Raw genomic sequence first — 57,028 nt, forward strand, 5'->3', positions numbered from 1 at the left:
GACCGTGGCTGGTCCCCGCAGCCGAGGTCGGCGACGGCAGCGGGCTCGGCATCCGTTCACGGGTCAACGGCGAACCGCGCCAGGACTCGAACACCAGCGACCTCATCTTCGGCGTCGCCGAGATCGTCTACCGGCTCAGCCGGTTCACCGTGCTCGAACCGGGCGACCTGATCAACACGGGCACCCCGGAGGGCGTCGGACTGTCCGGCCGCTTCCCGTACCTCGCCGCCGGCGACGAGGTCGAGGTCGAGGTCGACGGCTTGGGCGCTCAGCGTTCGACCGTGCGGCCGGCGCTCTGACCGCATCCACCACCCACCCTGAACACAAGGAGACAAGGATGTCGCACTTCGATGGCCTGGTGGCCGCCGTCACCGGCGGTGCGTCCGGGCTCGGCCGCGCGATCGCCGACGAGCTGGCCGCCCAGGGAGCGCGCGTGTTCGCGCTCGACCTCGACCCGGACGCCGTGAGCGCCCCGCACACCGGCATCCGCTGCGACATCGGCGACGACGCCAGCGTGCGGGAGGCCATCGCGGCGGTCGTCGATGCAGCCGGACGACTCGACATCGTCATCGCGAACGCCGGGATCGGCGCGCAGGGCGACATCGAGGCGAACGACGACGACGAGTGGATGCGCGTGCTCAACGTCAACGTGATCGGCTCGGCCCGGACCATCCGGCACGCGATGCCGCACCTCAAGGAGTCGCCGTCGCCTGCCGTCGTGCTCACCAGCTCCATCGCCGCCTGGGCCGGACTGCCGCAGCGGGTCCTGTACTCCGCATCCAAGGGCGCCATCTCGGCCATGACCCTCGCGATCGCCGCCGACTGCCTGCCGTTGGGCATCCGCGTCAACGCCGTCGCCCCCGGCACCGCCGACACCCCCTGGGTCGGCCGCCTGCTCGACTCCGCCGCCGACCCGGACGCCGAGCGCGCGGCGCTCGTAGCGCGCCAGCCGAGCGGACGCCTGGTGCAGCCGCAGGAGGTCGCGGAGGCGGTCGCGTACCTCGCTTCGCCCACGTCCGGGTCGAGCAACGGCGTCATCCTGCCGGTCGACGGCGGGATGTACTCACTGCGGCCGCGGAGGTAGCCCGATGGTTGATCGCCAGTTGCCGCGTCCGGTGGAGTTGCTGGAGTTGATGCGGTTCAAGCGGCCGGAGCTGAATCTGAAGAAGCGCCGGTTGGAGTCGGCGTTGACGATCGAGGATCTGGCGCGGATCGCGCGCCGTCGCACCCCGAAGGCCGCGTTCGACTACACGGAGGGTGCCGCTGAGGGGGAGCTGTCGTTGGCGCGGGCCAGGCAGGCGTTTCAGGATGTGGAGTTCCATCCGTCGATCCTGCGGGACGTCTCCACGGTGGATACGTCGTGCCAGATTTGGGGTGGGTCGTCGGCGTTGCCGTTCGGGATCGCGCCGACCGGGTTCACGAGGTTGATGCAGACCGAGGGGGAGACCGCCGGGGCGGGTGCTGCGGGGGCGGCGGGGATCCCGTTCACCCTGTCCACGTTGGGGACGACGTCGATTGAGGGCGTGAAGGCGGCGAACCCGCACGGGCGGAACTGGTTCCAGTTGTATGTGATGCGGCAACGCGACATCTCCTACGGCCTGGTGGAGCGGGCGGCGGCTGCGGGGTTCGACACGTTGTTCTTCACGGTGGACACCCCGATCGCGGGGGCCCGGTTGCGGGATAAGCGCAACGGGTTCTCGATCCCGCCGCAGCTGACCGTGGGCACGATTCTGAACGCGATCCCCCGACCGTGGTGGTGGTATGACTTCCTGACCACCCCGAAACTGGAGTTCGCGTCCCTGTCCTCCACCGGTGGCACCGTCGGGGATCTGTTGAACGCCGCGATGGATCCGTCGATCAACTACGACGACCTGAAGATCATCCGCGACATGTGGCCCGGGAAACTCGTCATCAAGGGCGTGCAGACCCTGGAGGACGCGAAGATCCTGGTCGATCACGGGGTGGATGGGATCGTGCTCTCCAACCATGGCGGACGGCAACTCGACCGCGCCCCCATCCCCTTCCACCTGTTGCCTTCTGTCGCCCGGGAGGTGGGCCGGCACACCGAGGTCGCGATCGACACCGGCATCATGAACGGCGCCGACATCATCGCCGCCTACGCCCTCGGCGCCAAGTTCACCCTCATCGGACGGGCGTATTTGTACGGCCTCATGGCCGGCGGGCGTGCGGGCGTCGACCGGACCATTCAGATCCTCACCGACCAACTCATCCGCACCATGAAACTCCTCCAGGTCACCTCGCTGGCGGAGCTCGGCCCCCAGCACGTCACCCCACTCACGCGCCTGCACCCCCTCCGCCCCGACCGCCATCCCGTCCCCGACGACGCCTAACCACCCGCACGATTTGCGCCAAATCGCGGGAATGCAGCCCCGCCCGCAGGTGAGATTTGCGCCAAATCGCGGGAATGCGGCGCCCAAAACCGCGATCTGGCGCAAATCGCGCCGGGACGTGACGCGCAGCACCGCGATTTGGCGCAAATCTCACGCCGCGGAGTCGGGACGAACGCCGTAGGGCCCGCCCAGATTCGTGCCGAATGTGCGCTTAGCGCGCCGCATACCGCACATTCGGCACGAATCTCGCGAGGAGCAGCGAGAGGTGCGCACTCGGAGACGACGGCGGACCACCCCGCGATTTGCGCCACATCGCGGGAATGCGGCGCCCAAAACCGCGATTTGGCGCAAATCGCGCGGGGACATGACGCGCAGGACCGCGATTTGGCGCAAATCTCACGCCGCGGAGTCGGGACGAACGCCGTGAGGGCGCGCACATTCGTGCCGAATGTGCGCTTTGCGCGCCGCATACCGCACATTCGGCACGAATGTCGCGGGGGTCAGGGGAGGCGGTAGGCGCGGCGGGCCGTGCCCGACAGCACCTCGTCGCGCTCGGTGGGGGTCAGCGGCTCGAGGAGGGCGCGCGTGGTCGCCATGGTCTCGGCGTAGGGCGTCGCGAGGGTGGAGACCGGCCAGTCGCCGCCGTAGAGGAGGCGCGACGGGCCGAATGCGGCGAGCGCACGATCGACGTACGGACGCAGGTCGGCGGCCGACGCGCGCCGGGCCGGCCCGAGGGTCGTCAGGCCCGACAGCTTCGCGAAGATGTTCGCACGGCGGGCCAACGCGTCCATCAGCGTCCCCCACTCCCCCGGTTCGGCGCCGACCGGCGGCGTTCCGAGGTGGTCGATGACGAGCCGCAACTCCGGCAGTTCGTCGGCGAGCGCGACCGCGTGCTCCAGGTGCCGGGGCAGCACCCCGATCACATCGAATGCCAGCCCGCGGGAGGCGAGCACACCGAGCGACCGGCGCACGGGCTCCTGCGCCAGCCAGTCCGGGTCGGGTTCGTCGTGGATGAGGTGCCGGATGCCGACAAGCGGCCCCGCCCCAGCCCACCGGTTCAACTGCTCTCCGACCCGGTCGGGGTCGAGCAGGTCGACCCACGCAACCACGCCGACGACCAGCGGCGACTCGGCAGCGACGGCGAACATCGCCGCGGAGTCCTCGATCGTGCCGGCCGCCTGGACGAGCACGACCCCGTCCACCCCGGCCTCCCGCAGCTGCGGTTCCGCCTCGGCTAGCGTGAACGTGCGGTTGATCGGGGCGACCGCGTCGGACAGCCACGAGTAGGTCCCGTGCTCGAGGTCCCACAGGTGCAGGTGCGCGTCGATCGCCATGGCTTAGACCAGGTCGAACCGGACGAGGGAAGGCCCGGCGACCGCCGGCTCCGGGAGGGTCAAGGCGATCGCGTCGCCGTCCCGCGTCGCGGCGACCGGCGTGCCGTCCGCGAGGCGGGCGCTGCCCGCATCCACCGCGGCCGACAGGCCCTCGAGGCGCACGGCGCCGGTCGCGTCGACGAACGCGTTCGCGACGGCGTCGGACCCGGCACCCTCGCCGCCGCGCGTCCAGCGCACCCACGGCTCGTCCGAAGGACGGGCGATGGATGCGTCCAACACCTGCGAGCCGAACACGGCATCCCCGTTCACCGCGTTCCACGCGGCCAGGTGCTCCAGCGCCCGGCGCTGCAGGTCGGGCACCGTCCCCCGCGCGGTCAGGCCCACGTTGAGCAGCAGGTTGCCGCCGCGCGAGACGATGTCGACGAAGGTCTTCACCGCATCCGGCCCGCTCAGCATGTGGCGTTCGTCCTCGAGCGTGTTGTAGCCGAAGGAGTACCCGATCCCGCGGCAGTTCTCCCACGCTCCGGTTCCCTCGACGTTGGTGCCGTTCTGGTACTCGCTGGTGCGGAAGTCCCAGTGCGTCTCGCCCCAGCGGTCGTTCGAGACGCCGTCCGGGGCGGCGGCGTAGAACTTCTCGAACAGCCGCTCCATGCTGTGCGAACCGCTGGGCTTGCCCGCGTCCGGCCACTCGATGTCGCCCCAGAGCACATCCGGGCGGTACCGGTCGATCAGGTCGGCCACATGCTCGTACGCGTACTCGGCGTAGCCGGCGTCGACGGGGCGGCGGAAGGCCTGGCCGTCGTCGGTGATCGGCTCCAGCTCGGAGTAGTGCCAGTCGAGGCCGCCGGAGTAGTAGACGCCGAACCGCAGGCCGGCCGCGCGGGTGGCGCGCTCGAAGGCGCCGACGAGGTCGCGGTGGGGTCCGCGGGCGACGGTGTTGCGGCCGTCGGTGCCGGGCGCATCCCACAGGGTCACGCCGTCGTGGTGCTTGGTGGTCGGCACGAAGTAGCGGGCGCCGGTGCTCTTGACGAGCGCGATGAACGCCTCCGGGTCGAAGTCGACCGGGTCCCACTGGTCGATGAAGTCGTCGTATGGCGCTCCGCCGTAGACCTCGCGCTGGTGCTCGGCGGCCGGGCTGCCGGGGATGCGGATGGTGTTGTAGTACCACTCGGCGTACGGGTTGTGCGCGAACCAGTAGCCCTTCTCAATCGTGCCGAGCTCACCGATCGGCTCGGCCCACGCCGGCACCGAGTACGGCCCCCAGTGCACGAAGATCCCCAGCTTGGCGTCGGTGAACCACTGCGGCACCTCGCGCTCGAACCGGCGGTAGTTCTCCGGGCGGACGGGATCGTCTGTGAACATGGCCACGGGTGGTCTCCTTCGTCGTCGAATGGATGTGCCGGAGCGATTGTGGGATGCGTCCGGAATCCATATCCTATAGGCAATAGCATCCGTGTTCAACGATGCGACCCCCACTCGAAGGAGAGTTCCCGTGACCACCGCGCTCGACGCACCCCCCGCCTCGTTCGTCCGGCCCACCGACTTCCGCCTGCCCGGAGGCGAGTGGTTCATCGGCGCCGGCTTCGGCCTGTTCGTGCACTGGGACCACGCCAGTCAGCAGGGGATCGAGATCTCCTGGCCGCTGGTCGGTCGTTCCATCATCCCCGGTTCCGGCGGCGTCGAGGACACCGTCACCGTCGACGAGTACAAGTCGAGCGCCGCGACCTTCAACCCGGTCGAGTGGGATGCGGTCGCGCTGGCCCGTCTCGCGAAGCGCGCAGGCGCCCGCTACGTCGTCTTCACTGCCCGCCACCACGCGGGCTACGCCATGTTCCACACCGAGCAGTCCGACTTCGGCATCGAGCACTCCCCCTTCGGGCGCGACATCACGCGCGAGTTCGTCGAGGCGATCCGCGCGGAGGGCATCCGGGTCGGGATCTACTACAGCCTCCCGGACTGGAACCACCCGGATTACCCCGCCTCCCGCATGGAGGACCGGCCGTACGCTCTCGAGCACTGGCCGGCCGCCGGCGACCCGGCCAATGCCGGAACACCGGTCGCCGACGACCGGCACCGCCGCGCGACGCCCGAGCAGTGGCAGCGCTACCAGGAGTACCTGCGCGGCCAGCTCACCGAGCTGCTCACCCGTTACGGCACCATCGACCTGCTCTGGTTCGACGGGGAGTGGGAGCGGTCGGAGCAGGAGTGGGACAGCTCGGGCCTGCGCGCTCTGATCAAGTCCCTGCAGCCGGACGTCGTCATCAACGACCGGCTGCTCGGCCAGGGCGACTACAAGACGCCCGAGCAGGGCTTCCCCGTCACGGCGCCCGACGGGCCGTGGGAGCTGTGCATGACCATCGGCCAGATGTGGGCGTGGCGCCCGGGCGACACCAAGAGCAAGAGCACCACCTCGCTGATCACGACACTGATCGAGGTGGCGTCGCGCGGCGGCAACCTCCTGCTCAACATCGGGCCGAAGGGCGACGGCAGCCTCAACGAGTCGCAGGTGCGCACCCTGGAGGAGATCGGCGAGTGGATGGACGTGCACGCCGAGAGCGTCGTGGACGTCTCCCCCACCATCGGCGTCGACTTCTACGGTCCGTCCACCGCCCGGCCGGGGACCCTGTACCTGCACCTGGTGATGCGTCCGATCGAGGAGGTCGTCGTGCGCGGCATCCCCGTCGGCCGGGTCACGGGGGTTCGCCTGCTGGCCACGGGCGAGGAGCTTCCGTACGACGTGAACCTGGAGGTGCACGAGCAGCCGGCGCCCGGGGTCGACCCGCTGGGCGAGCTGCACATCCCCGCGCCGGCAGCATCGGGCGCGGTCGTCGATGTCATCGCGATCGATTTCGCGTGGACCGGGCCGACCTCTTGACCGCCGACCGGGTCCGATCTAAGCTCCGCATGAGGCCTATATCGTAGACCCTATAGGATTGTGAACCACCCGACGGGGCGAGGACGCCCCGGACGATCCTCGCGAAGACAGTACGACAGGCACCACCAACGCAAGGCGATCACCTGGATGAATCCAATGGAGGAGGCACAGCACGTGACACCACGAAGCAAGCGCAGGGCGGCCAGGATCGGCACCGCCGTCCTGCTGACCGGAGCACTCACCGCACTGGCCGGCTGCGCCGGCGGCAGCGGGGGCGACGCCAAGGGCGGCCCGATCAGCATGTACACCTGGGTCAGCAGTCAGAGCGACCGCGACCAGTGGGAAGGCTTCATCGATCTCGGCAAGAAGGTCGACCCCGACCTCGACGTCACGATCGAAGGCCCGAGCTTCAACGACTACTGGACCAAGGTCAAGACCCGCCTCAGCGGCTCCAACCCGCCCTGCCTGCTCACCACCCAGGCCGCGCGGGCGCAGGAGCTCTCGGGACTGCTCATGCCGCTGAACGACCTGATCAAGAAGAACAAGCTCGACACCTCGAAGTTCGACGAGTCGATGCTCAAGGGCATGACCGTGGACGGCACGATCCGCGCGATCCCCTACGACGCCGAGCCGATCGTCCTCTACTACAACGCGGACAACTTCGCGAAGGCGGGCCTGCAGCTCCCGAGCACCACCTACACGCGGGAGCAGTTCCTGGCCGACGCGAAGAAGCTGACGACGGGCGACCACAAGGCGCTCGCGATCTCCCCCGGCTTCTTCATCCCGAACGCCTGGGCCATCGCCGACGGCGCGGAGGCCGTGAAGGACTCCAAGCTCGACCTCACCAACTCCAAGCTGGTGGACCAGGTGCAGTCCTACTTCGACCTGGTCGGCAAGGAGGGCATCGCGAAGGCGCCAGAGGCCGCGGACGGCTCCGACGTCTCGCAGTCGGCGTTCACCAGCGGCGCCGTCGACATGCTGATCGAGGGCCCGTGGATGTACGGCACCTTCGCTGACGCCGCCAAGTTCACGATGGGCGTGACGATCGTTCCGAGCACCTCTGGTGAGGCGCACGGCATGACGGCCGGCTCCGGCTTCGGCATCGCGAAGAACTGCAAGAACCCGGACGCGGCCTTCAAGGCGATCGTCGCGATGACCGACACCAGCGTCCTGAAGGGTCAGGCGGAGAAGCGCGGCATCGTGCCCTCCCGAGCCGACGCCCAGTCGGCCTGGGCCGAGGGCAAGTCGCCGGAGGCGTACGCCGCGGTGCAGGCTCTGCTGAAGAACGCGACGGCGCAGATCACCACCCCCACCTGGAACCAGGTGGAGACCCTGTTCACCCAGTACGGCGTCGAGGGGTACCGGGGTGACAAGACGGCCAAGGACGTGCTGAGCACGATCCAGAAGTCGGTCGGGCAGTAGCGCATGACCTCCCCTCTGGTCACGGGTGCCGTCGTCTCCGAGGAGACGGCGGCACCCGCCGCGCCCCCGACCCGCCCGTTCGGCGTGCCGCATCCCACCCCTCCCCGCCGGGGCGGCCGCAAGCGCCGCGGGGACGGCCTGGTCGCCCTCGCCTACCTCTGGCCGGGTCTCGCCGGCTTCACGTTCTTCATCGTCGTCCCGCTGCTCGGGTCGCTCGTCATCAGCCTGTTCGAGTGGCCGCTGTTCGGCTCCCCCACGTTCATCGGGCTGGCGAACTACCAGAAGCTGTTCAGCGACCCGACGTTCTACACGGTGCTGATCAACACGGTGATCTTCGCCTTCGTCTACACGGCCCTGAACCTGGCCGTCGCCCTGGCGGTCTCGCTGTGGCTCAACACCCGCATCAAGTTCGCCGGGTTCTGGCGCGTCATCTTCTTCCTGCCGGCCATCACCCCGATGGTCGCGAACGCCCTGGTCTGGCGGCTGCTCCTCAGCGACGACGGCCTGGTGAACTCGGCGCTCGCCGGCATCGGCATCGACGGTCCCAGCTGGCTCTCCGACTCCCGCTTCGCCCTGGCGTCCGTCATCGCGATGTCGGTGTGGCAGTCGTTCGGCTACAACGTGATCGTGCTCTCGGCGGGCCTCGGCGGCATCCCGAAGGAGATCCTCGAGGCCTCCCGGATGGACGGCACGAACGCGTGGCAGCGGCTACGGTCGATCATCCTGCCGATGATCTCGCCTTCGCTGTTCTTCACCATGACGATGACGATGATCGGCGCGTTCCAGGTCTTCGTGCAGCCTCAGATCCTGACCCAGGGCGGACCGGGCGAGTCGACGAACACGTTCGTCCTCTACCTCTACCGCAACGGGTTCGTTTTCGACCGGCTCGGGTACGCGTCGGCCCTGGCGTGGATGCTGTTCATCGTCGTCATGATCATCACCGCGCTGCAGTTCGCGGGCCAGAAGAGGTGGGTCAACTATGACAAGTGACACGCTCGAACGGAGCCGCACAAGCGGCCGCCGGCACCGGCTCCGCCCGGCCCAGCGCGTCGTCGTGACGAAGACCTGGCTCAACACGCTGCTGATGGCCATCGTCGCGCTGCTGTTCACCTTCCCCTTCATCTGGATGTTCTTCTCGGCCCTCAAGCCGGAGTCCGAGGTGTTCTCGCCCAACCCGACCTTCATCGGGTCCGAGGTGAAGTGGTCGAACTTCGTGGACGCCTGGACCCTGGTGCCGTTCGGCAGGTTCATCTTCAACGGCTTCTTCGTCTCGATCTGCGGCGCCCTGCTCTCCGTGATCGTCGCGGTGCTGTCGGCGTACGCGTTCTCGCGCCTCCGCTTCAAGTACCGCGACCGCATCTTCCTGCTCTACGTGCTGACGCTGGTGCTCCCGCAGGAGGTGCTGGTCGTCCCGCTGTTCATCATGATGAACCAGCTCGGGCTCGTCGACACGTACACGGCTCTGATCATCCCGTTCGCGTTCACCGCGTTCGGCACGTTCCTGCTGCGCCAGTTCTTCCTGACGATCCCGATCGAGTTCGAGGAGGCGGCGCTGATCGACGGCGCCTCCCGCTTCCGCACCCTGTGGTCAGTCCTGCTGCCGCAGCTGACCGCGCCGCTGTCGGTGCTCGGCGTCTTCTCGTTCGTCGGCTACTACAACTCCTACCTGTGGCCGCTGATCATCATCAACAGCCAAGAGCTCGCGACCGTGCCCCTCGGCCTCTCCATGTTCACCGGCGAGCACGGCACCCAGTGGAGCCTGATGATGGCCGCATCCACGATCGCGATCATCCCGTCGCTGATCATCGTCGCGCTGCTGCAGCGCCAGCTGATCAAGGGCGTCGCCCTCGGCGGCTTCGGCGGCCGCTGACCTCCCTGTCCCTCACCAGAAAGCAGAACACCATGAGCCTCGCCCCGCCCGCCGCCCTCACTGCCGTCGACGGCACGATCGTCAGCGCCGAGGCGTGGCTGAGCGACCTGGAGGTGGAGACGGTCCGCACGGACGCGGTGCAGTCGTTTCTGAAGCAGGAAACCATCTTCGTCCGGCTGCGCACGGTCGGCGGGGTCGAGGGCATCGGCTACAGCTACACGATCGGGACCGGCGGCGCCGCCGTCCTCAGCCTCCTGCGCGAGACACTGCTCGACGTCGTGGTCGGGATGGACGTGAACCGCCCGGAGGACGTCTGGCGCGCACTGTTCTCCTCCACACGCGCGACGACCGTCGGCCTCATCACCTCGCTCGCGCTCGCCGCCGTCGACACCGCGGTGTGGGATGCGCGCTGCAAGGCGGCAGGGCTGCCGCTCTGGGTCGCGGCGGGAGGTGCGCAGCCGCGCATCCCGCTGTACGACACCGAGGGAGGCTGGCTGCACTTCAGCACCGACGAGCTGGTCGCGCAGGCGGTCGAGTCGCAGCGGCGCGGGCTCGGCGGCGTGAAGATCAAGGTCGGCAAGCCGCGCGCGCACGAGGACTTCGAGCGGTTGAGCGCCGTCCGCGAGGCCGTCGGGGACAGGATGGACATCATGGTGGATGCGAACCAATCCCTGACCGCTGCCGAGGCCATCCGGCGCGCCGCCCTGTTCGAGAAGCTCGACATCTTCTGGTTCGAGGAGCCGCTCCCCGCGGAGGACGTCGCGGGGCACCGCCGGCTCGCCGAGTCGACGAGCGTGCCGGTCGCGGTCGGGGAGTCGATCTACTCGGTCGGCCACTTCCGCGAGTACCTGCAGTCGGGGGCCGCTTCCATCGTCCAGGTCGACGTCGCCCGCGTCGGCGGCATCACGCCGTGGCTGAAGGTCGCGCATCTCGCCGAGGCGTTCAACGTCGCCGTCGCACCGCACTTCCTGATGGAGCTGCACGTGTCGCTGTGCTGTGCGGTGCCCAACGCGCTCTACCTGGAGCACATCCCGCAGTTGCGCGCGGTGACCCGCTCGGAGATGACGATCCGCGACGGCCACGGCCTAGCGCCGTCGGGACCGGGTCTCGGTATCGAGTGGGATCTGGACGCCGTCGACGATCTGCGGGTCGCCTGATGGGGCCGCAGCGCGCGTTCGGGCGGGGCGGGCTGACCGTCGGTCCGATCGGCTACGGCTCCGCCGCTCTCGGCAACCTCTATCGGCCGCGGCCGGAGGACGAGTGGCCGGGCATCGTCCCCGCCGCCTGGGAGGCCGGCGTCCGCTACTTCGACACGGCGCCGCACTACGGCCTGGGTCTCGCCGAGGAGCGCCTGGGCGAGAGCCTGCGCGCGTTCCCGCGCGACGAGTACGTACTCTCGACCAAGGTGGGTCGGGTCCTCGATCCCAACCCGGACTACCGGCCGGGCGACACCGACATCGCGAACCTGTTCGACGTGCCCGCGACTCTGCGGCGTCGCTTCGACTACTCGCGGGATGGCGTGCTCCGCTCGGTGGAGGACTCGCTGCGGCGTCTCGGTGTCGACCGCATCGACGTGCTCTTCGTCCACGACCCCGACGACCACGAGCGCGAGGCGCTGGAGGGCGCGTTCCCGGCGCTCGACGAGCTGCGGTCGCAGGGCGTCATCCGCTCGTACGGGGCCGGGATGAATCAGACCGCCATGCTCACCCGTTTCGTCCGCGAGACGGACCTCGACATCGTGATGTGCGCGAACCGGTACACGCTGCTCGACCCGTCCGCCGAGGAGGAGCTGCTGCCGGCCGCGCAGGAACGCGGGGTGTCGGTCGCCGTCGCGGCCGTCTTCAACTCCGGCATCCTCGCCACCGACCGGCCCGCGGCCGACGCGACGTTCGTCTACGGCGCGGCGTCGCCGGAGCTCATCGCGCGGGTGAACCGCATCGCCGACGTCGCGGAGCGGCACGGCGTCACGGTGCCGCAGCTCGCGGTGCAGTTCCCGCTGCGGCATCCCGCTGTCTCGACCGTGGTGCTCGGCGCGGACACCCCGGCGCAGATCGAGCGCAACGCCCGGCTGTCCACTCCCCCGGTGTCGGATGCGGTGTGGAAGGAGTTGCGGGAAGGCGGCCTGTTGCCGTGACGATCCTGCATCCTCTATCCTCTCGGTTCCGCGGACGCAGACCTAGGATGTGCACATGACGATCCAATCGGGGGAACATTTCCTGCCGGCGCGGCGGGCGCTGGCCGACGATGTGTACGACGCCGTCCTCGGCCTGTTGATGGACCAGGTGATCGAGCCGGGCAGCCGCGCCAGCATCGACGGCATCGCGCGCCAGCTCAACGTCTCCCCCACCCCGGTCCGCGAGGCGCTGGCGCGTCTCGAATCGGAGGGCCTGGTCGTCAAGAAGGCCCTGAAGGGCTACACCGCGGCGCCCCTGCTCGACAGCGACGGTCTGCGCCAGCTGTTCGAGATGCGCCGGCTGCTCGAGCCGTACGCGACCCGCAACGCGGCGGGCGAGCTGGATGCGGAGACACTGAAGCAGCTGGAGGACCTCTGCGACGCCATGCACCGCAGCGGCCAGGCGGCGCAGACCGGCGGCGACCGCTTCAAGGACTACAAGGACTTCGCCAACCAGGACGCCGAGTTCCACCGCATCATCGCCGAGCACTCGGGCAACGCCCTGCTGGCCGACGCGATCGGGCGCCTCCGCTCGCACATGCACCAGTACCGCATCTACTTCAAGCACGGCGTCGTGGATGAGACGTCGGGCGAGCACGAGGCCGTCCTGGAAGCGCTGCGCAGCGGCAAGCCGGCCTCCGCCGAGAAGGCGATGCTCGACCACATCACCAAGTCGTACGCGCGCATCTCCGCCAGCCTCGCCGAGGCCGAGAAGGCCGGCTAGCGCCCCTCCTCTCCGCGGCTGGCCTTTCTGCTGGCGCTCGTAGGGCTATATCCAATAGGATATTGAGTAACGACGAGCGAGAGGACAACGGCGTGAGCATCGTCACGGGCTTCGAGACCCTGGATGTGCGGTTCGAGACATCCGCCCTGCTGGACGGGTCGGACGCGATGAACCCGGACCCGGACTACTCCGCCGCCTACCTGCGCGTGACGACCGACGCCCCGGACGGCCACGAGGGGCACGCCTTCGTGTTCACCATCGGCCGCGGCAACGACGTCCAGGTCGCCGCCATCGAGGCCATCGCGCATCGTGTCGAAGGCAGGGACGTCGAGGCGATCCTCGACGACCTCGGCGGGTTCTGGCGTGAGTTCGTCCACGACTCGCAGCTGCGCTGGCTCGGCCCCGAGAAGGGCGTCATGCACATGGCCATCGGCGCCGTCGTGAACGCGTTCTGGGATCTCAAGGCCAAGCGCGCGGGCCTTCCCCTCTGGCAGCTGCTCTCCCGCATGTCGCCGGAGGAGCTCGTCTCGGTCGTCGACTTCCGGTACCTCACCGACGCGCTCACCCCCGAGCAGGCGCTCGACCTGCTGCGCGCAGCGGAGCCCGGCCGCGCCGCACGCGAAGCCGAACTGCTCGCCGACGGCTATCCCGGATACACGACGACGCCCGGCTGGCTGGGCTACTCCGACGAGAAGCTGCGGCGCCTGGCGCGCGAGGCCGTCGACGACGGCTTCACGCAGATCAAGCTCAAGGTCGGCGACCGGCTCGATGACGACCTCCGCCGCCTCCGCGTGGCCCGCGACACGGTCGGCCCCGACATCCGGATCGCCATCGACGCCAACCAGCGCTGGGATCGCGACCAGGCCATCGAGTGGATCCGCGCCCTCCAGCCCTTCGACCTCGCCTGGGTCGAAGAGCCCACCAGCCCGGACGACGTCCTCGCCCACGCGGCGATCGCGCGCGCCGTGGCGCCCGTCCCGATCGCGACCGGCGAGCACGGCATGAGCCGGGTGCTGTTCAAGCAGCTGCTGCAGGCGGGCGCCGCATCCATCGTCCAGATCGACTCGACGCGCGTCGCCGGGGTCAACGAGAACATCGCGATCCTGCTGCTCGCCGCGAAGTTCGGCGTGCCGGTCTGCCCGCACGCCGGCGGTGTCGGTCTGTGCGAGGCGGTGCAGCACTTCTCGATGTTCGACTTCGTCGCCGTCTCCGGCAGCCAGGAGGGCCGGATGATCGAGTACACGACGCACCTGCACGAGCACTTCGTCACCCCGGCCGAGGTGACCCGCGGACGTTACCGCGCACCGCTGGCACCGGGCATCGGGATGGAGATGCTCGCCTCATCCCTCCACGAGCACGAGGTCGGTCGCCCATCCCGCGTCGAAGTGCACGTAGTGGCGGCTATCCCGGCGGAATAGCCACCACTACGTGCACGTCGGCGGACGGTGGGGCTGGCTGTCGGCCGGCAGCCCGATCCACAGGTCGTTCGACCACGGCGCGGCGACCGACGCCAGGTAGACGCCGGGCATCGTGGAGGTGACGACTTCAATCGGTTGACGTCACGCTATGAGCGTCAAACGCGTTGACGCAAACGGCCGTTACGAAGTCGTTATCGAGCACCCCGATGCGGGCCTCCGCGCGCCCGCATGCGATCCTGTCTGCGGCAGGAAGGCGGACCGATGACAGACGACAGCAAGCGGCAGAGCGAGATGACCCTCGTGCTGATGCTCGCACTCACCTTCTCGACCGGGATCGTCGACGCGGTCGGTTACCTCGGCCTCGACAAGGTGTTCGCGGGCAACATGACCGGCAACGTGGTGATCCTCGGCATGGCCATCGTGGGCGCCGAAGGGCTGCCGTGGGTCGGGCCCCTGGTCGCGCTGATCGCGTTCATGGCAGGAGCCGTGATAGGCGGGCGGACGCTGCGGCGCGAGACGATCGGCTGGAACACGCGGACGAGCTGGTCGTTCACCGCTGTCGCCGCCGCTCTGGCGGTACTCACCGGCGTCACGATCGCGACCGGCGGCGTCCCGCCGAAGCCGTGGGAGCTCGGCATCACCGTCCTGCTCGCCGCGGCGATGGGGTTCCAGGCCGCGGTCGCCCGGCACCTGGCCGTGAAGGACGTGACGACGGTCGTCGTGACCTCCACCATCACCGGCCTCGCCGCCGACTCGGTGCTCGCCGGGGGCTCCGGCCAGCCGTGGCGCCGGCGCGCGGGCGCGGTCGTGCTCATCGCGCTGGGCGCCCTGGTCGGGGCGCTGCTGCTGCGATTCGGGATCGCCCTACCCCTCGGACTCGCCACGGTGGTGACCGCGGCCGCCGCCGTCGTCGGCCACTTCGCCGCCCACGAGGGGCGCCGCGTGGCGGCCGCGAGGGCGTGACGTCCCGGCTCCCAGCCGCCCGTCGTGCAGTTCGAGGACACGGTCGGCGCGGGCCATCAGCAACGGATCGTGCGTGGTCACGACCGCGGCGATCCCCTGACCGTGGACGAGGTCGACCAGCAGGTCCATGATCGCCCGGCCGGTCACGCTGTCCAGCTGCCCGGTCGGCTCGTCGGCGAACAGGATGCGCGGCTCACCCGCCAACGCCCGCGCGATACCGACGCGCTGCTGCTGACCGCCGGAGAGTTCGGTCGGCCGCTGCCGCGCATGGCCGCCGAGCCCGACGCTGTCGAGCAGCGCCTCCACCCGGGCGTCCCGCTCCGCGGGGGCGACGCCGAGCAGGCGGAGCGGCAGCTCGACGTTCTCCGCCGCGGACAGCACCGGCACGAGCCCGAACGATTGGAAGACGAATCCGGTGCTGCGGCGCCGCAGCTCGACCAGCTGCGCCTCCGACGCCGTCGACAGATCGACACCGTCGAGCACCACGCGACCGCTGCTCGCCCGGTCGAGGCCGCTCAGCACGTTCAGGAGGGTCGTCTTGCCCGAACCTGACGGGCCCTTCACCACGACGAGCTCACCGGGACGGACCGTCAGGCTCGCTTCGGCGAGCGCCGTCACTGTTCCCGCCGCCGTTTCAAAGGTGCGGGTCACCCCCTCCGCCACGAGCAGCGGGACGTCCCGCTCGTCGTCCGGTCGGCCCGGCCGAGTCTCTGCGATCGTCACGGCCGGCCCTCCTCTTCTGCTGCATGCGGCTCCTCTGCGGCATGCGGCCAGACACCCACATGGTCCTGCTCCAGCGCCAGGCGGACGCGGTCGCGCATCCCGAGGGTGGTGAGGTACTCCTGCGGCAGCTGCAGCCGCCCCACCCGGTCGAGCACGGCGTACTCCTCGGCGACGGTGTGCTCGTGGCCCTCCGCGTTGACACCCGTGCGCCGCAGCACCTCGGTCGCGGTGCGCCCGTCGCGGATTTGGACGGTGCGCGCCACATGCTCCGAGACGGTGGGGTCGTGCGTGACGATCAGCGTGGTGACGCCCAGCTCGCGGTTGACCCCGCGCATGGCCTCCAGCACCTCGGCGCTGGTGGCCTCATCCAGTTCGCCCGTCGGTTCGTCGGCGAGCAGCACCCGCGGCTCGTTGGCCAGGGCGACCGCGATCGCGACGCGCTGCTGCTCGCCACCGGACATCTCGGTCGGGCGGCGGTCGGCGCAGTGCCCGACCTCGAGCATCTCCAGCAGCTCGGCCGCGCGCCGGTCGCGGTCGCCGGTTCCGGCGACGGACATCGCGAGGGCTAGGTTCTCGCGGGCGGTCAGATAGCCGAGGAGGTTGCGCGAGGTCTGCTGCCAGACGAATCCGACCGTTCGTCGCCGGTAGTCCACGCGCTCCCGGCTGCGCAGCGCGAGCAGGTCGCGGCCGGCCACGGTCACCGACCCGGCCGTCGGCTTGTCGAGTCCGGAGAGGATGCCGAGCAGCGTCGACTTGCCGGAGCCGGACGCCCCGACGATGGCGACCAAACCGCCGCTCTCGACGCGCAAGGTGAGCCCTTGCAGCGCCTGCACCTCGATGCCGTCGGCCGTGAAGATGCGCACCAGGTCGGTGCAGTCGATGGCTGCGTCGGCAGGGGCGGTCACGGTGGTCATTCTCCTCCTCCGATGCGCAGCACGGCCGCCGCCGAACGGCGACGTGCCGCCGCGAGGGCGACGAGCGTCGCCACGGCGGCGACGACGACGAATCCGGCCAGCGCCGCAGCGACCAGCAGGGGGTCCTGCACGACAGGCGGCTGGACGGGACTGCCGGTGAAGCCCCGCAGATCGAGCGGCTCCAGCACGACGGCGGGCAGCACGAGCCCGACGACGGCTCCGGCGAGGATGCCCACGACGAGCACCGGCCCCAGCTCCCAGGCGAGCACCCCGGCGGTCTGGCGCGAGGTGTATCCGATGGTCCGCAGCGTCGCGACGAGCCGCACCCGCGCCGACGTGTTGATGACCAGCGTGAGAAGAAACGCGGCCACGCAGAGCAGGACGGTCAGCCCGATGGACAGCACGGCCACCAGCTCGGTGCCCGCGACCAACGGGGACGACCGCAGGGCGTCGCGCTCGGCGATCGCGTCGCCGACCACGGCTCCCTCCCCGCCGATCCGGGCGAGTTGGGCGTGGACGCGTGCCGCATCCGCGCCGGGAGCGAGCTTCACCAGCACGGTCTGCGGACGACCCGAGATGTCGCTGGACCCCGGGAGCCCTGCGGAGTCGAGGAAGACCCATTCCGCATCGCGTACGTAGACACCGGGAACGAAGTCGAGCTCCTTCACCCCCAGGTGCACGTTGGTGCCGCCGGTGACGACGAGTGCGCTGGTGATGGGGATCTGACTCGACCAGCCGCCCAGTGCGGCCGCGGTGCGCCCGGGGATGCCGCCCTTCAGGGCGGTGGAGAGCCGCGCCTCGGGCGGCAGGTCCGCCTGCACCGCGTCCAGCCGCCGGGGGTCCACGAGGTAGCCGGAGACATCCGACGACACTCCCCCCGCCGTCAGACGCAGGCCGCCGGCCCACTCCACCGTCGCGGTGCGCTGGACGCCCGAGAGGCCGGCGACCGCATCCACCTGCCGCTGGCTGAGCGTGGATGCGGCGGTGAGCGACAGATCCGCCCCGACCCGGATGCGCGCACCCTCCGCCACTCCGGCGGTCGCCGTGGCCAGCATGCTGACGGAGAAGAGCGCGATGCTCACACCGGCGACGAGGGTGAAGACCGGCCAGAGCAGTCCGGACCGCGATCGGCGCGCCGCCGAGGCGCCGAGGAACGCCACCGGTCCCCGGCCCCGCCGGAAGACGGCCGCGATCCAGCCGATCGGGTACCGGATCACCCGCACGACGACCACGCAGGCGGCGAGCGCCACGAGCACCGGGGTGGCGGCGGTGAGGGGATCGACGTCGAGTCCGGCACTCGGCGATGCGAGGCCGCGTCGGGTGAGCAGCACGACGCTGAGCGCCGCCAGCCCGATCACCACGGTCTCGGCCACCCACGACCAGCGCGACCGCCCGACCGTCTCGACCGTCGGAGACAGCGGGCCCGCAGCCACCACCAGCGCGATCGGGGGCAGCACCGCGCAGAAGCCCGCGAGGGCGACCGGGAGTGCCAGCGGAACGCCGCCGGGCGTCAGCGCGACCGCCGCGATCAGTCCGAGCGCCGCGGCCGGGAGCGACACGAGCAACCCCTGCGCCGCCAGCTCGGTGCGGAGGCGGACCGGGGATGCGCCGCGCGCGGTCATCAGAGCGAGCGCCGGTCGCCGGCGGTCCAGCACCAGGCGGGCCCCCTGCGCGAGAACGGTCAGGGCGACCACCAGGGGCCCGCTGACGAGGATCGTGAACAGGGTCTGAGCCGGCTGCGCGCGGGCCACGAACTCGTCGACCAGCCCCTGCACCGCAGTGGCGATGGCGAGCGGGACGGCCGCGCCGCCCACGGTGGCCGACAGGGGCGATGCCAGGATCCCGCCCAGTGCGCTGCGCACGGCGGGGAGCGTCTCGGAGCTGAACCGCTGCGGCTCGACAGGGAACCAGACGGAGGCGAAGGTCGCGTCGAGGCGCGGTGCGAGCGCGGTCCACATTCCGGGATCGACCCATGCGACCGCCCCGAAGTCCTTGCCGGCGTCGCCCCGGTCGACGAAGTGACCGCGTGCCCGGCTGACGTCGAGATCCCAGAAGTCGGCGGACGCATCCCGTGGCGCGATCGTCCCCGTCAAGCGGAAGGTGAGCACCTCTCCCTGCACGGTCGAGGACTGCCGGTCCTGGCCGACGCGCCAGCCGAGCAGCCGTGCGGCATCGGCTGCGAGCACCACTGGGATCGGCGCAGCCGTCGGTGCCCCGGTCGCTGTCGGCCACGTGCCGTCGACGAGCCGCGCCGTCTTCCGCAGGTCCCGGTAGGCCTCGACGGTGACCGAGTAGCGGCTGTTGCTCTCGGCGCCCGCCGGAGCGGTGGTCGGCAGCTCGTCGCTCCGCGCGGCAGCGTCGCCCGCCGCGGTCACGGCACGGAGCGTCGGCGCCATCCGGTCGCGGACGTTCTCCGCGATGCCGGGCAGACCGTTCCACAGCTGGACCGGATCGACAGCAGGGCCGTTGGAGATCAGGCCGGTGCGGATCGCGGTGGTGAGGTCGCGCCCGCCCGCCCCCGCCTGCTGGAGTTCGTGGCGGAGCTCGCCGCCCAGGATCTCGCTGCTCACGCGGGGCCACGCCGCCAGGGCGGTCGCCGTCACGAGCGCGACGACACCCAGCAGGGCGAGGCCGCCGCCGAACGCGCGGAGCGAGCGGAGGAACAGCCGGAAGTCCGACACAGAGCGCGCGTTCACCGGGTCTCCTCCCGGTAGGCCGTGTCGTGCACCTGCCGGCGCACGGACCGCCCATACGCCCAGACGGCGACGGCGAGAGCAGCGACGAGGGCAACGAGGCCGACGCCCATCCCGAGCGGATCCACGCGCCCCTGCACCGACAGCGTCGACGGCGCTGTCACGACCGAGAGCCGTGCAAGCGTGTTGCCGACGAGCAGCACGACGACCACGCCGCCGGCCAGGCCGAACAGGGCCGCTGCCGCTGAGACGCCGATGACCTCGGCCCGTCGTGTCCACGCCTGCTGCTTCGCCGACAGGCCGACAGCGCGGAGCACGACGACCTCGCCCCGGCGACGGCGCAGCGCGGACGAGATCGCGGCCGCCACCGCGGCGACGGCCAGAAGCGCACAGCCCGCCGCTCCCAGCCAGGTGCTCAGCACCGCCCCGCTGAGGAAGCGCGAGACGAAGTCGCCTTCCGCGGTGGTGACCACCGCATCCCGTCCGGCGACCCGTGCGGCAGCACGCTCGAGGGCGGCCGTGTCCCCACCGGTGGCCCAGATCGACGTCGCCCGCGACACCGAGGGCGTCGTCCGGAGCAACTGCGCGGTCACCGCGGAGTAGTCGGCGAGCACGGTGCGCTCCGCCGTCGTCCCGGGCAGCGCCGGGACGATGCGGGCGACGGTCGCGGTCAGTCCCCCGATCGGGCTGTTCACGTCGATCTGCTGACCCACCCGCAGGGAGTCGTCGGCGGCGAGAGCCGACGTGACGGCGACCCGCAGCGTCGGCTCGGCGTCCGGAACGAAGCGGACCGTCGCTCTCCCCTCCAGCAGGGCGGCGGTCGCGCGTCCGGCTCCGGCGGCTCGGAACGGCGTCTCCGACCCGAACGACGCCGGCGCGAACGTCCACTCACCGGCCGGCTTCGAAGCGACGGGCAGGCCGGTCACGGCGACCGTCACGTCGGTCGCCCCCGCGGACTCGGTCGTGACGTCCACGGCGACGAGGCGCCGTCCGACGTTCTCCGGCAGCTCGATGACGGCGTCGCCGGAGGCGGTCGACCGCGCGGTGATCGGCACGGCCTCGCCGGCTGCCGTCGCCATCCACACCGTCGCCTCTGTCGGTGTCGCGGCGCCGGAAGTCGCGCCCTGTCCCGAGACCGCCGTCACGCGCAGCGCCACCGACCGGGTGTCGGCGGGCAGGTCGGCTCCGGGCAGTCCGGCCCCGTCGGGGAGGGAGGCGGCGAGCGCCCCCGTATCGAGCAGGTATCCGCCCACTGGGACGAGAGCAGAGAGCCGACCGGTGTCCATGACGATCACGGAGGCATCCGTGTCGCCGATGGTGGCGTCCTCGACGAGGGCGGGCGACGACGTGACGCCCTCCCTCTGGAGCCGTTCGGCGCCGGACAGGTCGCTTCCGTCGTTCGGGCTGCCGCCGACACCGAGATCGGCCCGGACCGCTCCCCCGGTGGTCAGCAGGGTGGAGTCACGGAGGAAACCGGAGAACGTGCCCGCGTATCCCGCCGCGAACGTCAACGCGCCGACCGTCAGGACGATGAGGGCGACCGGCCCCGAGAACAGTGCGATCCCGCGACCGACCTGGCGCGCGGGGAGCACACCGGCGACGCCGCGTCCGCGACCCGCGAGCCGCTCGACGGCACCCGCCGCCGGACCGAACAGGGACAGCCCGAGGAGTGCGATGGCGCAGAGCACCGCCGCCGGAGCGATGACGCCGGCCGGGTCGATCCCTCCCCCGCCGCCCGAGGCGGCCGACGAGCTGAACACCACGAAGCGCCACAGGGCGACGCCCGCGACGATGATCGCCAGCACCGCGAGGCCGGCGGAGACGGCGGTCCTGCCGCGCCCCGCCTCGACGGCCCCCGGAGCGTCGGTGAGGGAACGTGCCGACAGCACGGTCGTCAGCGTGGCGGCGGCCAGGGCGGCGACGAGGGCGGCAAGCGGCGGGAGCAGCACATCCACCGCTCCCGGGAGTCCCGCGGAGGGGCCGCCGGTGAGTGAAAGCAGCGTCAACTGGGCGGCAGCGGTGCCCACGATCACCGCGACGAGGGCGACCGCGCCCGACTCCACAGTCGCCGTACGGGCGAGCCACGGGAGGGTCACGCCGCGCGACCGGAGGAGCCGCGTCTCGACGAGGCGCGCGTCGGCCAGCAGACGGCCGAGCAGCACGAGCGCGATCACCGCGCACACGGCGAGCACGCTCAGCGGGATGGGGATGACGGCGCGCAGGGCGACGACCGAACGCTCCATGGCCGACGTCGTCGCGAGCGCCCGCCCGTTCGACGAGAACGGGCTGGCGGCCGCGGTCGAGTCCTCGCTCAGGGCGTCCGCGACGGCGGCGAGCCCGGACTGCAGGCGCGGGAGCTGGGCGGCGGTGACCCGGTCGGCGTCCGGGGTGAGCACCCACTGCACCGACGTGCCGTCGCCCGCTTCGGCCGCCACCGCGTCCGGGACGATCGCTCGGCCGTCCGTTCCGCCGGCACCGCTCCCGAGGCCCAGCCACGCCGGGGACGCCGGGGCGACCGGACTCCAGAGGCCCACCACGGTGACGGTGACCGGCGCGTCCGGGCCGGAGAAGACGACCGTGTCGCCGAGAGCCAGCCGGTGCGTGCGGGCGAACTCGGCGTCGACCGCCGCCTCGCCCGTCGACGGCGTGGAGGTGGATGCGGGCCAGCGTCCCGACGTCAGCCGCACCCGCTCCCGCAGGTCGTCGGAGGCGACCAGCAGGGTCGCGCTGCCGCCGCCCGCCGCACTGACCGACGGCACGAACGCCGTCTGCGCGATCTGCAACGGCACCCCCCGGAACTGGCGCGCCACGACCGACCGGACCGCGGCATCCTGAACCGCCGGATCGGAGCCCTGCGACGCCTGCAGCGCGAGCGAGGTCGCCGCCGCCGGCTCGTGCTGCAGGGTGGCCCGCACCGCTGTGTCCGGAGAACGGAGCGCCAGCCCGGTCATCACCGACACCAGGAACGCGATCACCACGACGACGAGACCGGTGGACACGAGCGTCCCGCGCTGCGCTCGGCTCCGCAGCAGCCAGAACGGGCGGACTCGGCCGAGCCGCCCATCCTCTGCACGCATTGTCCCAACGTAGCGCGAGGGAGGCGCCCGTCCCGGTACCGCGCACGCGGTACTACATTGTGTCGGTGACCACCGCGACGCCGCTGCTGCTCGGCCCGAACCAGCCTCTCGACCGGCCGTACCGGGGTGGTGCAGGCATCGCCCGATTCCGCGGCACACCGCAGCCGAGCCCGTTCACGCCCGAGGACTTCGTCGCATCGACCACCGAGGTCTTCGCGGGCGGCGGCGTGGGTCTCACCGTGCTGCCCGACGGCCGTACACTGCGCGACGCGGTCGCCGCCGACCCCGTGGCCTTCCTCGGCGAGGAGCATGTCGCCCGCTACGGCGCGCGCACGATGCTGCTCGTGAAGCTGCTCGACACCGCCGAGCGGCTGTTCGTCCACTACCACCCGGACGACGCCTTCGCCGCGCGCCACCTGAACAGCCCACTCGGCAAGACGGAGGCGTGGGCGGTCATCGAGGCCGACGCGGGCGCCTCCGCGTTCCTCGGATTCCGCCGTCCTGTGCCGACGGACGAGGTGCGCCTCTGGTGGGACGGCCAGGACGCGGACTCGATGCTCGATGCGATGAACGCGGTCTCGCTGGCCGCCGGTGACACGCTGCTCGTCCCGGCCGGGCTCGCGCACGCGATCGGACCCGGCGTGACCCTCGTCGAGCTGCAGCAGCCCACCGACCTCTCGGTCCTGCTGGAGCGGCGAATGCTCTCCGAGCGCGACGCGCTGCTGGGCCTCGACCTCCAGACCGCGATCGACGGGCTGACCCGGGAGGTCACACCGGAGGAGCGGATCGCCGCCCTGCGGCAGGGGCGCGGGGCGGAGACGCTGTTCCCGGGCGATGCCGATCCGTTCTTCTCGGCGGAGCGCATCCACGTCTCCGGCTCGCGCGAACTCGAGCCCGGGTTCTCCGTGCTCGTCGTGCTCGGCGGAGAGGGGACGCTGGAGACGGAGGACGGGGCGGCCGTGCCGATCGGTCGTGGTGCGACGGTGCTCACCGCGTTCGCCGACGGGCCGATCGGGGTGAGCGGTGACCTGGACCTGATCCGGTGCCGCCCGCCGCGCTGAGTCGCAGCGCGGTCTTCCGGGTGGGCCCGCTGTCGGCGGGCGCGGCTACCCTCGCCTCATGGACACCGTCTGCGCGCTCTGCGGGAGTCGCGCGCATCCCGGCGCGACCCTCCGGCTGTGCCTCACGCACCTGCTGGAGGCGCACGATCTCGTCGACGCCGAATTCGGTGTGACGGACGTGCTGCCGTCGCCGTGCGCGTTCTGCGGTTCGCGGCTGGGCGTCCGGTACCCGTCGGGGTGGCTGTGCGCGGTGTGCGAGTGGAGGGTCGGCGAGCCGCCTCCGGAGGGTCCGGCTGCATCCCGGGTGGATGTGGTCTACTACCTGCGCTTCCGTGACCGCATCAAGATCGGGACGACCGCGAACCCGGCGCAGCGGTTCTCGGCACTCCCCCACGACGAGGTGCTCGCCTTCGAGCGCGGGGACCGGGCCGTCGAGCACCGCCGCCACGAGCAGTTCGCGCATCTGCGCATCCCGGGCACCGAGTGGTTCGAGACCGACCAGACGCTGCTCGCTCACGTGGGTCTCGTCCGCGCCGGCACTGACGACCCGTGGGCCGTGCTCGCGCGCTGGCGCAGCGAGGCCGCGGCCCTCCGCGTCTGACCGACGCTCCCGTCGGCCGCCCGCCTCCGCCGCTCAGTGTCGGAGAAAGTGCCTCAAGACTCCGACGCACCGCGGTACGGATGGAGATCCGAGCGCAGAACCGGCAGGTCACGACCGTAGCCCGCAGGACCCCGAGGCCGACCAACGTCGGACAAAGTGCCCCAAAACTCCGACGCACCGCGGTACGGATGGAGATCCGAGCGCGGGAGCGCCGGATCTCCGACGGGACGGACAGCACGGAGGCCCGGACCCACTCGGGTCCGGGCTCCGTGGAGTGACGCGACGGGTCAGGCGACCTCAAGGCTTTCGCGGCGTCCGTCGCGCGGGGCGACGGACAGCTCCCCCTCGACCTTCGCGGCGAGGCGAGCCATCTCGGCCGCCTCGGCCTCGGCGGAGGACAGCGCGGCGATGTCCACCACCGCGCCAGCGGGATCGACCGTCTCCACGACCGCGGTCGCGACGATCTCCTCAGCCTCCGCCTCGACGCGGCGACGTGCCGCCCGCATCAGGAACGCGGCCACGACGGTCACCGCCCCCGCCGCGAGCGCCAGCACGCCCGCCGTCGTGAAGCCTTCGGTGTAGCCGGACTCCGCGGGCAGCCCGTCCGGAGCGATCGCGCCGGTGACGAGGGCCGTCATCACGGCCGCCCCGACCGCCGACCCGACCGTGCGCAGGTTGGCGTTCATCCCACTCGCGATTCCGGTCTGCGTGGCCGGAACGCTCTGCACCACCACGCTCGTGATGGCCGCGTAGATGAGGCCGAGTCCGATGCCGAACACGCCGGAGGCGGCTGCGACGGCCACGAGCGATCCGTGGAGGTAGGCGAGCGACAGGGCCGCTGCCCCCATGAGCGCAGCGGAGACCACGATCTGCGCGCGGAAGCCGACCCAGCGGGCGAGCGGGCCGCTCAGGAAGCCGGTCACGGCCATGGTCACCAGCATCGGGAGCATCAGCATCCCCGACTCCGCCACGGATGCGCCCAGGCCGTACCCGGTCGAGGTGGGCGTCTGCACGAACCGCGGGAAGAAGGCGAAGATCGCGAACATCGAGGCACCGATGAAGACGGCCGCCGCGTTCATGGACCAGACGCCCGGCTCGCGCATGAGCCGCATGTCGACGAGGGGATGCCGCGAGCGCAGCTCGACGATGATCCAGCCGGCGAGGAGCAGTGCGGCCGCGACGAACAGGCCGATCACGCCCGGCGACGACCAGCCCCACTGCGCGCCCGTGCTCAGCGGCAGGAGGAGCGCGACGAGCCAGCTGGAGAGCAGAACGGCCGCCCACGGGTTCACACCGCCGGTCGCCCGGGTGGGCGACTCGGGGATGAAGATGAGCGCGAGCACGGCGGCGGTCACCGTCAGGGCGACGGGCAGCAGGAACAGACCGCGCCAGCTGAGCGCGTCGGCGAGGGGTCCGGCGAGCACCGTCCCGAGCCCGCTGCCGATGGCGATGATCGAGGCGATGGCGCCGATCGCGGACGGGAGGCGGCGCGCGGGGAACTCGTCGCGGATGATCCCGAAGGCGAGCGGGAACATCGCCCCGCCGAGGCCCTGGATGACGCGACCGGCGATGACGACGCCGATCGACGGCGCGACGGCGGCCACGACGCTTCCGAGAGCGACGGCGAGGAGCGCGAGGACGAGGATGCGGCGCTTGCCGACGAGGTCGCCGACGCGACCGAGCAGGGGCGTCGCGACGGCGGCGGCGATGAGCCACGCGGTCATGGTCCAGGTGACGCCTGCGGTCGTGGTGTGCAGGTCGGACTGGATGACGGGGAGGACGGGGACGACGAGCGACTGGAGCGTCGCGAAGGAACCGACGCTGAGCGCCAGGGTGGCGAAGGTCAGTCCGGGATGGGATCGAGACATTGTCCGGGTTTTCCGTTTCTCGAGGTGTGCCGAAAGGCGTAGAATTGGAGGGAGGCTCCGTTCGGAGGGCTCCTCCGGTTACGTTGATCACATTACCGGAGGGTGCCTCCGCTTCGCAACCTCGAATTTTCGACCCCCGAGGTCCGACCCGAAAGGACAGCTGCCGTGACCGGCACCGAGACCACCGCACCGAGCGTCGCCCGACCGCAGCGGGCGGATGCCCGACGCAACTTCGACGCGCTGCTCGCCGCCGCGCGAGAGGCGTTCGCCGAGCAGGGACCGAACGCCTCGCTCGAGGACATCGCCCGCCGCGCCGGGGTCGGGATCGGGACGCTGTACCGCAACTTCCCCACGCGCGACTCGCTGGTGGAGGCCGTGTACATCGACGAGGTGGCCGCCGTCGTCCGCGCAGCGGAGGAAGCGGGATCGCTCGAGCCGTGGGAGGCCGTCCAGGCCTGGCTCCGCCGTTTCATCGCCTACGTCGGAACCAAGCGGGCACTCATCGAGGGCCTCAACAAGGACTCCCCCGTCCTCCTCAGCTGCCGCACCTCGCTCTACGACGCCGGCGAGCCGCTGGTGCGCCGGGCGCAGCAGACGGGTGAGCTGCGCTCCGACGCGACCATCGGGGATGTGATCCGCATGGTGTCCGGGATCGCCGGCGTCGCCTTCGACGACGACCAGCAGCGCGACCGCGTGCTCGCCATGGCCATCGACGGCCTCCGCCCCCGCTGACCCGGGCGCCCCGCCGGACGGCCCCGTACGCTTAGAGGATGGAGCTGGGCGTCTATGCGGTGATCGCCGTGGCGGTCATCGTCGGCGTGGCCGCGTTCTCGCGCAAACTCGGCATCGCGGCTCCGATCATCCTCGTCATCGTCGGCGTCACCCTGTCGTTCCTGCCCGGCGTGCCCGAGATCGAGGTGCCGCCCGAGATCATCCTCGACGGGCTCCTCCCGCCGATCCTGTACGCCGCAGCGATCAGCGTCCCATTGACCGACTTCCGGCGGAACCTCGCCCCGATCGCCGGACTCTCCGTCGTCCTGGTCGTGATCACGGCCTTCGCCTCCGGTTTCGTCCTGTTCACGATGCTGCCGGACCTCAACCTCGCCGCCGCCATCGCGCTCGGCGCGATCATCAGCCCGCCCGACGCCGTGGCGGCCACGTCGATCGGCCGCAAGCTCGGCCTGCCGCCCCGTCTTCTGACCGTCCTGGAGGGCGAGGGCCTGGTCAACGACGCGACCGCCCTCGTTCTCCTGCGGACGGCCCTCGCGGCTGCGCTCGGGACCCTCGCGACCCCCTGGGCGGGCGTGGTCGACTTCGTGTCCGCCGTACTCATCGCGCTCGTGGTCGGACTGGTCGTCGGCTTCGTCTCGGTCTGGGTGCGGTCGAAGCTCAGCGACCCCGTCCTCGACACGGCGCTCTCCGTGGTGGTCCCGTTCGCCGCCTTCGCGCCGACCGAGGCGCTTCACGGCTCCGGCGTCCTCGCCGTCGTCATCACCGGCCTCTACACCGGCCACGCCGCACCACGTCAGTTCAGCGCCCAGGCGCGGATCAGCGATCAGATCAACTGGCGAACCATCCAGTTCCTGCTCGAGAACGGCGTCTTCCTGCTGATCGGGCTCGAACTGCGAACGCTGGTCGGCGACGTCGAGAACCCCGAGGTGCTGAGCGTGTGGAACGCCGTGGGTCTCGGACTCATCGCGGTGCTGTCGCTCATCATCATCCGCTTCGTGCTGATCGTCCCGCTCATCTTCGGCCTGCGAAGACGCGCGGAGCTCGCCGAACGCTCGGTGCTGCGGGAGTGGCTGATGATCAGCTACTTCCGCGACCATCCCGTCCGCTACCGGTGGCAGGCGCTGCGTAAACAGCGAGCCGAGCAGCGGTACGAGCGGCATCGCACCGACCTCGAGGAGTACCGGCAGGAGGCGATCGACTGGAAGGGGGGCGTCGTCCTCGGCTGGGCCGGGATGCGCGGCGTCGTGACCCTCGCGGCGGCGCAGTCGCTGCCCAGCGAGATCCCGTACCGCCCTCAGCTCATCCTCATCGCCTTCACCGTCGCCTTCGTGAGCCTCGTCGTGCAGGGCGGGACGCTGCCCTGGCTGATCCGGACCCTCGGCCTCCAGGGCGCGGATGCCCGCGAGGACCGCCGGCTGCTCGCGCAGCTCCTCGACGACCTGAGCGAGGCAGGGCTCTCGGTGCTCGACGACCCGGAGACCGCGGCGCAGACGTCGACGCCGATCGATCCGGAGGTCGTCGAGCGGGTGCGGCAGTCGTCGTACCTGCGAGCGGAGTCCGCGTGGGAGCGCACCCTGCTGAGCGATACCCCGCAGGACAGCCGCCCGCACCACGTGTACCGGACGCTGCGGCTCGCCGTCGTCGACGCCGAGCGCGAGCGCCTGCTGCTCGAGCGCTCCCGCGGGTCGTACCCGTCGCGCGTCCTCACCGAGGCGCAGGCGCTGCTCGACCTGGAGGAGACCCGCCTCCGTTCGCGCTCGCGCTAGCAATTCCTGACAGACGTCTGCGAACCCCGGCTCCGGCGTCATGACCGCTCCATCGTTTCGTCTCAAGTGAGTGACACCCGCAGGGGGCGGGAGGAGAGGAGCGTCATGGAACTCACTGTGATTCGCAGCCGCGACCGACGTCGCATGGTCGTCGCCGTCGAGGCCGAGACCGAGGGCGACGCCCTGCGCACGATCAGCAAGGCCATCGGCCCGGTCACCATCGCACACGAGAAACTGCCGACCCGCCGCTCGCGCGGCGAACTCGGGCGGCGCCACGCCCGGGTCATCACGTATTTTTAGTAATTCAAAATGACGGGCTAGGGTCGAGTCATGGACACGGCACGGCTCGAGAGCGCACTGCGCGCGGCCGGCCTCAAGGCGACCCGCGGCCGGGTGGCGGTGCTGGAAGCGCTGACGGACCGACCGCACGCCGATGCGGAGACCGTCTTCCGGACGGTGCTGCCGTCGCTTCCGGGCACGTCGATCCAGAACGTGCACAACGTTCTGGGCGACCTGACCGCGGCGGGACTGCTGCGGCGGATCGAGCCCGCGGGCTCCGCCGCGCTCTACGAGCGACGCACCGGTGACAACCACCACCACGTGGTGTGCACCGGATGCGGTGCGGTCGCCGACGTCGACTGCGTCGTCGGTCACGCGCCCTGCCTACATCCCTCGGATGCGGGCGGCTTCGCGATCGACACGGCCGAGGTCACGTTCTGGGGCCTGTGCCCGTCCTGCCAGGAGCGCGCCACGCGCGCTCAGCAATCCTGAACGCTCAGACTCGCGAGCGCTCACCGACACCGGGAGAACAATGACGGACGACTACACCACGACCCAGACCGGAACCCCGGTCGCCAGCGACGCCCACTCGCTGACGGCTGGACGCGACGGCGTCACCGCGCTGCACGACCGCTACCTCGTCGAGAAGCTCGCCCAGTTCAACCGTGAACGCATCCCCGAGCGCATCGTCCACGCGAAGGGCGGCGGAGCCTTCGGCGAGTTCGTCGTCACCGGCGACGTGACGGCCTACACCAAGGCGGCGGTGTTCCAGCCCGGTACCGCCACCCGCACCCTCCAGCGGTTCTCGTCGGTCGCGGGCGAGCAGGGCTCGCCCGACACCTGGCGCGACGTGCGCGGCTTCTCGGTGAAGTTCTACACGACCGAGGGCAACTACGACATCGTCGGCAACAACACCCCCGTCTTCTTCATCCGCGACGGCATCAAGTTCCCCGACTTCATCCACTCGCAGAAGCGCCTCCCCGGCTCCGGCCTGCGCGACGCCGATATGCAGTGGGACTTCTGGACACTGTCGCCCGAGTCGGCCCACCAGGTCACCTACCTCATGGGCGACCGCGGACTCCCCCGCTCGTGGCGGACCATGCCCGGCTACGGCTCGCACACCTACCAGTGGATCAACGCGGCGGGCGAGCGCTTCTGGGTGAAGTACCACTTCCACTCGCTGCAGGGCAACGAGGAGATCACGGGCGTCGAGGCGGAGCAGCTCGCCGGCGCCGACGCGGACTACTACCGCCGCGACCTGTACGAGGCGATCGAGCGCGGCGACTTCCCGGCGTGGCGCGTGTCGGTCCAGGTCATGCCGTACGAGGACGCCAAGACGTACCGCTTCAACCCGTTCGACCTGACCAAGGTGTGGCCGCACAGCGACTACCCGCTGATCGAGGTCGGAATCCACACCCTCAACGAGAACCCGCAGAACTTCTTCGCGGAAATCGAGCAGGCCGCGTTCTCCCCGGCGAACACTGTCCCCGGCATCGACATCAGCCCCGACAAGATGCTGATGGCCCGCGTGTTCTCCTACCCGGACGCCCAGCGCTACCGCGTCGGCACCAACTACAACGAGCTGCCGGTGAACCGCCCGGTCGCGCCGGTGCACAACTACTCGCAGGACGGCGCGGCGCGGCACGGCTTCAAGCCTGCGGACGCCCCGGTGTACGCGCCCAACTCGTTCGGCGGCCCGTCCGCTCACGCGGACCGCGCGGGCGAGGGCTCGTGGGAGTCCGACGGCGTGCTCGTCCGCTCGGCGGCGACGCTGCACGCGGAGGACGACGACTTCGGCCAGGCCGGCACCCTGTACCGCGAGGTGTTCGACGACGCGGCACGCGCCCGGTTCCTCGACACGATCGCCGGCGCCGTCGGAGGCGTGAAGCGCGAGGACATCCGCGAGCGTGCCATCCAGTACTGGACGAACGTGGACGCATCCCTCGGCCGTGCACTGCGCGACCGCCTCGACTCGGCGGCGCAGACCCCGGACGAGGCTGCGGAGTACGTGGGCGTCGCCGAGTAGGCGCGACCCGTCCACAAACGCGGCACGCCGTCATCCCGCTCGGGATGGCGGCGTGCCGCGTTTCGGAGACCGCTGCTAGAGCGTCGCCTCGATGGTGCGGTCGTAGACCGTGCTCCCGCCGACCCGGATGCGGCCGTCGCCGAGCGGCTCGGTCGCCAGCTGCGACCCCTCGCCCTGCAGGATGCTGAGCGGCCGCCCCAGGCGCGCCGTCAGCGCGATGGCCGCCGCGCCCGTCGCCTCGTCTTCGATGATGCCCATGTCCGGCGCGAACATCCGCGAGCGCAACGTGCCCGCGGCCTCGTCGATCCACGCGTAGGCGTAGTGGTGGCCGGAGGTGAACGCGAACGGGTCGAGCGCATCCACATCCTCCGGCGACTGCAGCTCGAGCCACTCGAAGGTGGGCGCCCACTCGGCGCGGGCGGTGATCCACACGGTGTCGTCGTCGACGGTCGCCTCGACATCTCCGGCGGGCTCCCGCAGCACATCGACCGGGGTCCGCTGATCGGACAGCCACCAGGCCGTGCCGACACTCGGGTGGCCCGCGAACGGCAGCTCCCGCGCCGGGGTGAAGATGCGGATCGTGGCGGCGCGTCCCGCCTCATCCAGCGCATCCACGAACACGGTCTCGCTGAACCCGAGCGCGTTGGCGATGTCCTGCTCGCGGGACGCGGTGGCCGGAGAGCTCGTGATGATGCCGAGCTCGTTGCCGTTACGGCCGCTCTCGTTCGTGAACACGCGAACGACGACTACTTCGATGGTCTCATCCATGGCATCAGCCTGGCAGAAGGCCTCCACTTCGTTAACCCGGCGGGTGCATAATCGCGCCATGACGATCGACGACCGCCAGAACGCCAACGAAGAGGACCTCGCCGTCGAGCACGCCGCCGAGCGGCTCGCCGAACGCTATCCCGAAGTGCCGCGCGAGCGCATCGACGAGCTGGTCGAGAAGCACCACGAAGAGTTCGACGGGGCACCGGTCCGCGACTTCGTGCCTGTCCTGATCGAGCACGACGTCAAGCAGGAGCTGAACGCAGAAGAGCGCGCCGACTGACCGGCGCGCTCTTCCCTGTCATCCCGGTCAGGCCGGGATCAGCGTGTACTTCGTGCTGAGGTACTCGTGGATGCCCTCCAGGCCGCCCTCGCGGCCCAGGCCCGACTGCTTCACACCGCCGAACGGCGCCGCAGCGTTCGACACCAGCCCCGTGTTGAGGCCCATCATCCCGGTGTCGATACGTTCGATCATCCGCTGGCCGCGAGCCAGGTCCTGGGTGAACACGTAGCCGACGAGGCCGTACTCGGTGGAGTTCGCCGCCGCCACCGCCTCGTCTTCGGTCGAGAAGGCGGTGATCGCGAGGATCGGCCCGAAGATCTCCTCGCGGAGGATCTCGCTGCCGGGCTGCACATCCACGATCACGGTCGGCTCGAAGAAGTAACCATCGCCCTGCGGCGCGGAGCCGCCGGTGAGCACCCGGGCTCCGCGTCCGACCGCGTCCTCGACCAGCGCCGACATGGATGCGACGGCGCGGTCGTCGATCAGCGGCCCGATGGTGACGCCCTGCTCGGTGCCGCGGCCGATCCGCAGCGCCTCCACCTTCTCGGTGACCCGGCGGGCGAACTCGTCGGCGACCGACTCGTGCACGATGAACCGGTTCGCGGCGGTGCAGGCCTGGCCGATGTTGCGGAACTTCGCGAGCATCGCGCCCTCGACCGCCTTGTCCAGGTCGGCGTCGCCGAACACGACGAATGGCGCGTTTCCGCCGAGCTCCATCGACGTGCGCAGGACGTTCTGACCGGCCTGGGCGAGCAGCGACCGGCCCACCGGGGTGGAGCCGGTGAACGACAGCTTCCGCAGCCGCGGGTCGGCGATGATCGGCTCGGAGACCGTGCGCGCCGTACTCGTCGGGATGACGTTCACGACGCCGGCGGGCACTCCCGCGTCGGCGAGCAGCTGCGCGAAGAACAGCGTGGTCAGGGGCGTCAGCTCGGCGGGCTTCACCACGACCGTGCAGCCCGCCGCGAGCGCCGGGGCGATCTTCCGGGTGGCCATGGCGAGCGGGAAGTTCCACGGGGTGATCAGGAAACACGGGCCGACAGGGCGCTGCGAGACGACCATGGTGCCCGTCCCCTCGGGGTTCTGACCGAAGCGGCCGGAGATGCGCACCGCCTCTTCCGAGAACCAGCGCAGGAACTCGCCGCCGTAGGTGACCTCGCCGTTCGCCTCGGCGAGCGGCTTGCCCATCTCGAGCGTCATCAGCAGGGCGAAGTCGTCCCGGCGCTCCTGCAGCAGGTCGAAGGCGCGGCGGAGGATCTCGGCGCGGACGCGGGGCGCGGTGGCGGCCCACTCGTCGGCGGCCGCGACCGCCGCATCCAGGGCGCGCATGCCGTCAGAGGGATCGGCGTTGGCGATGCGCTTGATGACGCGTCCGGTGGCCGGGTCCTGCACCTGGATCGGGTCGCGGGAGCCCGCCTCCCAGCGGCCCGCGATGAACAGGCCGTCGGGCACGCGGGCGAGCAGCTCGGCCTCGCGTGCGGTCAGTTCGGCGGTGGTGTCGACGATGGTCATGCGCCCGCCACCGCCTCGGCGACGACGTCCAGCCCCTCGATGAGGAGGTGGTCCGGGATGCTGAGCGGCGGGAGGAAGCGGATAACGTTGCCGTAGGTGCCGCAGGTGAGCAGTACGACACCGGCCGCGTGGGCAGCCGCGGCGACCTTCGCGGTGAGCGCGGCATCCGGCTCACCCGTGGCGGGGTCGACGAGCTCGATGGCGACCATCGCACCGCGGCCGCGGACCTCGGCGACGCGGGCGTCCGCGTCGCGCAGGGCGCCCAGCTTCTCGAACAGGATGTCGCCGATCTGCCGGGCGCGCGCCGCCAGGTCCTCCTGCTCGTAGGTCTCGATGGCCGCGAGCGCGGCGACGCAGGCGAGCGGATTGCCGCCGTAGGTGCCGCCGAGGCCGCCGACCTGCGGGGCGTCCATGATCTCCGCACGGCCGGTGACGGCGGACAGCGGGAGGCCGCCCGCGATCCCCTTCGCGGTGACGATGAGGTCGGGGACGATGCCGAACTGCTCGGACGCGAACATGGTGCCGGTGCGAGCGAAGCCGGTCTGCACCTCATCCGCGATGAAGACGACGCCGTTCGCGTTCGCCCACTGCTGCAGGGCGGGGAGGAAGCCGTCGGCCGGGACGATGAAGCCGCCCTCGCCCTGGATCGGCTCGATGATGAGCGCGGCCAGGTTGGATGCGCCGATCTGCTTCTCGATCATGGTGATGGCGCGGGCGGCCGCCTCGGCGCCGGAGAGGCCGCCGTCGCGGAGCGGGTAGCTGAGCGGTGCGCGGTAGATCTCCGGGGCGAACGGGCCGAAGCCGTTCTTGTACGGCTGGTTCTTGGCGGTGAGGCCCATCGTGAGGTTCGTGCGGCCGTGGTACGCGTGGTCGAACGCGACGACGGCCTGCTTGCCCGTGTAGTGGCGGGCGATCTTGACCGCGTTCTCGACGGCCTCCGCACCCGAGTTGAAGAGGGCGCTGCGCTTGGCGAAGTCGCCGGGCGTCAGCCGGTTGAGCGCCTCGGCCACGTCGACGTACGAGTCGTACGGCGCGACGGTGAAGCAGGTGTGGGTGAAGGCCGCGACCTGGGCCGTGACGGCGTCCACGACGCGCGGGGCGGCGTTGCCCACGCCCGTCACGGCGATGCCGGAACCGAAGTCGATGAGGGAGTTGCCGTCCACATCCACCAGGACGCCGCCTCCCGCTGCGACGGTGTAGACGGGGATGGTGGTGCCGACGCCGGCGGCGACGGCCTGCGCCTTGCGCTCGGCGCGCTTGCGCGACTCGGGGCCGGGGATCGGGGTGACGAGCCGGCGCTCCTGCGGGAGCGAGGGTCCGCCGACGGGGGTGTCGATGGCGGTGTCGAGGATGGTCATGAGTCGAATGTAAGAAGTCGGCGCGAACCGCGACCTGGACGCAACGTACAATCGCAGCGTCAGGGATCGACACCCTGGCAGATGGAGCACGATGCCCGCCACCCTCACCCAGCTGCTCGCGCGCGGCGAGCTGGGCCTGCGCCTGCTGACCCCCGCCGGAGTGGGCGACCCGGATGCGCCGCTGGCGTGGGCGCACAGCTCGGACCTGCCCGACCCGACGCCCTTCCTGTCGCGCGGCCAGGTGCTGCTGGTGACCGAGCCGCCGGAGGACGCCGACCCGTACGTCGGCCGGCTGGCCGAGCACGGCATCGCGGCGCTGGGCTTCGGCACGGAGGTGGTCCGCGACGGGGCGCCGGCAGCGCTCGTCGAGGCGTGCACCCGGTACGGCCTTCCGCTGTTCGAGGTGCCATATCGGACGCCGTTCATCGCCGTGGCGCGGTTCGTGGCGGACCGGGTCGCCGCCGATGCGTACGCGCGCAGCACGTGGGCCCTGCGAGCGTCGCGTGCGATCTCGCTCGCGGCGCTGCGGCCCGACGCGCTTGGAGCGGTGCTGTCCGAACTGTCGCGGCAGATCGAGCGGCCGGTGGCGCTCGTCGGGGGCGACGGCGCCGTGGCGCGCAGTTATCCGTCGGGCGCGCTCGACGCACGGGCCCGCAGGGCGCTCGCGGACGCGGCCGATCCGCTGTTGCGGAGCGGCCGGCGCGCGGCGGGCACGGTCGGGACCGACGCCGGACCGTTCGCCCTGCAGACCCTCGGCGCCGCGGGGCGCCTCCGCGGCGTCCTGGCCGTCGGGTCGGACGGACTGGATGCTGCAGCCCAGCAGGTGGTGACCGGAGTCGTCGCCCTTGCCGGGCTGGCGCTCGAGCAGTCGCGGGCGGCCGATGCGGCGCGGGAGCGCCTCCGAACGGCGGTGTGGCGTGCCCTGCTCGCGGGCGATCTGGGGGTCGCCGCCTCCGTCGCCGAGCCGGTGCTGGGGGCGCTCCCCGCGGCACCGCTGCGCCTCGCCGTGCTGACCGGCCCGGCGATCGCCGCCGCGCTCGACTGGCTCGAGGCCAACGCATCCGGCTTCTTCGCCAGGGAGGGCGCGGACCTCCTGGTGCTCGGCGACGACGACGCGGCCTCGGCCATCGCGGTGCGGTTCGACCTGCGCGGCGGCCTGTCGGCTCCGACCGAGCTTGATGCGCTGCCCGCGGCGCTGGAGCAGGCGAACGCAGCACGGGGCCGAGCGGCCGCCGATGACCCCATCCCCTCGTTCGAAGACGTGGCGGGAGCCGGGATGCTGGCGCTGCTTCACACGCCGGACGCCCGCGCGGTGGCGCAGAGCGCTCTCCGGCCGCTGACCGCGGCCGACCCGACGCTGCCGGGCGTGCTGCGCACCTGGCTCGACTCGGACGGCGTGTACGACGTCGCCGCCCGCAAGCTCGGCATCCACCGTCACACCCTGCGGGCGCGCGTCGCCGAGGCGGAGCGCCTGCTTGGTCGCGATCTGACCTCCTTCGCCGCCCGCGCCGACCTGTACGCCGCCCTCCGGGCCTCCGCCTGACCCAAGCCAACAGCTCCTGAGTTTTTCGGTCTCAAGCGCCTCATTCGTGCGAAAAACTCAGGAACTGTTGGCTTGGGTGCATCGTTGGAGAGAATGGGCGGATGAGCACACCCATCTCCGGTACCCACTTCGGCCTCACGGCGGGCGACTACCACGTGACCATCGCGTCGGTCGGCGCCACCCTGCGGACGCTCCAGTTCGACGGACGCGACCTCGTCGTCCCGTTCGAGGCCGACGAGGTGCGACCCGCGTTCCGCGGCGCCACCCTCGCACCCTGGCCGAACCGGGTCGTCGACGGCCGCTACACGTTCGACGGCGTCGAGCAGCAGCTCGCGCTCACCGAGCCGTCCCGCGGCCACGCCCTCCACGGCCTGGCGGCGTGGCTCGACTTCGTCGCCGTCGATCGCGGCGCGGACAGCGTGACGCTCGCGGCGACCATCGAGGCGCAGGCCGGCTACCCGCACCGCGTGGAGGTCACGGTCGCGTTCTCGCTCGACGAGGAGGGCCTTCACACGACGGTGACCGGGACGAACACCGGCCCGACGCGTGCGCCGTGGGGCACCGGCCCTCACCCGTACCTCGTCGCGGGCGACGGGCGCGTCGACGACTGGACCCTGTCCCTCCCCGCCGACCGGGTGCTCACCGTCACCGAGGACCGCCTGATCCCGACCGGCCTGGCCGACGTCGCCACAGAGCAGAACGGCGACTGGGACTTCCGCACACCCCGGACCATCGGCGACACGTTCATCGACCACGCCTTCACCGGCCTGACCCGGTCGGCGGACGGCGCTGCGGTCGTCCGCGTCACGACAGCGGAGGGCACCGGCGTGGAGCTCGCCTGGGGCGAGGACTGCCCGTGGGTCCAGATCCACACGGCCGACCAGCCGGTTCCCGAACTGAATCGCCTGGGACTCGCCGTCGAGCCCATGACGTGCCCGCCGGACGCCTACAACTCGGGCACGGACCTCATCGTGCTGGAACCGGGCGCCTCGGCGACGGCGTCCTGGACCATCCGCGCCGTCTAGCGGGAGGAAGAGAGTGCGCGCGGCCTTCCACGACGGGCCGCGCGCACTGCGATGCTAGGCCGGGCCACCGTCGGTCGGCGCTGTACGCGGTGTCGAACAGGTCACCCCGCGGTCGACAGGTCGTCGGATGCGCTCACAGCGACACCCACGCGAAGCCGTACGGACTGAGGACTCGGCCGTCCCATCCCTCCGTGAGCGGTGCCTCCGGCTGGTCGCCGCAGTCGAAGTGGCGGTCGAGGTCGATCTCGACCGACTCGTCCGACAAGTTGTGCAGGGTGAGGAGCCCGTCCCGGCGCAGGGCGAGGACGGAGGGGGCGCCGATGTCGTGCGCGGTCCATCCGGCTGCGGCCGCCCCCTTCGACCGTCGGAGGTCTGAGATCGTCCGCACGAGGGTCAGCAGCGACGCCGGGTCGTCCTCCTGAGCCCGGACGTTGACCTCCCGGAACCCGTACGGCCCGTCCACCTGCGCCGGCAGGGTGAGCGGCGACTCCTCCGCGCTCGTGAACCCGCCCCACCGGGAGTCGTCCCACTGCATCGTGGTCCGGGCCGCCCCGCGCCCCTCGATGCTCAGGTCGTCGCCGACCCCGAGCTCCTGCCCGGCGAGCAGCAGCGGGACGCCCGGGAGCGCGTACAGCAGGCTCAGCGTCATCCGCACCCGTTGCTCCGGCTGCATCATCGGAGCCCAGCCGCGCCGGATTCCGCGGCCGTAGATCAGCATGGAGGGGTCGGGCGCGAAGTGCTCGAACGCCTCCTTCCGCTCGTCGTCGCTCAACTGCTGAAGGTCGAGCTCATCGGCGTTGTGCACGAAGTTGAGGCGCGCATCGGGCGGGATGGTGTCGTCCAGCCGCCGCAGCGCATCCACGAGCGGCTGCGCCCGGCCGCGCGTGAGCGCGAGGATCAGGGAGTTGTTGAGCGTGAAGTCGATGACCGCCTCGAAGCGGCCGCGTTCGACGAGGGCCGCCATGAGTTCGGGCGACTCGTCCGCCTCGGCGATCAGCGCCACATCCTCCTTCACCTCGCGGAGCCGTGCGCGCAGGCGGTCGAAGAACGAGCCGTCATCGACATCCGTGTCCGGCCGCCCTTTTCCCTGCACGATCAGCAGGGCCGCGTCGATGCGGAAGCCGTCGACGCCGACGCCCAGCCAGTAGCTGAGCACTCGGACGATCTCCTCGAACACGTCCGGGTCCGTCGCGTTCAGGTCCGGCTGGAACGCGTAGAACTGGTGGTGGTAGTACCGGCCGGCCTGGGGCTCGTAGGCCCAGACGGCGTCGTCCTCCCCCGGGAACATGGGATGGTCGCCCGGCTCGACCGAGTCGTCCTCACTCCAGATGAAGAAGCGTCCCGCCGTGGAGTCCGGGGCGTCGACCGCCGCACGGAACCAGCCGTGCCGGTCGGAGGTGTGGTGAAGCACCGCGTCGATGAGGACGCGCATCCCCCGCTCGTGCGCCGCGTCGAGGAAGGCGCGCAGGCTGTCGAGGTCTCCGAACCGCGGGTCGACCGCGAGATGGTCGTCCACGTCGTACCCGTTGTCCCGGCGGGCACTGGGATAGAACGGCAGCAGCCAGATCCAGGTCACACCAAGCGAGGCGACGTAGTCCAGGTGCTCGATCGCCCCCGCGAAGTCGCCGAACCCGTCGCCGTCGCCGTCCGCGAACCGCGACAGGTCGAGCCCGTACACCAGCTCGCCGGGGTCGCCGGCCCAGGCGCCCGCCCAGCCGTCAGTTGTGGCAGCAGTGTTCGTCATGCTCCAGTCATACGCCCTCGCGATCTGGCCGGGCCGCGACCGGCATCACCGGGGCCGCCAGTCGGGCGGCGGCGCCGTGCTCTCACGGATGACGACGGTCGGGCGCTCCGAGGAGAACTTCCGTACCTTGCCGCCCGCGATCACGCCCTCGAGCAGGTCGTAGGCGCGGGAGCCGAGCCCGACGAAGTCCTGGTCCACCGTGGTCAGCGGCGGGCTCCACATCCGGGCGAGCGGATGGTCGTCGAACCCGACGACGCTGACGTCCTGCGGCACGCGCTTGCCCTTCTCGACCAGGCCGCGGATGACTCCCATCGCGATCTCGTCGTTTCCGCAGAACACAGCGGTGACGGACGGGTCGTCGGCGAGCGCGCGGCCGATCTCGCGCCCGGACTCCGGCTCCCAGGTCGCGTCGACCGGCGGGGGGACCGGGGCTCCGTGGGCGGTCAGCGCCCGCTTCCAGCCGGTCGTGCGGCCGTCCTCCTTGCGCGACGGCGGCACGCGCACGTGATGGACGGTCGAGTGGCCGAGCTCCAGGAGGTAGTCGACGACCTCTTCCGCGGCGTCCGCCTCGGCGAGCACCGCCTGGGGAACCCCCGACTCCCGGACGCCGGAGATCGACACGGTCGGGATGGATTTCGGCAGCCGATGAAGCGCCGCCACTCCCGGCGGGTCGAACTTGAGCACGACGACGCCAGCGATCGGCTGATCGAGGACGAGCGACACGGCCCCGTCGACGGTCTCATCGTCGGCGGACTCCACCACGGTGATGCTCACGGTGTAGCCGGCCGCGCGGGCGCGCTCCTCGATGCCACGGATCGTCTCGGCGTACCCGTATCGGGAGGTGTTGCCGGCGATCACGGCGATCAGGCGCGGCTGGCGGGCCACTAAGGCGCGTGCCGCGGCGGAGGGACGGAAGTCGAGCTCCCGGATCGCCTCCATGACGCGTGAGCGCTTCTCGTCGGACACGTACGCGGCGCCGTTGAGGACGCGCGACACCGTCGGGACCGAGACGCCGGCGCGGCGCGCGACGTCGCTGATCACGGGCGGTTTCGGCGCGTTGTTCGGCATCGCCCTCAGCATAGCCAGGCGCCCCGCTCCGTCACTTCACGGCCCCGCTGGTGATGCCCGAGATGATGCGGCGCTGCATCACCGTGAAGGTGATCAGCAGCGGAAGGCTCATCAGGATGATGTAGGCGAAGATCAGGTGCCAGTTCTGCAGGTACAGACCGGCGCTGGCGACCTGGTAGAGGTTCAGCGGGAGGGTGTCGAGCCGTCCTCCGACCACGAACAGCGCGTAGAACACGTCGTTCCAGATGTAGAGGCAGATGAGGATGGTCGCCGTCGCGAGCGTCGGGGTCAGGAGCGGCAGGATGACACGGAAGAACACCTTCACCGGGCCGGCGCCGTCCACGCGCGCCGCCTCTTCGAGCTCGACCGGGATGGTGCGGACGAAACCCGTCACGAAGAAGATGACGGTCGACATGTACATGCCCATGTAGACGCCGATCATCCCGACCGCCGTGCCCGCGAGCCCCAGCTGGCGGAGCAGGAGCACGATGGTCACGACCGCGGGCGGGAGCACGATCCCGCTGACGCCGAGGGCGTACACGAACGAGATCGCGCGCCCGCGCCGTCGGCCCAGGATCCACGACGCCATCGCGCCGAGGAGGAGGACGCCGAACACCGACGGCACCATGATGAGCAGGCTGCCGAAGAAGGCGGGGACCATGCGTCCCTGGTCCAGAACGGTCGCGAAGTTCTGCAGCAGGTGCCAGCTGGTCGGCAGCGCCAGGCTGGGGTTGAGGGCCTCGGCCTGGTCTTTTCCCGCGGTCACGAGGACCAGCCAGAAGGGGATGCCGAGCAGCAGCACGACCAGCAGGATGGCGACGATCGGCTGGACGACGCGCGAGGGCTTCAGGGGCCGGCGGCGACGGCGTGTGGTGGAGGCGAGCGCGCTCACAGCACGTTCTCCCTTCTGCGGAGGAAGTAGATGACCGGGAAGGCCAGGACCGTCACCATGAGGAACAGGGTGAGGCTCATGGTGGTCGCCTGCGCGAACAGTCCCTGCCCGAATGTGCGGAAGATGAAGATGTTGAGCAGCTCCGTCGTGCCGCCCGGGCCGCCTCCCGTCGTCGCCTGGACGATGTCGAAGCCGTTCATCGAGCCGAGCAAGGCGGTCGCGACGTTGAACGTCACGGCGGGCGCGAGGAGGGGGAACCGGATGGTGCGGAACGTCGTCCACCAGCCGGCGCCGTCGAGGCGGGCGGCCTCCAGGATGTCCTCGTTGATGGTCTTGAGACCGGCCAGGTAGATCAGCATGGAGAGGCCCATCCACTTCCACGCGTGGATCAGGGCGACGACGACGATGGTCCACGTGGTGCTGCCGAGCCACGCGATGGACACGTGCTGCCCGGTGACGAAGCCGAGGATCTGGTTGAGCGCGCCCTCGGGCTTCAGCATCGCCTGGAAGATGTAGCCGACGGCGAGCGCCGACATCACGACGGGGACGAAGAAGGCGACGCGCGCGAAGCGGTTGATCGCGGTGTCGCGCTCCAGCACGAGCGCGAGGACCAGGCCGAACACATTCTGGAACACGGCGACGAGGATGGCGTAGACGAGCGTGATCCGCAGGTCGTTCAGCAGGCTGCCGTTGGTGAAGAGGGCGGCGAAGTTGTCGGTGCCGACGAAACCGATGTCGCTGTGGAAGCTGGACCAGTTCGTGAACGCGTACACGAAGTTGAAGATCGTCGGGACGAAGAAGAAGACGATCAGGACGAGGAGCGCGGGCACCAGGAACCAAGCGGGGTGGTCCTGCCGTCGGCGGCCTCGCGGTCGCGGCGCACTCGAGCGGGCCGTCGGCGCGGCCGCGGGGGCGGGCGGGGCGAGTTGGGCGGTCACGGTGTCTGCCTTTCTGCGAGTGGTCGGGAAGCGCCGGGGCGGGGGGGGGGCCCGCCCCGGCGCCCGTCGGCTAGAAGCCCTTGACTCCCTGGGCCTTCGCGAGCTGTGCGAACTGCGCCTGTGTCGCCTCTGCAACCTGGACCGGGGTCTTCGTCCCCTGGATCATGTCGGCGAGGTTTAGGTACAGATCGGGGTTCGCGACGGCGAGCGCCTGCATCGAACCGACCGACCCGTCGAGGGATGCGGCCACATCGGTGAGGGCGGTGGGGACGGTGCTGGGGGTGTCGACGCCTTTGATCAGGGACACGGTCGACTGCGCCTTCACGAAGTCGGCGTACCCGTCTCCGAGCCAGTAGCTGAGGAACTGGCGGGCGGCGGCCTCCCGCTTGCTGTCACCGGTCTTGAAGGCGACGAGGGCGTTCGACTGGTCCGGGATGTACGTGCCGACGTTGCCCTTCGGCGAGATCGGGAAGAAGCCGATCTTCTTGTTCAGCTCCTCGGTGTTGGAGGTGGCCTGCAGCTCGCCGAAGAACGAGTTGACCTGCATCGCCATGGCCGCCTTTCCGCCGAGCAGGGCGTTCCCCTGGTCGACGAACGTCGCGGTCTTGATGTCGGAGTTGAACAGCCCCTGCTGGATCAGCTTCTGATAGGTGTCGATCGCGCCCTGGATGGTCGGGTCGGTGAACTTCTCCTCGTTCTTGTTCACCTTGTCCCAGAGGCCGTCCTTGGCGGCGTCGGCCAGCTGCGCCTGCACCCACCACTGGGTGGCCCACTTGTCGCCGCCCATCTCGTAGAAGGGGTCGACTCCCTTGGCCTTCAACTGCTCGGCCAGGGCGATGAACTCGTCCCAGTTCTTCGGGGTGGTGGTGATCCCGTTCTGCGAGAACACCTCCTTGTTGTAGTAGACGCCGATGACGGCCGGGGTGGTCACCAGGGCGGCGTAGCGCGTGCCGTCGAGCGTGCCCGTCATATCGGCGAGGTTTCCCGTGTAGTTCTTCACCCAGGGAGCGCCTTCGAGCGACTGCAGGTTCTGCGTCGCGTTGAGCGCGGTGAGCTCGGACGCGGTGGGCTGCCAGAAGGCGAGGTCCGGCTTGTCACCCGTCGCGACCTTGGTCTGCACGCCCTGCTCGTACGGGTCGGGGATGGTGACGACCTTCACCTTCGCGCCGGTCAGCTTCTCGAAGCCCGTGATCACGCTCTCGGGGGTCTTGTTCGAGTTCTGCGCGGCCCAGATCGTGAGGTCGACGCCGTCGAGTTTGGTGTCCTGCGCCGGCCACGACGCGCTGCCCGCGCTGCCGCCTCCGGATCCGGGGTCGCTGCACCCCGACAGCACGAGCGCCGCGGCGGCGGCGATGGCCGCGATCGAGGCGGCTCCCTTCCAAGCGATCTTCATTGAACTGCTCTCCTTGAGTGACGTAGCGACGGTAGCGCTACTGGGTTCGGGTCGCGGAATGCGGTGCGGACGCGATGTTCGTCGCGGCCTGGAGGCGGAGGACCCGCGCGCCGACCTCGCCGGTGCGGCTGGTGACGGTGAGTTCTCCTGTCCCCGCGTCCCAGTGGGTCTCCCAGTCGGGAAGGGATCGCGGGAAGACGGTCGAGACCGTGAGCTCGCGTCCGGCGAACGCCGGAAGGGAGAGCCGGGTCTCGGGGGTCGCCGGGTCGCGGTTCCAGACGGCCACCAGGGCGCCGTCGTCGATCGCGAGCCCCAGCGAGGTCCACCCCGCGTCCCAGGTGGGGATGCCGAGCGGCCAGAAGGGGGTGGATGCGGTGAGCTCGCCGCGCAGCTGCTTGGCGACCCCGACCGCGTCGGAGACGAGCGCCAGGCGATCGGCGTCCATGCGCGCCAGATGCCCGGAGACGTAGTAGCGGCCGAGGAGCCCCGTGGCGAGGCAGAAGGCGACCTCCTCCATCGTCATCTCCGGCTGCGGATACGCCCAGCTCGCCGCCTGCTCCGGCAGCATCGCCGCGGGCGCGCTCGCCGCGATCGGCGGGTACTTGAGGAAGTCCTGCTGGTCGGAGGTGGACTGCATCTGCAGCCGGGAGAGCATGGCGTAGTCGGAGCGCATCGCCCCGGAACCGCAGTTCTCGAGCACGAGACCGGGGTGGCGGTCGAGCACACCGTCGAGCCAGTCGAGGTGGGCGCGGTTGTGGGCCAGCAGTCCGGCGCCGACGCTGTCCGCATCCCGATCGGTCCCCGGCCCCGGGTTGATGTTGTAGTCGAGCTTGAAGAAGCCGATCCCGAACTCGTGCACGAGCCGGTCGACGACGGAGTCCAGGTGCTCGCGCGCCGCCGGATGCCGGAGGTCGAGGTGGTAGCGGTGGTGCTCGACGACGCGCTCGCCCTTGCGCTGCAGGAAGGCGCCGTCCGGCAGACGGTCGGCCATCGGGCTGTTCACCCCGATGACCTCGGGCTCGAGCCAGAGGCCGGGCACCATGCCGGCGTCTCGGATGTGGTCGATGACCTCCGAGAGCCCGCCGGGGAAACGTGTGGTGCTCGGCATCCACTCCCCCACGGTGTCCCACCATTCGCCGCTGTCGTCGTACCAGCCGGCGTCGATGCAGAACACCTCGGCGCCGACGCGGGCGGCCGCGTCGATGAGCGGGAGCAGCTTCTCCGTCGTCGGGTCGCCGTTCAGCGTGTTCATGTAGTCGTTGAAGACGACGGGCATCGCGCTGTTGTCGGGATGGGGCCGCCGGTGTGCGCGCCGGTAGGCGGTCAGCTGGCCGATCGCCGAGGTGACGTCGCGGGCGAGAGCCAGGGCGACGGTGACCGTGGTGAACGACTCTCCCGGCCGGAGCTCCTCGCTCCACTGGTGGTCGGTGTCGGTGGGACCGGAGAGGGCGAGGTAGCCGCTCGCGGTGTCCTCCCCCACCTCCCAGCGCCAAGCGCCGTTGTGCTCGATCTGCCAGGCCCAGGCGGCTCCGAGCCGCGTCGACCGCACCGCGGCGACGGGCAGGTGCTTGCCGGTGGACCAGGTGCCGGAGGAGATCACGCTGAACTCTCCGCGCGGATTGTGGTTGGTCAGCTGCTGTTCGAGGCGCGGGAAGCGGACGCCGTTGAGGGGCTCGCGCACCCATCGCCCTTCGCCCAGCCAGTCGCTGAGCGCGTGGTAGACCTCCCACTCGCGGATGCTGCTGCGGCCGTTGCCCCCGAGATAGAGCGCGAGCGATGGGATGGAGCGGAGCACGACGGGCTCGTGACCGTCATTGAGGACGGTGGCGGACGAACGGAGCACCGACAGGCCGTCGGTGAGCTCGAGGAGCAGCTCGATGCGGAGGCCGGTCTGTGCGTGGTCGAGCCGGACCCGCAATGCGGATCCGGTGGCGGTGGCCGCCTCGTCGTGGCCGGCGTAACGGAGGTCGTGCCCGATCGCCGTGTGGACCAGCCGGTCGCTGGCGAGCGAGTGACCCTGGTTGACCGCGAGCACGTCCACCAGCGGGAGCCCAGCGGGCATGTCGAGCCGCAGCCCGTCGTGCTCGACCGCGGCGATTCGGGGCGCGGAGTCGGCCGACCATTCGATCTCGACGGTCAGCTTCTCGGTGCCCCAGCTCAGGCGGTCGGTCATCGGTCTCCTCGTCATCGTGGATGGTGGCGGTCGGTTGCCGCGTCGGTTCATGATAGCGCTATCAGAACGCAGCGCAAGTCTTTTCTGATAGCGCTATCAGCACTGCGATCACTGGCAGACATCGACACTTGCGACCGTTGGCGATATCGCTATCATGATAGCGGTTTCAGAATGGCGCTCCACAGTGGAGACCCGACGCGAGCCCGGAACCGTCCAACCGATCCGTACGAAGGAGTACCGCGTGAACGGAACACATCGCAGGCGCCGCCTGCGCAGCATCCTCCCGCCCTCGATCGCCATCACTGCCGGGCTCGCCCTCGCGGTGAGCGGCCTCTCCGCCCTTCCCGCCGGCGCCGCCGGCGTCGACCACCTCGGTGTCGACTTCTCCCAGACCACCGGCACCTTCCGGGGTGGCGCCACCGGCACGCTCTACGGGCTCGGCGACGACGGGGTTCCGAGCCAGTCCGTCCTGAACGGCGCCCACATCACCAACACGTCGCAGAAGCCGCCCTTCGGTGCTCAGCATCCCAACGGCGATGCACTGCAGGTCGAGTCGTCGTTCTTCGCCGGCGGAGGCCAGGACCTCTACGTCTACGCGCAGGACATGTATCCGGACTGGCCCTACAACGGCGGCACACGGCCGGGCGACGCGAACGGCGACGGGGTCTGGGACTACCTCCCCATCCTCAAGAAAGTCGTCGAGGACGTCGCGACGACGTCGAAGCATCCCGAGAAGTACGTCTTCATCCCGTTCAACGAACCCGACGGCGGCAACTGGTACCCGAACTGGTCGACGCAGAAGGAGCAGTTCCTCGCCGACTGGTCGGCCGCCTACCAGGTGATCCAGGGCGTCTACGCCGAGCACGGCCTCGGGCACGCCCGCGTCGGAGGCCCGGGCGACGCCGTCTGGCGCCCGGACCGGAGCGCCGACATCCTCGCCTACGCCAAGGCCCACTCCGAACTCCCGGACATCTTCATCTGGCACGAGCTCGGCACCTACAACCTCGCCACGTTCCGAGGCCACCACGACGAGTACACCGCACTGCTCCAGCGGCTCGGGATCGCGCCCATCCCTGTCAACATCACCGAGTTCGGGATGCTGCGCGACATGGGCGTGCCCGGCCAGCTCATCCAGTGGATCTCGATGTTCGAGAGCGAGAAGGTCGACGCGCAGACGGCGTACTGGAACTACGCGGGCAACCTCTCCGACAACTCCTCGCGCAACAACGGGGCGAACGGCGGATGGTGGATGTTCAACTGGTACGGCGACCTCGCCGGCTCCACGACCGCGCAGGTCACCCCGCCGAAGCTGAACACGCCGGACTCCCTCCAGGGCCTCGCCGCCATCGACACCGGTGCTCGCACGGCCACCGTGCTGTTCGGCGGAGGATCCTCGGACGTAGCGGTCGATGTGAAGGGACTCGACGCATCCACCTTCGGCTCGACCGTCGACGTGCGCGTCCGCGCCGACCGCCTCAACGGCGCGGAGGGTGCCTCGCTGCAGCCTCCGGTGATCCTGTCGACGACCGCGGAGGTCACGGACGGCCGGCTCTCGGTGACCGTTCCGAACAGTGACCGCTACTCGGCGTACCAGCTGGAGATCACGCCGCGGCTCACCGATCCGCAACCCGTGTCGGCAGACCTGGTGAACAGCACGGAGGCCGAGAACGCGACTCTCGCGAACGCAACCGTCTACACGCAGGACCCGTCGCGCGAGTGGTCCTTCATGGCGTCCGGCGGCAAGGACGTCGGCTCGTTCAACCGCGCCGGCTCCTCCGCGACCTGGAACGTGACCGTGCCGACGACCGGCGACTACCGGCTGTCGGTGCTCAGCGGCACGAACGCGTCGCCCGGGCAGCACGCGCTGTTCGTCGACGGCGCCTTCGGCCAGCTGGTGAAGTACTCCGCCGATCTCGGCTGGGGATACCGCGGGACGGCGGATGCCACGATCCACCTGACCGCGGGCACTCACGCGCTGTCGCTGCGGGCGAGCGTCGACGGGACGACCCTGCTGCCCGGTGCGGACATCACGCTCGACCGGTTCGACCTCCACGATGTCACCTCGGGTGAGCGGGCGACGTACCCGGCCGTCGACGCCCGCCTCTCCGGCGGGGCGACCCTCTCCTGGAAACAGCCGGCCGCGCGGGGCTACGCCTCGGTGACAGGCGACGGCGCCGCCACCTTCTACGCGACCACTGCGGAGACGGGCTACTACGACGTGACGACGCACTTCGCGTCGACGGGTCGCGGGGCGACACCCTCCCTGGTCGCGAACGGCCGGACGGTCGCCCTTCCGGCCTCCACCGGACCGGGCGTCTTCGATGCGACCGTGCGGCTGTTCCTCCCGCAGGGAGTGAACGAGCTCACCGTCCGCGCGGTGGCGGGCACCGTGCTGGTCGGCGAGGTGTCGACGATCCGGAGTGCGGCGCAGAAGGCGTCCGACGCGGATGCGGCTCTCGTCTTCCGCAGCGAGGCCGAGGCTCTGCCCCTGTCCGGCGCGGCGGTCGTGCAGACCGACCCGGCCGGCTCGAACGGATCCGCGGATGCGCAGGGCCTGGTCCGCCATGTCGGCTACCTCGGAAACGGCCCGGCGAACACGCTGACCGTCCCGCGGCCGAGCGGCTTCGCGGCGGGCGACTACCAGCTCGTCATCGGAGCAGCCAACGCCGACAAGTCTGCGGCGATCAACTACAACCCGCAGGTGATCAGCCGTTTCCTGGATGTGACGGAGGCCGGCGGCGCCACCACCCGCGCCGCCTTCCGCCACAACTACTCGTGGAGCAGCTATTGGGACAAGACGGTCCCGGTGACGCTGTCGACCGGCGGCGGCGCGCTCACCCTGGGCAACGCCACGGCGTACGGACCGAACGTCGACACCGTCACACTGGCGAAGTTCGTCGGTGCGGCACCGTCGATCGCGAAGCGGCAGACCGGGCTCGGCGCGAAGTAGCCGGCACCGGGTACGGACGACGGGCGGCGTCGGAGCCTCACGGCTCCGGCGCCGCTCGCGCGAAGTCGATCAGCCGCTGTTGGGCCTCCGCATAGGAGGTGGCCGTCGGGAGGTCGCGGCCGTCCCGCACCGCCGCCGCCACATCCACTGCCGCGTCGATCGCGACCCGGTAGGGCAGGGAGCCGGTGCTGACGCGCCGCACGCCCAGCTCGCCCAGGCGGTCGAGGGTCAGCCCGGGGACGACGAGCACGTTGAGGGGCAGCGGGATGGCCGCGGCCAGCTGCTCGATCGTCGCCGGGTCCGAGACGCCCGGCACGAAGATGCCGTCGGCCCCGGCGTCGGCGTACCGCTTCGCACGCTCGGCGACGGCGTCGACGGTCGCCTCCTCGTGAAACCAATAGGAGTCGACGCGGGCGTTCACGAACACCCCGGGCGCACTCCGCGAGATCGCCGCGATCTTGGCCGCGGAGATGGCGGGGTCGACGAGATGACCGCCGGCGGAGTCCTCCAGGTTCACGCCGGCGACGCCCAGGCCGGCGACGAGGTCCGCGACCTCCTCCGAGTCGTCGCTGAAGCCGTCCTCGATGTCCGCCGAGATGTACACCGGGAGTGCGGTGATCCGGGCGACAAGGGCGAGCGTCGCCTCCCGGCTCGCGCCCTCCGCGTCCGGGCGACCCGACGCAGCGTTCACGCCGAAGCTCGTCGTCCCGATCGCCGGGAAGCCCGCTGCGGCGAAGGCGATCGCCGACCCGACATCCCACGCATTCGGCAGAAGGAGCGGCCGGTCGCCGTCGTGGAGTTTGTGGAACGTCATCGGCTCCCCCTCATGGGACGCGCTGGAGAGCCCTACCGGCCCTCCCCATCACGGGGCGAGGATAGCCCGCTCGTGGCAGCGGCGGCCATCCCCTCCTGCGTAGCCGGGTGCTCTGCCGCCCACGACGCGAGCAGCCGGAGCTTCTGCGCCGACTCCGACCCGGGCTCCGCGGTGTAGACGAGCACGACATGAGAGGACCGCGACGACCCGACCATCGAGCAGCCGACGGACGCGGTCATTCGCGTCTCCGCCGCCTGCATCTGCGGCTCGGACCTGTGGCCCTACCGTGGGACGGACCCGCTGGACGGTCCGACGCCGATGGGCCACGAGTACGTCGGTGTGGTGGAGGAGATCGGCGACGCGGTGACCTCCGTGAAGGTCGGCGACGTCGTGGTCGGATCGTTCTTCGCCTCCGACGGCACCTGCGAGATCTGCCAGGCCGGCTACGAGTCGCACTGCGTCCACCGCGTCCCGATGGGATCGCTGGGCACGCAGGCGGAGCACCTGCGCGTCCCACTGGCCGACGGCACGCTCGTCGTCGTGCCGGGCGAACCCGACGACCGCCAGCTGCGCGGACTGCTCGCCGCCTCCGATGTGCTCGGCACGGGATGGTTCGCCGCCGTCGCCGCAGAGGCCGGGCCGGGCAAGACGGTCGCCGTGGTCGGTGACGGCGCGGTCGGGCTGCTCGGCATCCTCGCCGCCCGGCGGCTCGGTGCGGAGCGGGTCATCGCGATGAGCCGCCACGCCGATCGGCAGGCGCTGGCGCGCCGCTTCGGCGCGACCGACATCGTGGAGGAGCGCGGCGACGCGGGCGTCGAGCGCATCAAGGAGCTCACCGATGGCCTCGGCGCACACTCCACCATCGAGGCGGTCGGCACCCAGGAGTCGATGATGCAGGCCATCCGCGCCACGCGCGCCGGCGGCCACGTCGGCTACGTCGGCGTCTCGCATGACGTCGAGCTTCCCGGCCTGGAGCTGTTCTTCTCCGGTGTCCACCTGCACGGCGGACCGGCTCCCGTGCGGCGCTTCCTCCCGGAGCTGGTCGGGCTGATCATGGACGGTGAGATCGACCCCGGCGCGGTCTTCGACCTCACCCTCCCGCTCGAGGACGCCGCGGAGGGCTACCGGGCGATGGATGAGCGACGCGCCACCAAGGTCCTGCTCACCCTCTGAGCACGAGCGCCGAGGAAGGAACAATATGAACATCGAGCCACGGACCCCCACGGTGAAGAACCCGCCGGAGCAGTTCGCCGGCGACGTCTGGGTCGATCCGATCGCCGGGCCGCACGAGGCCGACCAGCGCATGACGGTCGCCCTCGTACGGTTCGCTCCGGGCGCCCGCACCGCGTGGCACAGCCACGCCCGCGGGCAGTACCTCCGGGTCACCGCCGGTGTCGCCCGGTTCGGCGACCGCGACGGCAACATCATCGAGGTGCATCCCGGCGACACCCTCTACACGCCGCCGGGCCAGGACCACTGGCACGCCGCCGCGCCGGGCTGCTTCATGGAGCACATCGCGATGCTGGAGTCGGCCGACGACCCGGCCGACACCACCACGTGGAAAGAGCACATCACCGACGACGAGTACGAGGGGCGGAGCGCATGAGCGACGAGACCACCGGCTGGACCGGCGGGCAGCGCGCCTTCGGCGACTTCGCCCCCGGCCTCGTGCACTACACCGACCGCGTGCTCTTCGACGAGGTGTGGGAGCGTCCGGAGCTCTCGAAGCGCGACCGCAGCCTCGTCACGGTGGCCGCCCTGCTGACCGGCGGCAACGTGGAGCAGCTGCGCTTCCACCTCGCCTTCGCGCGCGACAACGGTGTCACCGAGCAGGAGCTGATCGAGGCGATCACGCACCTCGCGTTCTACGCGGGCTGGCCGAAGGCGATGTCCGCCATGGCGATGGCCAAGGAGGTCTTCGGCGCGGCAGAGGGCTAATCTCGCAGCTTCCCGCCCGGCGGAGATCCGCCCGCTTCCGTCGGAGATCTCGGCGCTCTCGCCCTGAATCTCCATCCGCACCGCGGTGCGTCGGAGATTTGCGGCACTTTCTCCTACGTTGCACCCTCGGCGTTGCCGCGCGGTTTCTCCACAGTTCTCGGCGCCCCGGCGCGAGCCGGCGGCTCCGCTGCGAGGCTGCTTGCATGATCAACCAGCGAACGGGACTACTCCGCCACCCTCACGATCGTCTTGCCGTTCCGCGAGCCCGAGCCCGCGAACGAGGTGGGGGCGCCGTCCAGCTCGACCACGTCGCCGATGAAACTGTGCAACGTGCCCGCCCGCACGCGGGCGACCAGCTGCTCCAGTTCGACGCGGCTCGGCTCCACGACGAAGAACAGTGCCGTGATGTCCGGCCGCTCCGACGGGGGTGGAGCAGCGATCGTGACGAACCGGCCGCCCGGTCGCACCAGGCCCAACGATCGGGCCCCCACCTCGCCGCCGAGCACATCGACGACGAGGTCGACGGGCCATGCCGCAGCCAGCTCTTCCGTGTCGACGAACACGTGGGCGCCCGCCTCTGTCGCACGAGCGCGGTGCCCCGCCCGCCCGGCGCCGACGACGACCGCACCGGCCTCGCGCGCGAGCTGGACGACGAGCGACCCGACGCCGCCCGCGGCTCCGGTGACCAGCACCGTCTGTCCCGCCTGGATGCCGCCGTGCTGGAACAGCGCCTGCCAGGCGGTCAGACCAGAGATCGGGAGGCTCGCCGCGGTCACGAAGTCCACATCAGCCGGCAGCGGGGCCAGGTTCCTGGCCTCCACCGCGACCAACTCGGCCAGCGTGCCGTCACGCGCCCAGTCGGCCAGCCCGAACACGCGCTGACCCACGGTCAGGCCGGTCGTGCCGTACCCGAGTTCGGTCACGACGCCGGCGAGCTCGTGCCCGGGGATGGCCGGGGTGCGGTCGTGGCCGGCCCGGTCCGTCCAGGTGGCCGGCCACTCCAGCTCGCCCGGGGTGAACCCGGCGGCGTGCACGCGGACGATGACATCGTTCTCGGCCGCGTGCGGCGCCGGGCGTTCCTCCACTCTCATTCCCGCGACTCCAGCGGCGGGATCGCTGACGGTGATCGCCTTCATGCCGGAAGGTTACTGCCCCACCGACCGCCTCTTGTTGTAGACGTCGAAGGCGACCGCGGCAAGCAGCACCAGGCCCTTGATGAGCAGCTGGTAGTCGCTGTCGATGCCGAGGATCGACATGCCGTTGTTCAGGACGCCGATGATCAAACCACCGATGATGGCGCCGGTCACCGTGCCGATGCCGCCCGTGACCGCGGCGCCACCGATGAACACGGCGGAGATCGCGTCCAGCTCGAACCCGTTGCCCGCGCTGGGGCTCGCGAGGTTCAGGCCCGCGGTGAACACGAGACCCGCGACGGCCGACAGCACGCCCATGTTGACGAACAGCAGGAAGGTGACCCGCTTGGTCTTGACGCCGGAGAGGGCGGCAGCGGCCAGGTTGCCGCCGATCGCGTAGATGTGGCGGCCGAACACGGAGCGGTTCATGATCGCCGAGTAGCCGACGACCAGCACGGCCAGGATGATCAGCACGATCGGGGTGCCGTTGTAGCTGGCGAGCAGGACCGTCATCACGAGGACCAGGGCGATCAGGAAGACGAGCTTCACCACGAACCACCACAGCGGCTCGTCCTCGAGGTCGTACTTGCGGCGAACCGCGCGCTGGCGGAGAGACGACACGAGGATCGCGATGCTCGCGAGCAGGCCGAGGATCATCGTCAGCGGCTCGTAGCCCGTCGTACCGAACGCCGGAAGGAACCCCGAACCGATCGCCCGGAACTCTTTCGGGAAGAACGAGATCTGCTGGTTGCCCAGAGCGATCTGCGCCGCACCGCGGAATGCGAGCATGCCGGCCAGGGTGACGATGAACGCCGGGATGCCGAAGTAGGCGATCCAGAAGCCCTGCCACGCTCCGACCAGGGCGCCGAGCACCAGGCAGAACACGATCGCGAGCGGCCACGGCAGATGCCATTCGGAGATGAACACACCCGCCATCGCTCCGATGAACGCCACGACGCTTCCCACCGACAGGTCGATGTGGCCGGCGATGATGACCATCACCATGCCGATCGCGAGGATGAGGATGTAGCTGTTCTGCACGATCAGGTTCGACACGTTGATCGGCGCGAGGGTGATGCCTCCTGTCGCGATCTGGAAGAAGATCACGATGGCGATCAGGGTGATGAAGAGCCCGATCTGACGCAGCTGACTGGTCAGGTAGCTGAGGGCTTTCGTGAGCGATTTCATGCGGTGTTCTTCTCGCGTTCCTGGGTCATGAATTGCATGAGGTATTCGGCGGTTGCCTTCTCGCGCGGGACATCGGCGGTGATCCGGCCCTCGCTCAGGGTGTAGATGCGGTCGCAGATGCCGAGCAGCTCGGGCAGTTCGGAGGAGATGACGATGATGCCCTTCCCCTGGTCCGCGAGCCGGTCGATGATCGTGTAGATCTCGTACTTCGCGCCGACGTCGATGCCGCGGGTGGGCTCGTCGAGGATGAGCACATCCGGGTCGGCGTACATCCACTTCGACAGCACGACCTTCTGCTGGTTGCCGCCGGAGAGCTTCCCGGTGAGCGTCAGCACGTTCGGCGTCTTGATGTTCATCGTCCGGCGGTACTCCTCCGCCACCAGCGACTCCCGCTGGTCGTTGACGAACTTGAACCAGTTGACGAGCTTGTCGAGCGCGGCGATGGAGATGTTGCGCTGGATGTTGTCGATCAGGTTGAGCCCGAAGTGCTTGCGGTCCTCGGTCGAGTAGGCGATGCCGTTCGCGATCGCCTTCGACACCGTGCTGACGGAGATCTGCTGCCCGCGCTTGTAGACGCGTCCGCTGATCCCGACCCCGTAGCTGCGGCCGAAGATGCTCATCGCGAGCTCGGTCCGTCCGGCACCCATCAGTCCCGCGATGCCGACGATCTCGCCGGCGCGCACGTGGAAGCTGACGTTGTCCACGACCGTGCGGGTGCGGTCGAGCGGGTGATGGACGGTCCAATCCTCGACCCGCAGCAGCTCCTCGCCGATGTGGGGGACGTGGTCGGGGAAGCGGCTCGCCACATCCCGGCCCACCATCCCCTTGATGATGCGCTCCTCGCTGGTGCCCTCCGTGCCCATCTCGAGCGTCTCGATCGTGCGGCCGTCGCGGATGATCGTCACCCGGTCGGCGATCGCCTTGATCTCGTTGAGCTTGTGACTGATGATGATCGCCGTGATCCCGTGCGACTGGAGCTGACGGATCAGGTCGAGGAGGTGCGCGGAGTCCTCGTCGTTCAACGCGGCCGTCGGCTCGTCGAGGATGAGGATCTTCACCTCCTTCGACAGCGCCTTGGCGATCTCGACCAGCTGCTGCTTGCCGACGCCGATGTCCTTGATCTTGGTGATCGGGTTGTCGTGGAGACCGACCCGGGCGAGCAGCTTGGCCGCCTCCAGGTTCGTCTCGTTCCAGTCGATGAACCCGCGCTTCTGCCGCTCGTTGCCGAGATAGATGTTCTCGGCGATCGACAGGTACGGCGACAGCGCCAGCTCCTGGTGGATGATGACGATGCCGGCCGCTTCGGAGTCGTTGATCGACCGGAACTCGACCGGTTCGCCGTTCATGACGATCTCGCCCTCGAAGGTCCCGTGCGGGTACACCCCCGACAGCACCTTCATGAGCGTGGACTTGCCTGCGCCGTTCTCGCCGCAGATCGCGTGGACGGATCCCTCCTCGACGCTGATCGAGACATCCTGCAGCGCCTTGACGCCGGGGAAGGACTTCGAGATGTTTCGCATCTCGAGAATCGTGTTGGCCATGGTCTCCCTTGCTTGGCGAATGTGGCCCGGGCCGGCGGCGTTGTCACCGACCGGCCCGGACCGTCAGGCCGGACCTACTGAAGGTCGGACTCTTTGTAGTAACCGCTGTCGACCAGGATCTCCTTGTAGTTCTCCTTGGTGACGACGACCGGCTGGAACAGGTAGCTCGGGACGACCTTGACCTTGTTGTCGTAGCTCTTGGTGTCGTTCACCTCGGGCTTCTTGCCGGAGAGCAGGTCGTTCGCCATCTTGGCGGCCTCGTTCGCCAGCTTGCGGGTGTCCTTGTAGATCGTCGAGTACTGCGTCCCCGCGATGATCTGCTTCACACTGGCGACCTCGGCGTCCTGACCGGTGATGATCGGGAGCTTCTTGCCGCCCGACCCGTAGCCGGCGCCCTCGAGCGCGCTCAGGATGCCGTCGGAGAGTCCGTCGTACGGCGAGAGCACGCCCTGCACCGCGGTGCCGGTGGAGTACGACTTGGCGATGAGGTCCTGCATGCGCGCCTTGGCCGTCGCCGGGTCCCAGCGCAGGATGGCGACCTGGTTGAAGTTGGTCTGCCCGCTCTTGACGACCAGGGTGCCGTCGGCGATGTACGGCTTCAGGGTGTCCATCGCACCGTTGTAGAAGAAGGTCGCGTTGTTGTCGTCGGGGCTTCCGGCGAAGACCTCGATGTTGAACGGGCCCTTCTGGCCGGTCGGCTTGCCGTCCTTGTCGATGACGCCGAGTCCGGTGAGAAGCGAGTTGGCCTGGTAGACGCCGACCTTGTAGTTGTCGAACGACACGTAGTAGTCGACGTTCTTGTCACCGGTGAGCAGTCGGTCGTAGGAGATGACCTTGATGCCCGCCTTGGCGGCCGCGTCGAGCTGGTCGGTGAGCGATCCACCGTCGATGGAGGCGATGATGAGCACCTTGGCGCCCTTGGTGATCATCGTGTTGACCTGCTGCACCTGGGTCGGGATGTCGTTGTTGGCGTACTCGAGGTCGACCTTGTAGCCGTTCTTCTGCAGGTCCGACTTGACCGCATTGCCGTCCGCGATCCAGCGCTCGGACACCTTCGTCGGCATCGCGACGCCGACCAGCGCGCCCTTGTTGTCGGTGCTCGACCCTGTTCCGCCGCCGCGGCCTCCGGTGCACGCGGCGAGCGCGACGGCGATGCCGAGCGCGGCCGCAGCGAGTGCGACTTTCCTGAACTTCACTGTGATTCCTTTCGAGCGGTGAGGCGACCCGTGCGCCCACTGCGCACGAGCTCGCCGAGCTCGGAACTGTCACGCGCCCCCGTCGCAGCGTGCGACCGGGAGCTGCAGGAACGGCCGCTGCTGTGCGGTCCGATTACTGCTGTCATGTGCGACTCCCTCGTCGTATGCTGGTCCGTACGCGATATATGTGACCGGTCCCAGAACGGGTTAGACGTTATGACCTGAGCCGGGCGTCAGTCAAGTGGTCCGCGAAAAAATATGATGGAAAACGTTCACCGAGCGTGGCAGCGCTGCCGCTCTCGCCGACGAGACAGGATGCATGGACAAGCACCCACCCGACGAGCAGCGCGCGCTCTCCATCCGGGACATCGCCCGGCTGGCCGGTGTGTCGCGCCAGACGGTCTCGCGGGTGCTCAACGGCGAGCGCTACATCAAGCCGTCGACCGAAGCGCAGGTGCGAAAGGTCATCGAGGAGCACTCCTGGCGGCCGAACAGCGCCGCGCGGGCCCTGGCGACATCCCGCTCGAAGACGATCGGGCTGTTGGTCTCCGCCCGGTCGCACTACGGACCGTTCAGCGCGGCCGCGGCGATCGACGAGGCGGCCCGCGCTCGCGGCTACGCCATCCTCTCGGCCACCCTCGCCCGTGAAGACGATGCGGCCATCTCGGAGGCGCTCGATGCGTTCTCGGCGCAGGGGGTGG

Annotated in this window: 49 protein-coding genes (2 of these 49 only partly in view); 27 read left to right on the top strand and 22 right to left on the bottom strand. The window is 70.3% G+C overall.

Annotation, left to right across the window (positions count from 1 at the left end):
• The 3 genes in view from ACF1AJ_RS10115 to ACF1AJ_RS10125 are tightly spaced (at most 38 nt apart) and all read left to right on the top strand, a layout consistent with a single transcriptional unit that may run on beyond the window.
• Window positions 1-299, top strand: the 3' portion of a protein-coding gene (locus tag ACF1AJ_RS10115) for a fumarylacetoacetate hydrolase family protein (RefSeq protein ID WP_391507197.1). Its footprint begins 553 nt before the window's first position; 299 of the gene's 852 nt are visible here — the last part of the coding sequence; its start codon lies beyond the left edge, outside the window; it ends in the stop codon at window positions 297-299.
• A gap of 38 nt (window positions 300-337) precedes the next feature.
• Window positions 338-1,084, top strand: coding sequence for an SDR family NAD(P)-dependent oxidoreductase (locus tag ACF1AJ_RS10120; protein WP_391507198.1), 747 nt, complete (start codon window positions 338-340; stop codon window positions 1,082-1,084).
• A gap of 4 nt (window positions 1,085-1,088) precedes the next feature.
• Window positions 1,089-2,351 carry an alpha-hydroxy-acid oxidizing protein gene (locus ACF1AJ_RS10125; RefSeq protein ID WP_391507199.1) on the top strand — a complete coding sequence of 421 codons (1,263 nt, stop codon included), beginning with the start codon at window positions 1,089-1,091 and terminating at the stop codon, window positions 2,349-2,351.
• A 500-nt stretch (window positions 2,352-2,851) separates the two neighbouring features.
• On the opposite strand, the gene ACF1AJ_RS10130 is transcribed toward ACF1AJ_RS10125, so the two are convergent.
• Together ACF1AJ_RS10130 and ACF1AJ_RS10135 are read right to left on the bottom strand one after the other, a co-directional pair.
• Window positions 2,852-3,685 carry an amidohydrolase family protein gene (locus ACF1AJ_RS10130; RefSeq protein ID WP_391507200.1) on the bottom strand — a complete coding sequence of 278 codons (834 nt, stop codon included), beginning with the start codon at window positions 3,683-3,685 and terminating at the stop codon, window positions 2,852-2,854.
• 3 nt (window positions 3,686-3,688) lie between these two features.
• Window positions 3,689-5,047, bottom strand: coding sequence for an alpha-L-fucosidase (locus ACF1AJ_RS10135; RefSeq protein ID WP_391507464.1), 1,359 nt, complete (start codon window positions 5,045-5,047; stop codon window positions 3,689-3,691).
• A 130-nt stretch (window positions 5,048-5,177) separates the two neighbouring features.
• On the opposite strand from ACF1AJ_RS10135, the gene ACF1AJ_RS10140 reads away from it, so the two are divergent.
• From ACF1AJ_RS10140 to ACF1AJ_RS10180, 9 genes are all read left to right on the top strand, one after another.
• Window positions 5,178-6,560, top strand: a complete 1,383-nt coding sequence (locus ACF1AJ_RS10140; RefSeq protein WP_391507201.1) for an alpha-L-fucosidase — start codon at window positions 5,178-5,180, stop codon at window positions 6,558-6,560.
• 174 nt (window positions 6,561-6,734) lie between these two features.
• Window positions 6,735-7,982: an ABC transporter substrate-binding protein gene (locus ACF1AJ_RS10145; protein ID WP_231374333.1), complete on the top strand. Its 1,248-nt coding sequence runs from the start codon at window positions 6,735-6,737 to the stop codon at window positions 7,980-7,982.
• A gap of 3 nt (window positions 7,983-7,985) precedes the next feature.
• Window positions 7,986-8,972: a carbohydrate ABC transporter permease gene (locus ACF1AJ_RS10150; protein ID WP_018189701.1), complete on the top strand. Its 987-nt coding sequence runs from the start codon at window positions 7,986-7,988 to the stop codon at window positions 8,970-8,972.
• Window positions 8,962-9,852, top strand: coding sequence for a carbohydrate ABC transporter permease (locus ACF1AJ_RS10155; protein ID WP_309856498.1), 891 nt, complete (start codon window positions 8,962-8,964; stop codon window positions 9,850-9,852). The genes ACF1AJ_RS10150 and ACF1AJ_RS10155 overlap by 11 nt, the downstream gene beginning before the upstream one ends.
• A gap of 32 nt (window positions 9,853-9,884) precedes the next feature.
• Window positions 9,885-11,009 (top strand): mandelate racemase/muconate lactonizing enzyme family protein, encoded by a 1,125-nt coding sequence (locus ACF1AJ_RS10160; RefSeq protein ID WP_391507202.1) that lies wholly within the window; start codon window positions 9,885-9,887, stop codon window positions 11,007-11,009.
• The gene (locus ACF1AJ_RS10165; protein WP_391507203.1) at window positions 11,009-11,986 is read left to right on the top strand and encodes an aldo/keto reductase; all 978 of its coding nucleotides are present in this window, start codon (window positions 11,009-11,011) and stop codon (window positions 11,984-11,986) included. Before ACF1AJ_RS10160 ends, ACF1AJ_RS10165 begins: the two co-directional genes overlap by 1 nt.
• Window positions 11,987-12,041: 55 nt before the next feature.
• The gene (locus tag ACF1AJ_RS10170) at window positions 12,042-12,749 is read left to right on the top strand and encodes a GntR family transcriptional regulator (RefSeq protein WP_309856489.1); all 708 of its coding nucleotides are present in this window, start codon (window positions 12,042-12,044) and stop codon (window positions 12,747-12,749) included.
• Window positions 12,750-12,841: 92 nt separating this feature from the next.
• On the top strand, window positions 12,842-14,167 hold the full coding sequence (locus tag ACF1AJ_RS10175) for an enolase C-terminal domain-like protein (RefSeq protein WP_391507204.1): 1,326 nt from the start codon (window positions 12,842-12,844) through the stop codon (window positions 14,165-14,167).
• Between the two features lie 261 nt (window positions 14,168-14,428).
• Window positions 14,429-15,130 carry a YoaK family protein gene (locus ACF1AJ_RS10180; RefSeq protein ID WP_309856474.1) on the top strand — a complete coding sequence of 234 codons (702 nt, stop codon included), beginning with the start codon at window positions 14,429-14,431 and terminating at the stop codon, window positions 15,128-15,130.
• Here ACF1AJ_RS10180 and ACF1AJ_RS10185 read toward each other — a convergent pair.
• The 4 genes from ACF1AJ_RS10185 to ACF1AJ_RS10200 are packed head-to-tail and all read right to left on the bottom strand — an operon-like array spanning window position 15,032 to window position 22,537.
• Window positions 15,032-15,853, bottom strand: a complete 822-nt coding sequence (locus tag ACF1AJ_RS10185; protein WP_391507205.1) for an ABC transporter ATP-binding protein — start codon at window positions 15,851-15,853, stop codon at window positions 15,032-15,034. The genes ACF1AJ_RS10180 and ACF1AJ_RS10185 overlap by 99 nt on opposite strands.
• Window positions 15,850-16,767: an ABC transporter ATP-binding protein gene (locus tag ACF1AJ_RS10190; protein WP_391507206.1), complete on the bottom strand. Its 918-nt coding sequence runs from the start codon at window positions 16,765-16,767 to the stop codon at window positions 15,850-15,852. Before ACF1AJ_RS10190 ends, ACF1AJ_RS10185 begins: the two co-directional genes overlap by 4 nt.
• A complete protein-coding gene (locus ACF1AJ_RS10195; RefSeq protein WP_391507207.1) occupies window positions 16,764-19,463 on the bottom strand; it encodes an FtsX-like permease family protein in 2,700 nt (899 codons plus the stop codon). The genes ACF1AJ_RS10190 and ACF1AJ_RS10195 overlap by 4 nt, the downstream gene beginning before the upstream one ends.
• The gene (locus tag ACF1AJ_RS10200) at window positions 19,460-22,537 is read right to left on the bottom strand and encodes an FtsX-like permease family protein (RefSeq protein WP_391507208.1); all 3,078 of its coding nucleotides are present in this window, start codon (window positions 22,535-22,537) and stop codon (window positions 19,460-19,462) included. The genes ACF1AJ_RS10195 and ACF1AJ_RS10200 overlap by 4 nt, the downstream gene beginning before the upstream one ends.
• 65 nt (window positions 22,538-22,602) lie before the next feature.
• Here ACF1AJ_RS10200 and ACF1AJ_RS10205 point away from each other — a divergent pair, with 65 nt between their 5' ends.
• Together ACF1AJ_RS10205 and ACF1AJ_RS10210 are read left to right on the top strand one after the other, a co-directional pair.
• Window positions 22,603-23,598 carry a class I mannose-6-phosphate isomerase gene (locus tag ACF1AJ_RS10205; protein ID WP_391507209.1) on the top strand — a complete coding sequence of 332 codons (996 nt, stop codon included), beginning with the start codon at window positions 22,603-22,605 and terminating at the stop codon, window positions 23,596-23,598.
• Between the two features lie 58 nt (window positions 23,599-23,656).
• Window positions 23,657-24,199, top strand: a complete 543-nt coding sequence (locus ACF1AJ_RS10210; RefSeq protein ID WP_391507210.1) for a GIY-YIG nuclease family protein — start codon at window positions 23,657-23,659, stop codon at window positions 24,197-24,199.
• Window positions 24,200-24,486: 287 nt separating this feature from the next.
• Here the strand turns inward: ACF1AJ_RS10210 and ACF1AJ_RS10215 are convergent, their stop codons facing one another.
• A complete protein-coding gene (locus ACF1AJ_RS10215; RefSeq protein WP_391507211.1) occupies window positions 24,487-26,067 on the bottom strand; it encodes an MFS transporter in 1,581 nt (526 codons plus the stop codon).
• A gap of 165 nt (window positions 26,068-26,232) precedes the next feature.
• Here ACF1AJ_RS10215 and ACF1AJ_RS10220 point away from each other — a divergent pair, with 165 nt between their 5' ends.
• The 5 genes from ACF1AJ_RS10220 (at window position 26,233) to ACF1AJ_RS10240 (ending at window position 30,870) form a co-directional block, all read left to right on the top strand.
• Window positions 26,233-26,799 carry a TetR/AcrR family transcriptional regulator gene (locus ACF1AJ_RS10220; protein WP_391507212.1) on the top strand — a complete coding sequence of 189 codons (567 nt, stop codon included), beginning with the start codon at window positions 26,233-26,235 and terminating at the stop codon, window positions 26,797-26,799.
• A gap of 38 nt (window positions 26,800-26,837) precedes the next feature.
• Window positions 26,838-28,565, top strand: a complete 1,728-nt coding sequence (locus tag ACF1AJ_RS10225; RefSeq protein ID WP_391507213.1) for a cation:proton antiporter — start codon at window positions 26,838-26,840, stop codon at window positions 28,563-28,565.
• 105 nt (window positions 28,566-28,670) lie between these two features.
• Window positions 28,671-28,865, top strand: a complete 195-nt coding sequence (locus tag ACF1AJ_RS10230) for a hypothetical protein (protein ID WP_309856456.1) — start codon at window positions 28,671-28,673, stop codon at window positions 28,863-28,865.
• 30 nt (window positions 28,866-28,895) lie between these two features.
• Window positions 28,896-29,336, top strand: a complete 441-nt coding sequence (locus ACF1AJ_RS10235) for a Fur family transcriptional regulator (protein WP_391507214.1) — start codon at window positions 28,896-28,898, stop codon at window positions 29,334-29,336.
• Window positions 29,337-29,376: 40 nt separating this feature from the next.
• Window positions 29,377-30,870: a catalase gene (locus ACF1AJ_RS10240; protein WP_391507215.1), complete on the top strand. Its 1,494-nt coding sequence runs from the start codon at window positions 29,377-29,379 to the stop codon at window positions 30,868-30,870.
• A gap of 75 nt (window positions 30,871-30,945) precedes the next feature.
• Here the strand turns inward: ACF1AJ_RS10240 and ACF1AJ_RS10245 are convergent, their stop codons facing one another.
• Complete coding sequence (locus tag ACF1AJ_RS10245) at window positions 30,946-31,638, bottom strand: PhzF family phenazine biosynthesis protein (RefSeq protein WP_391507216.1); 693 nt, start codon at window positions 31,636-31,638, stop codon at window positions 30,946-30,948.
• A 58-nt stretch (window positions 31,639-31,696) separates the two neighbouring features.
• Between ACF1AJ_RS10245 and ACF1AJ_RS10250 the strand changes: the two genes are divergently transcribed.
• Entirely contained in the window at window positions 31,697-31,921 is a 225-nt protein-coding gene (locus tag ACF1AJ_RS10250) for a three-helix bundle dimerization domain-containing protein (RefSeq protein ID WP_309856444.1), read from the top strand.
• Window positions 31,922-31,948: 27 nt separating this feature from the next.
• Here the strand turns inward: ACF1AJ_RS10250 and ACF1AJ_RS10255 are convergent, their stop codons facing one another.
• On the bottom strand, window positions 31,949-33,433 hold the full coding sequence (locus tag ACF1AJ_RS10255) for an NAD-dependent succinate-semialdehyde dehydrogenase (RefSeq protein ID WP_391507217.1): 1,485 nt from the start codon (window positions 33,431-33,433) through the stop codon (window positions 31,949-31,951).
• Entirely contained in the window at window positions 33,430-34,791 is a 1,362-nt protein-coding gene (gabT, locus tag ACF1AJ_RS10260) for a 4-aminobutyrate--2-oxoglutarate transaminase (RefSeq protein ID WP_391507218.1), read from the bottom strand. Before gabT ends, ACF1AJ_RS10255 begins: the two co-directional genes overlap by 4 nt.
• Window positions 34,792-34,882: 91 nt before the next feature.
• Between gabT and ACF1AJ_RS10265 the strand changes: the two genes are divergently transcribed.
• Entirely contained in the window at window positions 34,883-36,334 is a 1,452-nt protein-coding gene (locus tag ACF1AJ_RS10265) for a PucR family transcriptional regulator (RefSeq protein ID WP_391507219.1), read from the top strand.
• Window positions 36,335-36,435: 101 nt separating this feature from the next.
• Window positions 36,436-37,359 carry an aldose 1-epimerase family protein gene (locus ACF1AJ_RS10270; RefSeq protein ID WP_391507220.1) on the top strand — a complete coding sequence of 308 codons (924 nt, stop codon included), beginning with the start codon at window positions 36,436-36,438 and terminating at the stop codon, window positions 37,357-37,359.
• Window positions 37,360-37,492: 133 nt separating this feature from the next.
• Here ACF1AJ_RS10270 and ACF1AJ_RS10275 read toward each other — a convergent pair whose 3' ends face one another.
• The 6 genes from ACF1AJ_RS10275 to ACF1AJ_RS10300 form a co-directional block, all read right to left on the bottom strand.
• Window positions 37,493-39,103, bottom strand: coding sequence for an alpha-amylase family glycosyl hydrolase (locus ACF1AJ_RS10275; protein WP_391507221.1), 1,611 nt, complete (start codon window positions 39,101-39,103; stop codon window positions 37,493-37,495).
• Between the two features lie 45 nt (window positions 39,104-39,148).
• Entirely contained in the window at window positions 39,149-40,171 is a 1,023-nt protein-coding gene (locus tag ACF1AJ_RS10280; RefSeq protein ID WP_391507222.1) for a LacI family DNA-binding transcriptional regulator, read from the bottom strand.
• Window positions 40,172-40,202: 31 nt separating this feature from the next.
• Window positions 40,203-41,063 carry a carbohydrate ABC transporter permease gene (locus tag ACF1AJ_RS10285; protein WP_391507223.1) on the bottom strand — a complete coding sequence of 287 codons (861 nt, stop codon included), beginning with the start codon at window positions 41,061-41,063 and terminating at the stop codon, window positions 40,203-40,205.
• Window positions 41,060-42,001, bottom strand: coding sequence for a carbohydrate ABC transporter permease (locus ACF1AJ_RS10290; RefSeq protein WP_391507224.1), 942 nt, complete (start codon window positions 41,999-42,001; stop codon window positions 41,060-41,062). The genes ACF1AJ_RS10285 and ACF1AJ_RS10290 overlap by 4 nt, the downstream gene beginning before the upstream one ends.
• Before the next feature lie 70 nt (window positions 42,002-42,071).
• Window positions 42,072-43,394, bottom strand: coding sequence for an ABC transporter substrate-binding protein (locus ACF1AJ_RS10295; RefSeq protein ID WP_391507225.1), 1,323 nt, complete (start codon window positions 43,392-43,394; stop codon window positions 42,072-42,074).
• Between the two features lie 37 nt (window positions 43,395-43,431).
• The gene (locus tag ACF1AJ_RS10300) at window positions 43,432-45,567 is read right to left on the bottom strand and encodes a glycoside hydrolase family 36 protein (RefSeq protein ID WP_391507226.1); all 2,136 of its coding nucleotides are present in this window, start codon (window positions 45,565-45,567) and stop codon (window positions 43,432-43,434) included.
• 241 nt (window positions 45,568-45,808) lie between these two features.
• Between ACF1AJ_RS10300 and ACF1AJ_RS10305 the strand changes: the two genes are divergently transcribed.
• A complete protein-coding gene (locus ACF1AJ_RS10305) occupies window positions 45,809-48,517 on the top strand; it encodes a CBM35 domain-containing protein (RefSeq protein ID WP_391507227.1) in 2,709 nt (902 codons plus the stop codon).
• 37 nt (window positions 48,518-48,554) lie between these two features.
• On the opposite strand, the gene ACF1AJ_RS10310 is transcribed toward ACF1AJ_RS10305, so the two are convergent.
• Complete coding sequence (locus ACF1AJ_RS10310; RefSeq protein ID WP_391507228.1) at window positions 48,555-49,331, bottom strand: isocitrate lyase/phosphoenolpyruvate mutase family protein; 777 nt, start codon at window positions 49,329-49,331, stop codon at window positions 48,555-48,557.
• A 32-nt stretch (window positions 49,332-49,363) separates the two neighbouring features.
• A complete protein-coding gene (locus ACF1AJ_RS10315; protein ID WP_391507229.1) occupies window positions 49,364-49,570 on the bottom strand; it encodes a hypothetical protein in 207 nt (68 codons plus the stop codon).
• Here ACF1AJ_RS10315 and ACF1AJ_RS10320 point away from each other — a divergent pair.
• Genes ACF1AJ_RS10320 through ACF1AJ_RS10330 form a run of 3 tightly spaced genes read left to right on the top strand, consistent with a single transcriptional unit; the run spans window position 49,545 to window position 51,269 of the window.
• Window positions 49,545-50,504: a zinc-dependent alcohol dehydrogenase family protein gene (locus tag ACF1AJ_RS10320; protein WP_391507465.1), complete on the top strand. Its 960-nt coding sequence runs from the start codon at window positions 49,545-49,547 to the stop codon at window positions 50,502-50,504. The two genes, ACF1AJ_RS10315 and ACF1AJ_RS10320, sit on opposite strands and share 26 nt — an antisense overlap.
• A 25-nt stretch (window positions 50,505-50,529) precedes the next feature.
• Window positions 50,530-50,937, top strand: a complete 408-nt coding sequence (locus tag ACF1AJ_RS10325) for a cupin domain-containing protein (protein WP_391507230.1) — start codon at window positions 50,530-50,532, stop codon at window positions 50,935-50,937.
• On the top strand, window positions 50,934-51,269 hold the full coding sequence (locus ACF1AJ_RS10330; RefSeq protein ID WP_391507231.1) for a carboxymuconolactone decarboxylase family protein: 336 nt from the start codon (window positions 50,934-50,936) through the stop codon (window positions 51,267-51,269). Before ACF1AJ_RS10325 ends, ACF1AJ_RS10330 begins: the two co-directional genes overlap by 4 nt.
• A 224-nt stretch (window positions 51,270-51,493) precedes the next feature.
• On the opposite strand, the gene ACF1AJ_RS10335 is transcribed toward ACF1AJ_RS10330, so the two are convergent.
• From ACF1AJ_RS10335 to chvE, 4 genes are all read right to left on the bottom strand, one after another.
• Window positions 51,494-52,405, bottom strand: coding sequence for an NADP-dependent oxidoreductase (locus tag ACF1AJ_RS10335; RefSeq protein WP_391507232.1), 912 nt, complete (start codon window positions 52,403-52,405; stop codon window positions 51,494-51,496).
• A gap of 9 nt (window positions 52,406-52,414) precedes the next feature.
• On the bottom strand, window positions 52,415-53,590 hold the full coding sequence (gene mmsB / locus ACF1AJ_RS10340) for a multiple monosaccharide ABC transporter permease (RefSeq protein ID WP_354478818.1): 1,176 nt from the start codon (window positions 53,588-53,590) through the stop codon (window positions 52,415-52,417).
• Complete coding sequence (gene mmsA / locus ACF1AJ_RS10345; RefSeq protein ID WP_089880585.1) at window positions 53,587-55,131, bottom strand: multiple monosaccharide ABC transporter ATP-binding protein; 1,545 nt, start codon at window positions 55,129-55,131, stop codon at window positions 53,587-53,589. Before mmsA ends, mmsB begins: the two co-directional genes overlap by 4 nt.
• A gap of 74 nt (window positions 55,132-55,205) precedes the next feature.
• Entirely contained in the window at window positions 55,206-56,327 is a 1,122-nt protein-coding gene (gene chvE / locus ACF1AJ_RS10350) for a multiple monosaccharide ABC transporter substrate-binding protein (RefSeq protein WP_309856392.1), read from the bottom strand.
• Between the two features lie 319 nt (window positions 56,328-56,646).
• Here chvE and ACF1AJ_RS10355 point away from each other — a divergent pair, with 319 nt between their 5' ends.
• Window positions 56,647-57,028: the 5' portion of a LacI family DNA-binding transcriptional regulator gene (locus tag ACF1AJ_RS10355; RefSeq protein ID WP_309856391.1), read on the top strand. 653 nt of this gene lie beyond the right edge of the window; 382 of the gene's 1,035 nt are visible here — the first part of the coding sequence; it begins with the start codon at window positions 56,647-56,649; its stop codon lies off the right edge, out of view.

The organism is Leifsonia sp. NPDC014704 (genome assembly GCF_043083605.1).
In the GTDB taxonomy this organism is placed as follows: Bacteria; Actinomycetota; Actinomycetes; order Actinomycetales; family Microbacteriaceae; genus Leifsonia.

What these genes read in the sequence shown, in the direction of transcription:
- ACF1AJ_RS10255 (WP_391507217.1), bottom strand. Translation starts at nt 33,433, where the DNA reads ATGACCATCGTCGACACCACCGCCGAACTGACCGCACGCGAGGCCGAG.
- ACF1AJ_RS10300 (WP_391507226.1), bottom strand. Translation starts at nt 45,567, where the DNA reads ATGACCGACCGCCTGAGCTGGGGCACCGAGAAGCTGACCGTCGAGATC.
- ACF1AJ_RS10315 (WP_391507229.1), bottom strand. Translation starts at nt 49,570, where the DNA reads ATGACCGCGTCCGTCGGCTGCTCGATGGTCGGGTCGTCGCGGTCCTCT.
- ACF1AJ_RS10275 (WP_391507221.1), bottom strand. Translation starts at nt 39,103, where the DNA reads ATGACGAACACTGCTGCCACAACTGACGGCTGGGCGGGCGCCTGGGCC.
- ACF1AJ_RS10135 (WP_391507464.1), bottom strand. Translation starts at nt 5,047, where the DNA reads ATGTTCACAGACGATCCCGTCCGCCCGGAGAACTACCGCCGGTTCGAG.
- ACF1AJ_RS10210 (WP_391507210.1), top strand. Translation starts at nt 23,657, where the DNA reads ATGGACACCGTCTGCGCGCTCTGCGGGAGTCGCGCGCATCCCGGCGCG.
- ACF1AJ_RS10190 (WP_391507206.1), bottom strand. Translation starts at nt 16,767, where the DNA reads ATGACCACCGTGACCGCCCCTGCCGACGCAGCCATCGACTGCACCGAC.
- ACF1AJ_RS10230 (WP_309856456.1), top strand. Translation starts at nt 28,671, where the DNA reads ATGGAACTCACTGTGATTCGCAGCCGCGACCGACGTCGCATGGTCGTC.
- ACF1AJ_RS10265 (WP_391507219.1), top strand. Translation starts at nt 34,883, where the DNA reads ATGCCCGCCACCCTCACCCAGCTGCTCGCGCGCGGCGAGCTGGGCCTG.
- ACF1AJ_RS10225 (WP_391507213.1), top strand. Translation starts at nt 26,838, where the DNA reads ATGGAGCTGGGCGTCTATGCGGTGATCGCCGTGGCGGTCATCGTCGGC.
- ACF1AJ_RS10250 (WP_309856444.1), top strand. Translation starts at nt 31,697, where the DNA reads ATGACGATCGACGACCGCCAGAACGCCAACGAAGAGGACCTCGCCGTC.
- ACF1AJ_RS10325 (WP_391507230.1), top strand. Translation starts at nt 50,530, where the DNA reads ATGAACATCGAGCCACGGACCCCCACGGTGAAGAACCCGCCGGAGCAG.
- ACF1AJ_RS10335 (WP_391507232.1), bottom strand. Translation starts at nt 52,405, where the DNA reads ATGAAGGCGATCACCGTCAGCGATCCCGCCGCTGGAGTCGCGGGAATG.
- ACF1AJ_RS10280 (WP_391507222.1), bottom strand. Translation starts at nt 40,171, where the DNA reads ATGCCGAACAACGCGCCGAAACCGCCCGTGATCAGCGACGTCGCGCGC.
- ACF1AJ_RS10170 (WP_309856489.1), top strand. Translation starts at nt 12,042, where the DNA reads ATGACGATCCAATCGGGGGAACATTTCCTGCCGGCGCGGCGGGCGCTG.
- ACF1AJ_RS10130 (WP_391507200.1), bottom strand. Translation starts at nt 3,685, where the DNA reads ATGGCGATCGACGCGCACCTGCACCTGTGGGACCTCGAGCACGGGACC.
- ACF1AJ_RS10295 (WP_391507225.1), bottom strand. Translation starts at nt 43,394, where the DNA reads ATGAAGATCGCTTGGAAGGGAGCCGCCTCGATCGCGGCCATCGCCGCC.
- ACF1AJ_RS10150 (WP_018189701.1), top strand. Translation starts at nt 7,986, where the DNA reads ATGACCTCCCCTCTGGTCACGGGTGCCGTCGTCTCCGAGGAGACGGCG.
- ACF1AJ_RS10165 (WP_391507203.1), top strand. Translation starts at nt 11,009, where the DNA reads ATGGGGCCGCAGCGCGCGTTCGGGCGGGGCGGGCTGACCGTCGGTCCG.
- ACF1AJ_RS10200 (WP_391507208.1), bottom strand. Translation starts at nt 22,537, where the DNA reads ATGCGTGCAGAGGATGGGCGGCTCGGCCGAGTCCGCCCGTTCTGGCTG.
- ACF1AJ_RS10180 (WP_309856474.1), top strand. Translation starts at nt 14,429, where the DNA reads ATGACAGACGACAGCAAGCGGCAGAGCGAGATGACCCTCGTGCTGATG.
- ACF1AJ_RS10235 (WP_391507214.1), top strand. Translation starts at nt 28,896, where the DNA reads ATGGACACGGCACGGCTCGAGAGCGCACTGCGCGCGGCCGGCCTCAAG.
- ACF1AJ_RS10155 (WP_309856498.1), top strand. Translation starts at nt 8,962, where the DNA reads ATGACAAGTGACACGCTCGAACGGAGCCGCACAAGCGGCCGCCGGCAC.
- gabT (WP_391507218.1), bottom strand. Translation starts at nt 34,791, where the DNA reads ATGACCATCCTCGACACCGCCATCGACACCCCCGTCGGCGGACCCTCG.
- ACF1AJ_RS10240 (WP_391507215.1), top strand. Translation starts at nt 29,377, where the DNA reads ATGACGGACGACTACACCACGACCCAGACCGGAACCCCGGTCGCCAGC.
- ACF1AJ_RS10215 (WP_391507211.1), bottom strand. Translation starts at nt 26,067, where the DNA reads ATGTCTCGATCCCATCCCGGACTGACCTTCGCCACCCTGGCGCTCAGC.
- ACF1AJ_RS10270 (WP_391507220.1), top strand. Translation starts at nt 36,436, where the DNA reads ATGAGCACACCCATCTCCGGTACCCACTTCGGCCTCACGGCGGGCGAC.
- ACF1AJ_RS10160 (WP_391507202.1), top strand. Translation starts at nt 9,885, where the DNA reads ATGAGCCTCGCCCCGCCCGCCGCCCTCACTGCCGTCGACGGCACGATC.
- ACF1AJ_RS10330 (WP_391507231.1), top strand. Translation starts at nt 50,934, where the DNA reads ATGAGCGACGAGACCACCGGCTGGACCGGCGGGCAGCGCGCCTTCGGC.
- mmsA (WP_089880585.1), bottom strand. Translation starts at nt 55,131, where the DNA reads ATGGCCAACACGATTCTCGAGATGCGAAACATCTCGAAGTCCTTCCCC.
- mmsB (WP_354478818.1), bottom strand. Translation starts at nt 53,590, where the DNA reads ATGAAATCGCTCACGAAAGCCCTCAGCTACCTGACCAGTCAGCTGCGT.
- ACF1AJ_RS10125 (WP_391507199.1), top strand. Translation starts at nt 1,089, where the DNA reads ATGGTTGATCGCCAGTTGCCGCGTCCGGTGGAGTTGCTGGAGTTGATG.
- ACF1AJ_RS10245 (WP_391507216.1), bottom strand. Translation starts at nt 31,638, where the DNA reads ATGGATGAGACCATCGAAGTAGTCGTCGTTCGCGTGTTCACGAACGAG.
- ACF1AJ_RS10310 (WP_391507228.1), bottom strand. Translation starts at nt 49,331, where the DNA reads ATGACGTTCCACAAACTCCACGACGGCGACCGGCCGCTCCTTCTGCCG.
- ACF1AJ_RS10120 (WP_391507198.1), top strand. Translation starts at nt 338, where the DNA reads ATGTCGCACTTCGATGGCCTGGTGGCCGCCGTCACCGGCGGTGCGTCC.